Genomic DNA, 47,132 nt, shown 5'->3' with positions numbered 1-47,132 from the left:
TGATCTCCATCACCAGCGCGGCTTTGCGCTTGGCGGTCCAGCGTTTGATATCGTCTTCCATGGTCATGCTCATCACGTGCTCCTGTGTGAATTATGACCTGTGCAGGTTTTTAGTGGGTCATTACATTTGCTCAATGTGGCGGAGAGTTCGGGCAACTCGCGATAGTCCGACAGAAACTGCTGAATCTGGCCTAGCGTCAAGCCGCGGCCGGCATCTGACAGCATGTTCAGGATCTGATCTGCCAGGCTACCGGCGCGCGCACCGCTTTGGGTCATGCGGCTTGCCTCCCTTCCTCTTTGTCCTGCCGGGCACATTGTCCGATGTAGTGCCATTGGCCGTACTGCGCATGCCCCGGAATGTTTGATACCCGCCAAGGCTTGTACCGTTTGCCGCAGATGCCAAGTGTCTTGCTGGCTCGCGGGGTTTGCTTCACGCCTACCAGTGACAGCGCCATTGCGCGATCGTCCGGCGCGGTATGTTCTCCCTGCCAGTGGCGGCAACTCAGGCAGGGATTGTCGGTTGCGGCCAAGCTCTCTGCCTGCTGCCGCTCGTGGCCGCCGTCGTACTCCATGATGGCAGCGCGTTCTTCGATGGCTTCGCGGACGTTGTGCCAGCGGTCGATATGCGCCTGCCAGCCGGTACGGATAGTATCGGCGTCGTACTCACCGGTGGCCAGTTGCCGCCGAATGATGGCCAGGTGTTCGGCCTGCAAGTCTGGCGGCCAACCTTCCAGCGTGGCGACTTGCGACACCAGCTTGGCCAGATCATCGGGGATGGGGTGGCCGGTATCGTTGGCGGCAGCGCGTAGCTGGTTCAGCAGTGCTTGTTTGTGGGTGATGAGGTATTCCCTGGCTGCGGGGGTGATGCGTTCGGCAGGGGTCACCCGCAAGCGGTCCTGGTTGGCCAGTGCCACGGAAAGACCAAACTCGGGTAATGCCAGATGGCGATCAGAAATATTCGGCTTCATCGTCTTTCTCTCCTTGCTTGGCGGTTTGGGGGTTTTTATCCGCAACAGTGCAACATTCCTTATTTGGCGCGGGTTTCAGCGTTGCAGATACGATTTTTGGCGCGGTGTCGGAATGGCTATCCGCAACGCTGAAACCCTTGCCGTTATTGGCTTGTTGCGTTGTTGCGGATAAATTCCTCCCCTCTGCCAAGTAGCGGGTAAAGGCATCCTGAAACTGGCCAATTTCGTAGCCGCGGGGTGTCTCGTAACCGATGCGAATCACCTTGGGTTTGATGCCAAACTCACTCAGTCGGCGGGATAGCTGACGGGCCGTCAGCGGGCGGCCACGGTTATACGTTGGCCACGGGGATTCCTCGTCCTCGCAGAGGGCCGACAGCAAATCGGTGCTGCTCAGCTTGTCGGCGCGACGGTGGGCAAAGGCCGCCCTGATGTCCCGCAACAGTTCTTCGTTGATGCTCGGTGCTTCTTCCTCGCTACCGGTTAGCCGGATGGCCGCCAGACGTGCCAGCTTGGGCCAGTCACCGCCAGCCAGATCTGCCAGGGCAAGCAAGGGTTCCCAGTTGTCGGCCGTGCGGTTACTCAGGCCGGCAACATCAGGACGGGACTCGGCAAACAGCTCGCCCACATCCTCCGCCCAGCGGGCCAGCTGGCGCTTGACCAGGTGGAAAGCCTCGCGGTCTGCATGGCGCAGGTTCTCGGCATGTTCGCCGGCTACCTTGCGGCGCATGGTCAGCACCACGGCACGGCTCATGATGGTGTCGGGCAGGTTGCCAATACCGGCCAGTGCCTTGGCTCCCCAGACGCTGAATGCCCGTGGCTGCAGTTCGCCGCCGACTTCGACCACTCGCACAATGGTGGCGGTGTCGCGGGTATGGCCGGCATTCAGCACCCCGCGCAGCTCCTCATTGTCTTTGGCGAAGGTGTCGGCTTCATCAATCATCAGGGTTGGCCGCCAGGCCTCAACGGCACGGAACAGGGCTGCCGGGGTGATGTTGGAGGCGTATAGCGGACGGCAGGACAACTTGGCCAGTGCCTGCAACAAGGTGGATTTGCCGCAGCCTTTTTCTGGGGCGGTAATCACTGCCAGCGGCAATACCGTGGCGTGTTCGGTAAACCAGCTCATGGCTGCCCACAAGGTGGCGGCACGCAGGGTTTCGCGGTCGGTAATCACATAGCGGGATAGCAGTTGGTAGGCCGCATCAAGGACGGCCGCGCCATCCACATCAACCGGCCACGGCTCCACATCCTCAAACAGGATGCAGCCACCCGATGCCTCACCTTCGCCAGCCTGTTGCTGGCCGGCTTTCCGTTCGGCCTCTACCAGCTTGTCCAGCAGGGATAGCGGGACATTGCCCAGTGCCTCGGCAGCAGCTTTGCGGATCCGGCCATAAGCCAGAGGGCGCAAGCTGGCCAGATGGCGGATATAGGCGTCTTCATCCTCTGGGCGAGGCAGCGCCGGCATGGCTTCCGTGTCGTTGCTGGCCTGATTGCCTGATTCATTTTGGGTATCAATTTTCGCAATAGACCCCCCTTGTAGGGACGGGCCATCGCTAGCCGCAACATCGTGGGCTTCATTCGGTGGAGACAGCGCCTCTGCGACTGCCGCCAATCCGGCCAGCTGGTGCAGGTCGTTAAAGTCGCTTGGCGCTTTACCGTGAGCTTGCTGGTGTTGTGCCATCTGCTCCAGGGTGAATACCGGCACCACCGAACGGCCACGGCCCTGCAGCAGCTCGGCGGCGCGGCTGGCCGCCTTCTGGCCTGTCAGGCTTTCGTCTGTATCGCCACACACCCACACCTGCACATCCATTGGCAAGGCGCTGGCCAGCCGGCCGGCAATCGTCACCAGATTATGGGCATTGAAGGCCACCACCACCGGCCAGCCCGTCGCCTGGTGCAGACTGCAGCCCGTGGCCCAGCCTTCACACAGCAGCACGGTATCCGCGCCCTTGATCTGGCCCAACACCAGCGAGGCACCCTTGACCTGGCCACCGGTCAGGAAGCGCTTACCGCCATCGGCACCAATGATCTGCAGATTCACCAGCTCGCCACCATCCCGCAGCGGGATCAGCAGCATGTCGCGCAGCTGGGCCGCGCCCTTGGGCTGGATCCCTTTGGCCTGCAGATAGGCATGTACGCTGCTGACGGCATGGCCACGGCCCCAAAGGTTGGCCGCCTTCTGTCTGGCTGTTTCGCGTTGCTGCTGGGCCAATGCTTCGGCTTCGGCCTCTGCGGCCAACCTGGCGGCCTCGATGGCAGCACGTTCTTCTGCATTGGGTGGGATGTAGGGCGTTTCCGGCCGGTAGCCGTGCCTGATCGCTTCGGCAAACAGGCTGGCAATGGTCACGCGGCCAGCTGGTTTGATGCTCTTCCATACCGCTTTGGCTGCCTTGGCCTGATAGTTCTTGGCGGTCTGGCTCCAGTCGTCCCACAGGGTGAAACCGGCATCACCTAGCTCGGACTTGATCGCCATGCCCACGCATACCCATGCATCACGGTCGTGGGCATCGATATACACCAGTGCGGCGCGAATCGTATCGGCCGGGTTACGGAAAGGGGCATTCATGCGGCACCCCCGTTATGGTCGAGTGCGGCCATCAACGCATTTACCTTGCGCTGAGTGGCGATATCGTCAGCCACCGCACTAGCAGCCACCAGATAGCAGGCCGTCACCACCAGAAAGCCGCGCCGGCTTTCCGGGGGCAGACCATTCAACGCCTCGGTCAGCCAGTACGGCGAAACCGGCTTGCCGGCTCTGGCCTCGGCTCGGACGTTATCCAGGATTTCAATCGCTTTACCGGCCCCGTAGCGATACGCAGGCAAGCCGGTGGCCTTGCCCAATGGCAGGGCAATCAGATTCTTGTGCATGGAGTGGCCTCTACAGGGGGCGTGTCAGGGGCAGGCTGTGTTGGGCAGGTGCTGTGTTACCCATATCAGGCAGCGGGATGGCATGGCTCATTCGTCGTCCCCCTCAAGGCTGGCCGACAGAGAACCCAGCAGGCCAACAATCCAGCCGCGCAGGCGTTCTTGCTCAGTCTGCAGTTCGCCCACCAGCCCCAGCCGGAGCAGTAGCTCGTTCTGGCAGCCGCGCACGGTGGCCTGTATCGAGTCGGGGCGGGCGGCGATCGAGAAGGCGAGTTCACCTTCCAGATTGCCCATCACATAAGAGCGGGTACCGTGGCCATCGTGCGAGATCTCGTCCAGCGACTCGGCGCGAACGTTGGCCGCAAAGGCCAGCAAGCGGCTGCCTTCTTCGGGGCGGAATGTAAGCAAGCTGGGGGTCATGCTTGCACCTCCGACACGGTGAAGCCTTGGGCCGCCGGCACGATGGCCACGCGCTTGCCTTGCGACACCAGCAGACGCGCCATTGCGCATGCCTGGGCATGAGTCGGGACAGTTGAAACTGGAACAGAGAAAACGGGGAACGGGGAGCGAACGACGCGCAGGGCGATGCTAGACATGGTGCATGTCTCCTTGACTAGGTTAGACCCGCCTCCCGACGCCAATCGGGGGTGGCAGGCGCATGGCGGGATTGGCGTACCGGCGTCAAGGAAACCGGCGCGTGCAAGCACGCTCCCACCATGGCCCGCCATAGAAAAGGACGCACCAACGGTGTTACGGACGGACGCAAAAAATGCCGCTTTGGGCGGCTGTCCGCCTTGACTGTTCGGGACGCCAATCCCGGTGCCGCTATTGAACAGCACGGGCGCATTATGGCGCTGCTGGTGTGGGGTGGCAAGCGAGTGTGGCAGGCTAGGGGCTGCCCAAGCGGACACGCCGGCCAGGCTCAATCGACGCATCCAAGAAGTCGGGGTAAGGAATGACAAGGTAGCCATTACGCGGCCTCCTTGCGATTGGCAGCCTGCTCAGCAATCCAGGCATTCACTTCGCTTTCCAGCCAAGCAACAGCACGACCACCCAGTTTTACCGGTTTGGGAAAAGTGGGGTCATAGTCGTTGGGACGTTTTGGATTGGGGGTGATACGGGCGTAGATGGCGCTCTTGCCAAGCCCGGTTTTGCAGATCAGTTGCGGCAAGCGCAGCAGGGTGTCGTTCATCAGAGGCAGCTCCTTTTCATGGGCGTAATAGCGCTTTGAAAAAAATCTGCCTCCTCTGAGTAGGGGGCTTATTTATTGGGCCATGCCATTCAAGCTCCGTCAATCACGGCTGTTTCCCGGCGCTCTTTCGCATGACATCATCTGGCATCACCTGAGACCATCTAGGACTGTTTAGCGCGGATTAACGCTACTTAAAAAAAAGCTGCTCGTTGTATGTTTGCCACACAAGAACGGACTTTGGCGGATACTGTTGGACGCTGGCAGACTATGCACTACGGAAAAGCGGTATCACCTCCGCGCCCTGTACCGCCGACTGTACGAAGTCCGCCCAGGCTTGCATGATTACCTTGCGTTGCTCAGCATACTCGGCACGGTTGTACACGCCCTTGATGCCCACGATTTTGTGAGCCAAGGCTTTTTCGATGGCGTCGGATGGATGTCCCATCTCGTGCAGATGGGTGGACGCAGTGCGACGGAAGTCGTGCAAAACGAAGTGCTGCACATCCAGCGATAAGGCTCGCACAGCCTGATTCAGTGTGCTGCTGGCAATCGGGCGATCTTCCATGCCTCTGCTGGACGGAAACAGATACGCCGAGCGGCCAGCCAGGTGGCGTAGCTCCTGCAGCACGGTTATGGCTTGGTGCGACAGATACACACGGTGTGGCCTGTCTTTTTTCATGCGATCGGCGGGGATGTCCCACACTCCCGTATCTAAATCGACTTCACTCCAACGTGCCTCGGTCAGCTCGGTTTTTCTCAGCATCGTGATAGCCAGCAGGTGTAGAGCCAGCTTAAGGCTACGGCGGATATCCGATGCATATACGCCGCGCAGTACCTGACCTACTTCTTCCGCAGATAACACACGGGTGCGACTCTCTTCACTGGCAATGAAACGGGCAACTAGTGCACCTGCCGGGTTGTGTTCAACCAACTGACGAGCAATTGCGTAGTCGTACATGCGCTTGAGGACATTACGAGCAAGCAAGGCCATTTTGGGAGCACCTCGCGATTTGATACGGTCGCATAGCTCCAGCACATCAGCTGGCTTCACATCGATGAGAGGCATCCCCCCCAGCCAAGGCAGCACATCCTTTCTCATGATGCGGGTCATGGTGCGTTGGTAGCTTGCCGACTTGTCGGGTAGTTGCTCGGCCAGCCATTCGGTAGCGAAGGCCGCAACAGTATTTAGCTTCTCCGCTTTGGCGGCCTGAACTGCTCGTTTGGGTGACTCGCCACGCGCCACCAAGCTAGCCCATTCGTCACGCTGCTTGCGGGCAGAAGCCAAACTGATTTCTGGGTATGGGCCAATCGTCAGGGCAGCTTGGCGCACTCCGTGCAGTTGGTAGCGATAGCGCCAGATCTTGGCGCCGCTGGGCATAACTTCCAGTAGCAGGCCATTGGTGTCGCTGACCCTGTACCGTGCTTCCTTGGGCTTTAGCGCTTTGATTGCTGTATCAGTGAGGGGTTTTGCCTGACGAGCCATGCGTCACTCTCCTTTAGGTACACAGATTGGTACACACGAAATTCGGCTGGAAGCCTTGCCAGTGCTAGGTTTCTGGGGGTGGCCGGTACTCAAAGAATGGTTTGGCTGGCTAGAAATAGGCTTTTTCGAGCTAAGAGGCCTGCAAACGAGCTGTTATGTGTACCTAAAACACCTCGCTTTCGAGGTAGTCACAGCCTTTAGGTACACAGAATCGGTACACAGGAATAAACCCAGAATCCAAGCTAGCAAAGGCTTGTGCGGGTGTCTCATGCTGAAAAATAGCCCTCTCGCAAAGACAGGCCATTCAGAACCTGATGAGGGGACTTTTTTAGGTACACACAGATACTCGCCACATAGTCATGTGTACCTAAGTGTGTACCTAAAACTTGCGGAAGTCTACGAACCTTTGCGAACGTTAAAAAACGGAAAAGCCCCGTTGTTCGGGGCTCTTGTGGAGTATCGCGAACTTTGGCAAACCTTCGCGAACGTGATTTTATTTTCCTATGCAGAAGCGGCTGAAGATGACACCGAGCAGATCATCCGGGGTGAATTTACCCGTAATCTCGGAAAGGTTATTTTGTGCGATGCGCAATTCTTCGGCAAATATTTCTACCATTTGCCATTCTGCTTCGGCGCGCGCGAGGTGTTCGCCGGCGCGGGCAATGGCGTCGAGGTGACGCTCTCGCGCCAGGAACACGCCTTCGTCCTCGCCCTGATAGCCGATCATTTCCAGCAGCAGCGCGCGCAGCGCATCGACGCCATCGTGGGTACGCGCCGACAGGCGGATCACCGGATGGCCGTCTTCTTGGCTGCGGCCAACCTGTTCGCCGGACAGATCCACCTTGTTGAACACATGCACGCGCGGCAGCGCGGCCGGCAGACGAGACAGGATAGCCTCGACCTCGGGCACGATGCCGTCGCGGCTGTCGATCAGCACCAGCGCGAGGTCGGCACGTTCGACGGCTTGCCAGGTGCGTTCGATACCGATCTTCTCGACCACATCGTCGGTCTCGCGCAGACCGGCGGTGTCGATGATGTGAACCGGCACGCCGTCGATGACGATTTCCTCGCGCACGGTGTCGCGGGTGGTGCCGGCGATGTCGGTGACGATGGCGATATCGTCACCGGCCAGCGCATTCATCAGACTGGATTTGCCGACATTGGGCTGGCCGACCAGCACTACATGCATGCCTTCGCGTAGCAGCGCGCCCTGCTTGGCGGTGCGTTGTACCTTGGCCAGCTGTTCGCGCAGGAAGCGCAATTTGCCCAGCGCATTGGCCTGTTCGAGAAAGTCGATTTCTTCTTCGGGGAAGTCCAGCGTGGCTTCAACCAGCATGCGCAGGGTAATCAGGTCGTCCACCAGTTTGTGGATCTCGCCGGAGAACGCGCCCTTCAGCGACTTCAGCGCACTCCTGGCGGCGCTTTCACTGGCGGCGTCGATCAGGTCGGCCACGCTCTCGGCCTGGGCCAGATCGAGCTTGTCGTTCAGGAAGGCGCGCTTGGTGAATTCGCCCGGCTCGGCAAGGCGGGCGCCGAGTTCGAGGCAGCGGCTGATCAGCATCTTCATCACCACCGGGCCGCCGTGACCCTGCAGCTCTATCACGTCTTCGCCGGTAAAGCTGTTGGGGCCGGGGAAGTACAGCAGCAGGCCGTTGTCGATGGCGCTGCCATCGGCAGCGTAAAAATCGGTGTAGGTTGCGTAGCGCGGCTTGGGCGTCTTGCCGCCGCTGATCGCCTGGGCAAACGGCAGCAGCGCGCGGCCGGAGATGCGCACCACACCCACGCCGCCACGGCCGGGGGCGGTGGCAATCGCGCAGATGGTGCTGGGGGTGTAGGCAAGATTCATCCGGTGTGTCCTTTTGCGGCCAACCTAGCGGGCGGCGCGTGTGTCGTCTGGCGGTCGTGCAGCAGCTTGATGCTGCGCAGGCTGTCTGGCAAAAACCGCGTGGCCACGGGCTTTGCCAGTCGTCCTGTCCTGATGTTTTATATCAAAAAGCCCGACCAGATGGCCGGGCTTTCTGTTACTGCAAGGTTGGCCGCAATCAGGATTGCAGGGAGGCCTTGCGGGCGTTCTCGATAGTCTTGTTCACATAGTACTGCTGTGCGATAGACAGAACGTTGTTCACTACCCAGTACAGCACGAGGCCGGCCGGGAAGAAGAAGAACATGACCGAGAAAATCAGCGGCATGATCTTCATCATCTTCGCCTGCATCGGATCAGCCGGCGGCGGGTTCAGATAAGTCTGCGCGAACATGGTGATGGCCATGATGATAGGCAGCGCATAGAACGGGTCAGGGCGTGCCAGGTCATGGATGTACAGCCACTCGGCCTGACGCAGTTCAACCGAAGCAAACAGCGCCCAGTACAGACCGATGAATACCGGAATCTGGATCAGGATAGGCAGACAGCCACCCAGCGGATTCACTTTCTCGGTCTTGTACATCTCCATCACGGCCTGCTGGAACTTCATGCGGTCGTCACCGTACTGCTTCTTCAGGTTTTCCAGACGCGGTGCCAGCACCTTCATCTTGGCCATCGAGCGGTAGGAGGCGGCGGTCAGCGGATAGAATACGGCCTTGACGATCACGGTCAGCAGAATGATGGCCCAGCCCCAGTTCTGAACCATATTGTGCAGCTTGTCCAGCAGCCAGAACAGCGGCGAGGAGAAGATGTGCACCATGCCGTAGTCTTTGGCACGATCCAGTTCCGGTGCGATCTTTGTGATGGTTTTGTATTCCAGCGGGCCGGCAAACAGCGGCATGCTGATGCTGCCGGATTGGCCCGGAGCAACATTGACATTCACCAGTGCAGCGGCGGAGTACAGGCCGTTTTTCGGCTCGATCAGGATCTGGCAGGCCTGGCCACAAGTGCTCTTGCCTTCAACGTTCTTCAGAATCCAGGCGCTACCGAAGTAGTGCTGCAGCATGGCTACCCAGCCATCCTGCGAGGCCTTCACGTACTCGGCCTTGTTCTTGTCCAGATCTTCGAACTTCACTTTCTGGTAGTGACCTTCGCTGGTGTAAAGCGCCGGGCCGGTATAGGTGTAGGCCATGCGGCTTTCGCCTTCCGGGGTCTTGTTGTCGCGCAACAGACGGAAGTAGGCGTTACCAGCCAGTGGTGCGGTACCGGCGTTGACGATGTCGTAACGCACGTCAACCAGGTAGCTGCCCTTGTGGAAGGTGTAGATCTTGGCCACTTTCACGCCATTGGCTTCCGGTGCGGTCAGACGCACTTCAACCTTGTCACCCTGCAGGGTGTACTCGGATTTTTCGGCAGTGAATTGGGTCTTGTGGGTTGGCAGGGCAGGGTTGCTGCCGGAGATCAGGCCGGTCTGCGCGACATACAGGCGATCGCCCTTGTCGGTAAACAGCTCGAACGGCTTGTCGGCATCAACAGTCGCGTCATGCTTCAGCAGTTGCATGCTGCGCAGGTCGCCGCCATTGCTGTCGATCTCGGCGCGCACCAGATCAGTGGTCACCACGATACGTTGGCCACGGGTAACCGCGCCATTGTCGGCCGGGGCCTGAGCCTGACCGGCAACAGCCGGAACGTCGGCGCTGGCGCCGCTGGCTTGCTGGGTCACGGCGGGTTTCGCTACCGGCTTCGGTGCGAAGAACTCCTGCCACAGCAGCAGAATGCTGAAGGACAGTACGATAAATATGACGAGGCGTTTGGAATCCATCTTGCTTTCCGGGAAAGTCAGGGAACCGGGTCATGGCCATGGCCACCCCAGGGGTGGCAACGGCTAATCCGTCGTATCGCGAGCCAGCCACCCTTGATCACCCCGTGCTTTTGCACGGCTTCCACTGCATAGCTCGAGCAAGTCGGCTGATAGCGACAGCGTGGCGGCAGCCATGGGCTGATGGCCAGCTGGTAGAAACGGATCAGGAGGATGACGAGTCGCGACATCGGGCTAGTTTAGCAAAGAGTGCCGACAATGCCTTGATTGCTTCGTGGTATTCGTCGCGGTGGTAGGCCTGACGGGCGCGCACCACGAAATCCACCGCCGGCAGTGTGTGCCGGTTGAGGCGAAACCACTCGCGCACAGTGCGCTTGATGTAGTTGCGGCGATTGGCGCGTTTGGCCACCTTTTTGCTGACCACCAGGCCCAGGCGTGCGTGGCCCAGATTATTGGGCCGCGCATAGACCTGGAACAGGGCATTGCTGCGTGCGTTGCGCAAATGAAAAACGGATGAGAACTCATCCGTTTTCAACAGCCGGTGCGCACGGCGAAAAGTCTGTTCCAAGCTGAATTACACAGCCAGGCGCTTGCGGCCTTTGGAGCGGCGAGCGGCCAGAACGGCACGACCACCACGGGTCTTGGAACGAACGAGGAAGCCGTGAGTGCGCTTACGACGGGTAGTAGAAGGCTGATAAGTACGTTTCATGATGAAGTTTTCCTGTTTCGAAACGGAAATAAACGCGTGATTACACCGATAAATGTCGCTTTTGTCAACCGGATTAAGGGTTTGGCGCAGTTCTGCCGGCAAAGATGTCGCATTGCGACAGCATGATCTGGCGCAACAAGCACGCTGCAATCGGGTCGCGATACTGCCATGCTTGTGGATAACTTTGGGTAAAGCCAGTAGAATGGTCAGCCTGCTCGCCCCTGGCTGAAGGATGGTTGATCACCGTCTGGCGGCCAAAGATTGCGCCCCGCCCGGGGCAGGCCTTGGCCGAGCAGCAATCCTATTCTTGCAGCCTGTGGCGATGTGTTACAGGCAAAGCCTGCCGCCCCGACACCTGGCTGTTCCAGCTTTTGTGGCGGCATTTCGTTTTTTATTGAGCATTGATGATAGAACCGGCAAATTTCTGGCCAGCTTGCCTTGCGCGGCTGGAGGAGGAACTTTCCTCCCAGCAGTACAACACCTGGATTCGCCCGCTCTCGGCCGAGGCCGGGGAAGACGGCGTGGTGTTGTATGCGCCCAACCGCTTTATCCTGCAATTCATCAAGGATCGCTTCCTCGCGCGTATCGAGGCATTGGCGGCCGAATTGCTGGGCGAGGTGCCAGTCGAGTTGCGCATTGGCGGGGCGGCTCCGGCTGCACCGGCGGCCCGTAGTGCGGCACCTGCCGCGCCGGCCAGTGCCAAGCCTGCGGCCAACCTGCTGGCCAGTGTCGAAGTCGGTGCCGAAGAAGACAATCGCCCGGTGCGCCAGGGTGCGCCGTCGATTGCCACGCCCAAGCAGACTGCGCTGAAAGCCATCGGTGGCGGCCACGAAAGCACGCGGCTGAATCCGGGCTTCACCTTTGACACGCTGGTCACCGGTAAAGGTAACCAGCTGGCGCGCGCGGCGGCCTTGCAGATTGCCGAAAATCCAGGCGATCCGGCCTACAACCCGCTGTTTGTCTACGGTGGTGTCGGTCTGGGTAAGACGCACTTGATCCAGGCCATCGGCAATCACGTCTATCAGAAGAATCCGGCGGCCAAGATCCGCTACATCCACGCCGAACGCTATGTGGCCGACATCATGCGCGCCTACCAGCACAAGGCTTTCGATGAGTTCAAGCGCTACTACCACAGCCTCGACCTGCTGCTGATCGACGACATCCAGTTCTTTGCCGGCAAAAACCGCACGCAGGAAGAATTCTTCTATGCCTTTAATGCGCTGATCGAGGGCGGCAAGCAGGTGATCATGACCTGTGACAGCTACCCCAAGCAGATCGAAGGCATGGAAGAGCGCCTGATCTCGCGCTTCAGCTGGGGCCTGACGGTCGAAATCCAGCCGCCCGAGCTCGAGATGCGCGTGGCGATCCTGATGAAGAAGGCCGAGGCCGACAATATCAAGCTCGACCCTAACGTCGCCTTCTTCATTGCCCAGAACGTGCGCTCGAATGTGCGCGAGCTGGAAGGCGCGCTCAAGCGCGTGGTCGCCTATGCGCGTTTCAGCAACCAGAGCATCAGCATGGAGCTGGTGAAAGAGGCGCTGAAAGACATTCTGGCGGCCGGCAATCGCCAGATCACCATCGACGCCATCCAGAAAACCGTGGCCGACTACTACAAGATCAAGTTGTCGGACATGCACAGCAAAAAGCGCAGCCGTGATATCGCCCGGCCGCGTCAGGTGGCGATGGCGCTGGCCAAAGAGCTGACCTCGCTGTCCCTGCCGAATATCGGCGACGCCTTCGGTGGCCGTGATCACACCACCGTGCTGCATGCCTGCAAGACCATTGCCGAAATGCGCACCACCGACGAAGACATCGCCAAAGATTACGACGCGCTGCTGGCCATGCTGCGCAATTGAAACCGTTATTGACCTGTAAACCCGGGAGTCTGCAATGCTGATTCTGCAAGCCGATCGTGATGCCCTGCTCAAACCGCTACTGGCGGTAACCGGCATTGTCGAGCGCCGTCATACCCTGCCGATCCTCTCTAATGTACTGATCGAGAAAAAGGCTGACGCCGTCAGCTTTCTGGCCACCGACCTGGAAATCCAGATCACCACGGCCAGCGCGGACGACATCGCCGGCGAACCGTTCCGCCTGACGACTTCGGCCAAAAAGCTGCAGGACATCCTGCGTGCCATTCCGGGCAATCTGACCGTGACGCTCGAACAGCTGGACGGCGGCCGTCTGACCCTGAAAGCCGGCAAGAGCCGCTTCAATCTGCAGACCCTGCCGGCGGACGACTTTCCGCTGCTGTCGGCCGGCAGTGCGGCCAACGCCAGCTTCGAGATCAGCCAGGGCGAGCTCAAGCGCCTGATCTCGCAGGTGCAGTACGCCATGGCCGTGCAGGACATCCGTTACTACCTCAACGGCCTGTTGCTGCAGACCGAAGGCAACCAGGTGCGCCTGATCGCTACCGACGGTCACCGCCTGGCCTTTGCCAGCAGCGAAATCGACGCCTCGCTGGCCAAGAGCGAAGTGATCCTGCCGCGCAAGACCATTCTCGAGCTGTACAAGCTGCTGCAAGACAGCGACGAGAAGCTGACTGTCGAGCTGCTGTCCAATCAGGTGCGCTTCAGCTTTGGCAGCACCGTGATCATCAGCAAAGTGGTGGACGGCAAGTTCCCCGACTACAACCGCGTGATTCCGCTGGATAACGACAAGATCTTCCTGATCGGCCGTGTCGAGTTCTTGCAGGCGCTGCAACGCGCCGCGATTCTCGCCAACGAGAAATTCCGTGGCGTGCGTCTGGTGCTGAACGCCGGCCGCATGTCCATCCTGTGTACCAATAGCGAGCAGGAAGAAGCGGAAGAAGAACTCGAAATCGCCTATCAGGGTGGCACGCTGGAGATCGGCTTCAACATCAACTATCTGCTGGACGTGCTGACCAATCTGTCGGCCGACACCCTGCAGCTGGCTTTTGGCGACAGCATGCGCTCCACGCTGGTGACCATCCCGGACAACAGCAACTTCAAATATGTCGTGATGCCGATGCGCATCTGACAAGGGCTTGCGGCCAACCCTGGCCGCAGACCCGACGTTTTCAATACGGGTGGGGCGTGATGGCCTTGCCGGATGGATCAAGACAAGAGTGGCTTTATGAGCGAACAGGAATACGGCGCGGATAGCATCAAGGTACTGAAAGGTCTGGACGCGGTACGCAAGCGTCCCGGCATGTACATTGGCGACACCCAGGACGGCACCGGCCTGCACCACATGGTGTTCGAGGTGCTGGACAACGCCATCGACGAGGCGCTGGCCGGTCATGCCGACACCATCAAGGTCATCATCCACCCGGATGAATCCATCTCGGTGGAAGACAACGGTCGTGGCATCCCCACCGACATCCACCCGGAAGAAGGCCGCTCGGCCGCCGAAGTCATCATGACCGTGCTGCACGCCGGCGGTAAGTTCGACAGCAACAGCTACAAGATCTCCGGCGGCCTGCACGGCGTGGGCGTATCGGTAGTGAATGCGCTGTCCGACTGGCTGCGCCTGAAAATCTGGCGTAACGGCCAGGTGCACGAAATGGAATTCCGCCGTGGCGACGCCGTTGCCCCGCTGACCATGACCGGCCACACCAACCACCGTGGTACCCAGGTGACCTTCCGCGCCAGCGAAGAAACCTTCGGCAAGGTCGAATACCATTTCGACATCCTCGCCAAGCGTATCCGCGAGCTGTCCTTCCTCAATGACGGCGTGGCCATCACCCTGATCGACGAGCGCAGCGGCAAGGAAGAAAACTTCGCCTTCTCGGGCGGCGTGGCCGGCTTTGTCGGCTATATGAACCGCAACAAGACCCCGTTGCACCCTAAGGTGTTTTACGGTGTGGGCGAAAAAGACGGCATGACCGTCGAAGTGGCGATGCAGTGGAACGACTCCTATCAGGAGAACGTGCAGTGCTTCACCAACAACATCCCGCAGCGTGACGGCGGCAGCCACCTCACCGCCCTGCGTCAGGTGATGACCCGTACCCTCAACAGCTACATCGAACAAAGCGACGTGGCCAAAAAGGCCAAGGTCGACACCACCGGCGACGATATGCGCGAAGGCCTGACCTGCGTGCTGTCGGTCAAGCTGCCTGACCCGAAATTCAGCAGCCAGACCAAGGACAAGCTGGTTTCCAGCGAAATCGGCCCGGTAGTCAACGAAGTCATCAGCGAAGCGCTGAAAAACTTCCTGCTGGAAAACCCGAACGAAGCCAAGATCATCACCGGCAAGATCGTCGAAGCCGCCCGTGCGCGTGAAGCCGCGCGCAAGGCGCGTGAAATCACCCGCCGCAAAGGCGTGATGGACGGCCTTGGCCTGCCCGGCAAACTGGCCGACTGCCAGGAAAAAGACCCGGCGATGTCCGAACTCTACCTGGTCGAGGGTGACTCTGCGGGTGGCTCGGCCAAGCAAGGCCGCGACCGCAAATTCCAGGCCATCCTGCCGCTGAAGGGCAAGATCCTCAACGTCGAGCGTGCACGTTTCGACAAGATGCTGGCCAGCCAGGAAGTCGCCACCCTGATTACCGCGCTTGGCTGCGGTATCGGCAAGGACGAATACAACCCGGACAAGCTGCGCTACCACCGCATCATCATCATGACTGACGCGGACGTCGACGGCGCGCACATCCGTACCCTGCTCTTGACCTTCTTCTACCGCCAGACGCCAGAGCTGGTCGAGCGCGGCCACATCTACATCGCCCAGCCGCCGCTGTACAAGGCCAAGCACGGCAAGTCCGAACGCTATCTGAAAGACGACAGCGAGCTGGATCAGTACCTGCTGCAACTGGCACTGGACAAGGCCGAGCTGACCCCGGCCGAAGGTGCCGCGCCGCTGTCCGGCGACACCCTGGGCGAGATCGCCCGCCAGTACCTGCTGGCGCGTGGCGCGATCGAGCGCGAAAGCCGCGTCATCGACCCGCTGGTGCTGTACGCCATGCTCAAGGTTGGCCGCATTGACCTGGCCAGCGAAGCTGCGGCCAACGCTGCCGTGGCCGAACTCGCCGCTGTGCTGCCGGCCGAGCTGATCAGCCTGCAAACCCTGCGCGACGACAAGAACGACGAATGGCTGATCAAGATCACCCGCCAGCTGCACGGTAACGTGATGGTAACCGTGCTCGACAGCGACTTCCTCGCCTGCGCCGACTACGCCATCCTGTGCCAGACCCGCGACATGCTGCACGGCCTGCTGCAGGCCGGTGCCAGCGTCAAGCGCGGCGAAACCGTCAAGCCGGTGGCCGAATTCGGCGAAGCACTCGACTGGCTGCTGAACGAAACCCGCAAGGGCCTGTCCATCCAGCGCTACAAGGGTCTGGGCGAGATGAACCCCGGCCAGCTGTGGGAAACCACCATGGACCCGACCGTGCGCCGCCTGCTGAAGGTACGCATCGAAGACGCCATGGCCGCCGACGACGTATTCACCACCCTGATGGGCGACAACGTCGAACCGCGCCGCGCCTTCATCGAAAGCCACGCACTGGTGGCGCGCAATATCGACGTGTGATTTGTAGGATCCCGTGAGTCTCTAGATTTTTCCCACTCTTCTAGATTTTTGGGATTCATCTATAAATACTCAGATTGGCAAATGGCCTCCACGATAGGAGGCCATTTCTCATTCTAGGTGGCCGAAAGTCACTCTCTTTACGTCGAAGTCCAGTTCGCTTGTCGGCCAAAGCAGATAGCTATAAACCTATAGAAAATTGCCGCTTTCCTGTTGTAAGTGGCCATAAATTTATCTAGCAAATGTGGGACGATTCAGAGAGATTCAGGCGTTGCGCTGACAAGAACAAGCAGACGCTGCCGTGAGGTTTGCACTTTCAGGTGTCTCTGGCGCGAGTGAAGTAAATTCTTTGCGTATCTTGCTGGCAGCTAGATAGGGTAATGCCGAGCTGATTGTTATAAAAAATCCAAACGCCAATATAAGGCCAATGAAAAAAATGGCTGCAACCTTTTCGCTACTCCAAGATGCAATGGTTTGTAGTGAGTACCCTTGCAGGGTGTACAGGAAGACAGCTCAAACCAGAATAAGCAATACGGCCACGACACCAAGCAAGGTCATCGCCACATATTCAAAGCCATTGAAGTCAGGCACTTTTAGTCCACCAACACCATCCGGCTTCAAGTAATCTTTTGCGAGCCTGATGGTACGCCACGACACATTGGGTGAGGTTTTTTGGTGTAGTTTTACTAGCAGTATCCGCGACTTATGTTCGGCATGAATGCCAGTTGCTTCATGAAAGTAGATGGCGTTGCGCATGTCGGTGACCACTGCCAGCATTTCCGGTTCCTCGCCCTCTTTGGGATGAGTTGCAAGGTAGCCATCCAACAGTTCGCGCCTACGATTACGCCAGAAGTACACCGGTTCGACCAAGTGCGAAAAACCCTTGTAAATCCACACAGCAACCAGCATGACCAACACAATGCTGCACACCGCCGCAAATGGCTGTTCTTGAAGCAACCTAGCAAATGCGCCGACATCCATCAGATTCATATTTGTCCCTCATTCCCCAGAGGGTCTACGGCGCCAGCCCTGATCAAGGCCCTCACCGCGAACCGAAGCGCACTCTCTGTCGACATGCCATGCTTGTCTGTCTGGTGCTCGCCACGCTCACCGTAAACCTTGATATAGCCATCGAACTCTGCGCAACTTATCTCATAGCGCTTACCATCAATCTCGATCACACGTCTCATCACCATCAACCATGTTTATTGCATAAAGCAAATGCAATACTATCTGAATTCATCCTTTTCATATTGTCATTTTCCCCAGATCGGCCAAACGATAGCTAGTGCTGTATGGCATGGATTTTGTCCTCAGTCGGCTAAGTCTCAAACTTAGCCTGGGATCAAAATATCGACAAATCATCGACCTTGCCACGCTACTGGATCTAACCAACAACTCTGATCCAACGCCCCATGCCTTATAAATGCACGGGGCTTTTTGTTGAGTTCGTAGACGCGGAATAGTTGGTATTGGCTGGCGTAGGCTTGTGAAAACTGCAATTCGTTGCGGCTGAGGTAGAACGGGGTTTCTGCGGCCAACGTTGTCGTTTTCACTTCGATAAAGCGTTCTTGCCCGCTGGTTTCAAATGACAAGATGTCATAGCCCGCGCCATCGCCTTGGGTTTTGGCGATGTGTTCGACTTTGGCGGCCAAGTGGTCTTTACCGGCGAGAGACAAGCGTTGTTGTTCAAAGGCGAGTACCAGCTCTTCGCCGGCTAGGCCCAAGGCGCTGTTTTGGGCTTCGCGGGCGGCGTAGTCGATCTGTAAGGTTGGCCGCTTAACTTGGTAGACGGCGGCGGGTTCCTTGGCCGAAGGCTCTGGGGCTGTTTGGATAAAGTCTTGCCACTGCGGGGTGTGGTTTACCACCGGCTTTTGCACGGCGTAGTTGGCAATCAGCTGCTGTAGTTCTGGGTGGCGGTTTAGCCAAATCACAACTTCATCGGCCAAGGCTTGTTGAATATTGGACAGTGGCTTGTAACCGGGCAGCCAGGGCAGGTCGATGTCGCGTAACACCGCGCTGATGTTCTGGTGTTTGAATTCAATCGAACCGCGCGAGCGGCTGATGAGCTTTTGCAGCTCGCGATTGTGCTCGGCCTTGTTGAGCTTTTGTCCGAGTAAGACTTTGCTAAACATCGCCATGTAATCGTTAACGATGAGGGCGATTTCTTCGCTGCGCCAATCCATGTGCTGGGCCATGCTGATTTGTTTTGATAAATGGCTAGAGCGTAATCGCCGCACTACTTGTATGCAATACGGCAATGCCTTTGTTTTGATATTCCCTAAATGAATGCGGCCAACCTTGCCCAAGGTTGGCCGCATGCCGTTTTGGCGGGGCTGGCTTATCATGCGGCTCTGTTAAACGGGGCGTGGCGATGATGGTGGTAACAAGAAAAACGGTCTGGTCTTGGGTGTTGACGGGGATGCTGGCGTGGCCGGCGGCTTTGCTGGCGAAGGAGGCGCAGTTTGCCTGCCGGGTGGTGGCGGTGCCGGATGGCGATACCTTGCGCTGCCAGTCGGGGCTGACGCAGCACAAGATTCGGTTGCATCAGATTGATGCGCCCGAGGCGGATCAGGCTTATGGCCAGCGTGCGCGGGCGGCGCTGGCGGCACGGGTGTATGGCCGGGCGGTGGTGATAGAGCCGCACGAGCGCGACAAGTACGGCCGGCTGGTGGCCAGGGTGTGGCAGGGGGATCGTGATATCAATCTCTTGCAGGTGAGCGAGGGCTGGGCCTGGGTGTATCGCCAGTATGCCGACGAGCCGGCGTATTTTGCGGCCGAGCAGGCGGCGCGGGCGGCGGCCAACGGGTTGTGGGCGGCGGGCAAGGGCATTACGCCGTGGCAGTGGCGGCGTGGCGAGCGCCAATCACGACCGTGGGCCGAGCTGGTGGGGGCACAGTCCGCAGCCGTGCCGGCAACTAAACCTGCCGCGCCACAGGCAAGCTGGGCCTGCGGCAGCAAGCAGCGTTGCAGCCAGATGCAGAGCTGTGCCGAGGCGCGTTATCACCTGAATGTGTGCAAGGTGAAGTCGCTGGATGGCAATAACGATGGCGTGCCGTGCGCGTCGCTGTGCCGTTGATGGGCGAGTGTGAATGGGCTTGCGGCCAACCTTGCTGAAGGTTGGCCGCAAAAAGCAACAAGGCCGCGTAAGCGGCCTTGTTGTTGATGAAGCGCGGCGCTTAGCCCAGCAGCAGGGCGTCGTCGTCGATGGCTTCGCCGCGCGTTTTCTCGAACATCGCCAGCAGGTCGGTGACTTGCATGCGGCTGCGTTCTTCGCCGGCCACGTCCAGCACCACGCGGCCTTGATGCAGCATCACGGTGCGGTGGCCGTGGTCCAGCGCCTGGCGCATGGAATGCGTCACCATCAGCGCGGTGAGTTTATTCTCGTGCACGATGCGGTCGGTCAGCTCCAGCACAAAGGCGGCGGTTTTCGGGTCGAGCGCGGCTGTGTGTTCGTCCAGCAGCAGGATGCGCGAGGGCTGCAGGCTAGCCATCAGCAGGCTTACCGCCTGACGTTGGCCGCCGGACAGCAGGCCCATGCGATCGGGCAGGCGGTTTTCCAGCCCCAGTTTCAGCGTGGCGAGTTTGTCGCGGAACAGCTCGCGCAGTTCGCGGTTCAGCGCCGCGCCAAAGCCGCGCTTCTGGCCACGGGCGTAGGCCAGCGCCATGTTTTCTTCGATGCTGAGGTCTTCGCAGGTGCCGGCCATCGGGTCCTGGAATACGCGGGCGACCATGCCGGCGCGTTGCCAGCCCGGCGTGCGGGTAACGTCCTTGCCGTCAATCGACAGGCTGCCGCTGTCGACGATGACATCGCCGGCCAACGAGTTGAGGAAGGTGGATTTGCCCGCGCCATTACTGCCGATCACGGTGACGAACTGGCCGCTGGCGATTTCCAGCGACAGGCCGCGCAGCACCGGGTTTTCGATCGGGGTGCCGGGGTTGAAGGTCTTGAACAGATTGTCAGCGCGCAGCATCAGGCTTTCCCTCCGGCCTTGCGGGCCATTTTGGCTTTCAGTTTTGGCAGCACCAGCGCAAAGCCCACCAGCAGGGCGGTGATCAGATTCAGGTCTTGTGCTTGCAGACCGATGAAGTCGGCTTGCAGCGCGACGGCAATCAGCAGGCGGTACAGCAGCGCGCCCAGCACGGTGGCCAGCGTGATCACCCATAGGGTGCGCGACGGCAGCAGGGTTTCGCCGATGATGACGGCGGCGAGGCCGACCACGATGGTGCCGACGCCCATCGACACATCCGCGCCGCCTTGCGTCTGCACATACAACGCCCCGGCGGTGGCGATCAGCGCGTTAGACAGTGCCATGCCGGACAGCACCATGCGGTCGGTGGCGATGCCCTGTGCACGCGCCATGCGGGCATTGGCACCGGTCGCACGCATGGCGAGGCCAGTCTGCGAGGCGAAGAACACATCCAGCCCCAGCTTGGCGGCGACGATCACCGCGGCCAGCACCATCGGTTGCACCTGCCAGGCGATGTCGTAGTTATCGCCGATCAGCGGGCTGAAGATGGTCGGGCTGCCGATCAGCGGCATATTCGGCGCGCCCATGATGCGCAGGTTGATCGAATACAGCGCGATCATCACCAAAATCGAGGCCAACAGCTGCAGGATATTGAGGCGCACATTCAGCCAGGCAGTCACCCAGCCGGCGGCGGCACCGGCCAGCGCGGCTATGCCGCAGGCCAGCCACGGGTCGTGGCCACCGGCAATCAGCGTGGCGGCAACGGCGCCGCCAAGCGGGAAGCTGCCATCGGCAGTAAGGTCGGGGAAGTCGAGGATGCGGAAGGAAATCAGCACGCCCAGCGCCACCAGGGCGAAGATCAGGCCGATTTCCAGCGCACCCGTCAGGGCGATCAGGGTCATGATGCAGGTCTTTCAATGACAACGCGCAGCTTGTGGCTGCGCGGTGGGACAGAAGGTTGGCCGCAAGGTATGCGGCCAACCTTGCGGGTTTACTTCACGGTGTCGCTGGCTTCTTTCAGCAGCGCCGGGCTCAGGGTGATGCCCTGCTTTTGCGCGGCGGCAGGGTTCAGTGTCAGCGACAGTTTTTCGCCGACTTGCGGGGCGATGGCACCGGCTTTTTCGCCTTTCAGGATGCGCACCACCAGCTTGCCGGTCTGGCGGCCGATGTCGTAGTAGTTCTGGCCCAGTGCCGCGACTGCGCCGCGCTTCACCGAGTCGGTATCGGCGGCTACCAGCGGCAGCTTGCCTTGCTGGGCAACGGCCACCAGCGATTCATAAGTCGACACCACATTGTTGTCGGTGCTGGTGTAGATCACATCGGCCTTGCCGATCAGGCTCTTGGCGGCCGGGGCCACGTCCACGGTACGCGGGGCCGGCGCTTCCACCAGGCTCATGCCGCGCTTGGCCAGTTCGGCTTTCAGTTCTTTGGCGACGACGACGGAGTTCACCTCACCCGGGCTGTACACCATGCCGACGCGCTTGGCACCCGGCTTTACCTTGCCGATCAGGTCGATCTGCGGTGCCAGCACCAGCTTGTCGGATACGCCGGTGACATTGGTCTTGGAGGGCTGCCAGCTTGGCACCAGCTTGGCGGCAACCGGGTCGGTCACGGCGGTGAACACCACCGGAATACTGCGGGTGGCAGCGACGGCGGCCTGCGCGCTCGGGGTGGCGATGGCGACGATCACGTCCGGTGCATCACCGACAAATTTGCGCGCGATCTGCGCGGCGGTTGCCGGATTGCCCTGGGCGCTCTGGTATTGGTATTTGAGTTGCTTGCCCGGCTCGAAACCGGCGGCTTTCAGCTCGTCCTCGATGCCCTTGCGCGCGGCGTCCAGCGCCGGGTGATCGACAATCGCGGTCACCGCGACGGATTTTTGCTCGGCAGCATGGGCCAGCAGCGGCAGGCTGGCCGCGAGTGCGAGGGCGAGAATGGAGCGGCGAGAAACGACAGTCATGGTGATCCCTTTGTTTTTGTGCGGTATGGCTTCGCGCAATCATATTGCAAAGCAGCAACTGTTTCAGCGCAGCTGCCGCAACAATATTTCAAATACTGTATCCAAAAGAATAAATGTGCTGACTATGCCAAAGTCACAATCCGATTGTTGCCGCTTGACCGCGATATGCAGACAGATGCTGGCAAAGTCGCCAGCCCGGCAGAAAGTCGTTTGGGTGCGGGTAGGACAGTTCCGGTTTTTGCAGAGTGATTGATTACGACACTGACATTGCTGGTGACTGGTCTTAATCTGGTATTTGATTGGTTTTTGCTGGCATTCGTCATATACATGAGGTGCTAGGCTGATAGACACGCCTGTCGTGCAGCAGCAGTCAAAACGGCGCTTGTGTATTTCCCTCTGGTAATTCCGGTGGCAAGCCGGTCTCCTTTCCCGCCTGTGGCCAGCAGGCGGGTTTTTTTATGGCTGCGGCCAAGCTTGGCCGCAGCTTTCCTGCATGGCGCGTGCGGGCTGGCTATGCTGCAAGAAGACAGGCGCGCGCAGGGCTTTTCAGACCCGAGCCGCAGCCTGTTGGCCGCGCTGGCGGCAATGGCATGCAGTCCGAAGTGGCGACCGCGGGTGGGGGGCAGTGTCATGGATAATTCCGAGGCCAAGTTGAAGCCGGTATTTCATCTGCCACATCTGCCGGCCGGGCGCGGGCTGCTGGTGCTGCTGGTGTTGGGCGGTGCGCTGTCCTACTGGCTGTATCAGGAGCTGGACGGCTCGGCGCTGCAGGCGCGCTATTTCAGCAGCGTGGCGCGTGATGCGACCTTTGCCGTGCAGCCGGGTGCCAGCGCGGCGATCCGCTTCCCGACGCCGGGCGGGCCGTATGATCAGCGCCTCGGCTACAGCGGTCTGCCCCGTTTTGTGCCGGCGCTACAAAAGCAGGGTTTCGCGATTACCCGTCAGGCGGTGCAGTCTGATGCCATGCTGGATCTGGCCGATCACGGCCTGACCGCGCCGCTGCTGCCGCTGGGGCTGAATCTGCCTTATGCCGAGAAAGATCAGGCCGGGCTGACAGTGCTGGATGGTCGCGGCCAACCTTTGTATCAGGCACGCTCGCCGCAGCGTGTGTATGCCGATTTTCAGGCCATCCCGCCCTTGCTGGTGGCCAGCCTGCTCTACATCGAAAACCAGAGCCTGCTGCGCGAGGACGAGCCGCAACGCAACCCGACCATAGAATGGGGCCGGCTGGGCGTGGCGGTAGCCAACAAGGCGGTGCATGCCTTTACTCCCGGCTACCGTGCCGCCGGGGCCAGCACGCTGGCGACGCAGATCGAGAAATACCGCCACTCGCCGGGTGGGCGCACCGGCAGCGAGGAAGAAAAGCTGCGGCAGATGCTGTCGGCCTCGGTGCGTGCCTATCTGCACGGCGAGGAAACCCTGCCGGCGCGGCGGCAGCTGGTGTTGCACTATCTGAATACCGTGCCGCTGTCGGCGCGCAGCGGCTTCGGTGAAGTCGCCGGCATCGGTGACGGCATGTGGGCGTGGTATGGCCGCAGCTTTGCCGAGGTAAACCGCGCGCTGGCCGACAAGTCGCCGGTGGCGCTGAGCGAACGTGCATTGCTGTTCAAGGAGGCGCTGAGCCTGATGATTGCGCAGCGCAGCCCGTCCTACTATCTGTTTGAAGACATCAATGTGCTGCAGGCGCTGACCGACAATTATCTGCAGTTGATGGCGCGTGACGGCCTGATCAGCGCCAGTCTGTTGCAGGCGGCGCTGTCGGTGTCGTTGCAGCAGGAGCGCAGCCGCGGCGGCCGCACCTTGGCTGCGCCGGCCGAGCTGAAAGGGGCCAACTCGGTGCGCTTGCGGCTGGCCAGCCTGCTGGGCATCAATCGCATGTACGACCTTGACCAGCTGGATGTCACCGCCAGCAGCACGCTGGATGCGACGCTGCAAAAAGAGGTAACGGCCGCCCTGCGCCAATTGCGCGATCCGGCCTACGCCAGGGCGGCGGGGCTGATGGATTTTCGCCTGCTGCAACAGGGCGCGCCCGAGGGCGTGACTTACAGCTTCACTCTGCTGGAGCGCACGCCGCAGGGCAATAAGGTGCGGGTGCAGGCCGACAATTTTGATCAGCCTTTCGATATCAATGATGGTGCCAAGCTGGATCTTGGCTCGACCGCCAAGCTGCGCACGCTGGTGACTTACCTGAAAGTGATCAGCGATTTGCACGCGCATTTCGCGGCGCAGGATGAGGCTGCATTGGCCAAGGCGGCTGATCAGACGAGTTTGCCGCTGCTGACGCGCTGGGCGATCGACTATCTGCGCAATAACGAAGACCACAGCCTGACAGCGATGTTGCAGGCGGCGATGGCGCGCGAGTATGCGGCCAACCCCGAGGAGCAGTTTTATACCGGCGGCGGCCTGCACAGCTTTGTCAATTTCGACAAGGAAGACAACAGCAAGGTGATGTCGGTGAGCGAGGCCACCCAGCGTTCGGTCAATCTGGTTTATATCCGGCTGATGCGCGATATCGCCCATTATTTCGAGTCGCCGGTCGGGCTGAAAACCAGCCCGCCGGATGATCGCGCCTATCTGCAGCGCTTTGCCGATCAGGAGGGGCGGGCATTCCTTTTGCAGTTCTACCAGCAATATCGCCGCAAGCCGCTGTACGAGCTGGATGCGCAACTCGGTCAGCGTTTTGCCGGAAATTACCGTCATCTGGCACTGATTCACCGCACCTTGCAGCCGCAGTCGACCTTCGAGCTGTATGCCGACTATGTGCGCCAGCACTATCGTGGCAGCGAGGCACCAAGTCAGAAGACCCTGCTGCGGCTGTATGCCGATTATTCGGCCGGCCAGCTGAGTCTGGACGACAGGGGCTATCTGCTGAAAATGCACCCGCTGGAGCTATGGCTGCTGGCTTACTGGCACCAGCATCCGGGGGCGAAATGGCAAGAGCTGGAGCCGGCCAGCAAACCGGCACGGCAGCAGGCTTACAGCTGGCTGTTCAAACGCTACGAGCGCGAGCCGCTGGCGGTGGCCTCGCGGCTGCGCCAGATGCGCGAGCAGGATGCCTTCGCCCGCATTCATGCGCAGTGGCGCGAGATGGGTTATCCGTTTGAACGGCTGGTGCCATCCTACGCCACGGCGCTGGGGGCCTCGGCCGACCGGCCGGCAGCGCTGGCCGAGATGATGGGCATCCTGTCGGCTGACGGCATGCATCTGCCGACGGTGTATCTGGACAAGCTGCACTTTGCCGCCGCCACGCCTTATGAAACCGAGCTGCAGCGCCAGCCGCAGGCCGGCAAGCGGGTGCTGCCGCCCGAGGTCGCCCAGGTGGTGCGCGATACTCTGCAGCAGGTGGTCGAGCAGGGTACGGCGCGGCGGGTCAGCCATGCTTTTGATCTGGCGGATGGCACGCCCATCATCATCGGCGGCAAGACCGGCACCGGCGATCATCGTTACAAGACTTTTGCCAAGGGCGGGGTGCAGACCGGCGAGCGGGTGGTGAGCCGAGCCGGTGCGTTTGCCTTCTATCTGGGCGATCGCTACTTCGGCACCATGGTGGCCTATGTGGCGGGTGAAAAGGCCGGCAACTATCGTTTCACCAGCGCCTTGCCGGTGCAGATCGTGAAAAACATCGCGCCAGTGCTCAATAGCCGGCTGGCGCTGGCCGAGTCTTCGCGCTTGCGGCCAACGACGCGTTGAGGTTTTCGTCCGCCCAAGAAAAAAGCCCCCGCCGAAGCGGGGGCCAAGCAACAACTCCAACGGAGAGGAGGAGAAAACGTCAGCGATCGTGGCCTACGGCAACTTCGCGGGTGCGATACAGCGAGTACAGTACGCCGCTCGTCAGCAGGGTCAGGGTCAGGCCCAGCGACCAGGCAGTCGGGATCTTGAAATCCACCATGCCGATGCCGTTGAAGTAGACCAGCGACACCTTCACACCGATAAACACCAGTACCAGCGACAGCGCATACTTCAGGTAGTGGAAGCGGTGAACCATCGCCGCCAGCGCAAAGTACAGGGCACGCAAACCAAGAATCGCGAAGATATTCGAGGTATAGACAATGAACGGATCCTGCGTGATGGCGAAGATGGCCGGGATGCTGTCTACCGCGAAAATCAGGTCAGCGCTTTCTACCAGGATCAGCGTCAGCAGCAGCGGGGTTGCCCACCAGCCACGTGCCAGACCGTGTTCTTCACCGCGTACCCAGAACTTTTCGCCGTGCAGGGTCGGGGTGAAACGCATGCGGCTTTTCAGCCAGTTGTACATCTTGCTGTTATCCAGCGAAGGCTCATCGTCACTGGACATCAACATCTTGATACCGGTAATCAGCAGGAAGCCGCCAAACAGCGCCAGAATCCACTGGAATTCGGCCACCAGCATCGCACCGATGCCGATCATGATTGCCCGCAGGAAGATCACGCCGAGAATGCCCCAGAACAGCACGCGGTGCTGATAGATGCGTGGAACGGCCAGGCTGGTGAAAATCAGCGAGATCACGAACACGTTGTCCATCGACAGCGATTTTTCTACCAGATAGCCGGTGATATAGGCCATGCCGGCATCGGAACCCTTGTACCACCAGATCCAGGCACCGAAGGCGAGGCCGATGGCGATATAAAAGGCCGACAGCTTCAGGCTTTCGGCCACGCCGATTTCTTTCTGCTCCTTGTGTAATACACCCAGGTCAAACGCCAGCAGCATGCCGACGATACTCATGAACATCAGCCACACCCACAAGGGGTAGCCGATGAAGGCCATGGTCAGAAATTCCATTTAAATCCTTTCCGGAGCAGGTAATCAGTTGGTGAGACTGCCCAACCAGGCAGACAGGGCACCCAGCAAATCCGTGAATGCCTGCATGGTCTGCGGGGTGGCCAGCACATCCCACAAGGTAAACAGCAACCAGATCACGAAAGCTGCGGCCAACATGCCGAACAGCAGCAGGGCACCGAGTACCACGGCGGCAATGATCAGCAATTTACGGATCGGCAGATTGCGCAGTGCCGGCATGCCCTGTTTCAGTTGCGGGCCGGCCAGTTGCATCAGGCGTGGACCAAAGTGCTGCAGCAAGGCAAGGACGATACGGCTTTTCATGATGTGGCTGTCTTTCCTCTGAATGATTCGGGTGCCGCCACTATAGGCAAGCACGGTTCCATGAAAAAGCAGAGTAAAATGAAGTTTTATTCAGAGAAAAACTGAAGATGAGCCAGCTGTTCAACTATCGGCATCTGTATTACTTCTGGGTGGTCGGCAAGGAAGGCGGCATGGCCAAGGCAGCGGCCAGGCTGGGCATGGCGGTGCAGACCGTCAGCGTGCAGGTAAAAGAGCTGGAAAAAGCGCTCGGCTATACCTTGTTGAAACCGGCTGGCCGCAATCTGGTGTTGACCGAAGCCGGCCAGCTGGTGCTGGAACAGGCCGAGGCGATTTTTCAGCTGGGCGAACAGCTGCCCGAGCGCCTGCGCCGCGAGATGCTGGGCGCGGGTGTGCGTTTGCGCATCGGCACCTCGGATGGTCTGCCCAAACTGATGGTGCAGCGCCTGCTGGCACCGGTGCTGGGCGACAAGTCGATGCGGCTGCAGATGGATGAAGGCGAGTTCGAAGATCTGCTGGCAGATCTGGCCTTGCACCGGCTGGATGTGGTGCTGGCGGATCGTCCGGCGCCGGCCAACCCCAATCTCAAGCTGTACAGCCACTTGCTGGGCAAGTCCGAGCTGGCCTGGTTCGGCACACCGGCCTTGCTGGCGGGGCAAGACTTCCCGTCCGGGCTGGCAGATCTGCCGCTATTGTTGCCCAGCAGCCATGCAGCGGTACGGCAGCGGCTCGATCAGTGGTTCAGCCTGCAGGGCCTGTGGCCGAATGTGGTGGGCGAGTTTGAAGACAGCGCGGTGCTGAAAACCTTCGGCACCAGCGGGTTGGGCGTGTTCCCGGCCCCCTTGCTGATGCAGGACGAGCTGGAAAACCGTTATGGTCTGCAGTTGTTTGGCCACTGCCAGGGGGTGGAGGAGCAGTTCTACGCAATCTGCGCCGACAAGAAAGTGCGCCACCCGCTGGTGCAGCGTCTGCTCGATCAGGCCTGAATCACAGGCTGAAATCAGCGGTCAGCGTTTCGCGCGGCAGATTCTGTGCCTCGCTTAGCGGTGCGCAGTCACTGGCGCTCAGGTGGCGCAGCCGGGGCTCGTCAAAGCGGGCGGCACCGGTCACGCTCAGCGTGAGTTTTTCGCGTCGTGGCAGATCATCAGCCCGGCCGGAGAACTGCGGCTGGCCATCCAGATTCACATAAATGAACGGCCCGCAGACCGTCAGCTCCAGCTGGCGGGTCTGGCCGTAAGGCAGTGCCAGTGGCACGCTGCCGGGCTTCAGGCCAAACATCGGCAGGTGACGAATCAGGATCAGGCGCTGGTTGGCCGCATGCAGGGTGAGGCCGAAATAGCGATTGCCCTGACTTGCCAGCATCACACTGGCGGCATAGCCGCGCTCGGGGGTGATGGCAACATTCAGCTGATAGCGTTCCGGCAAGGGTTTACGGGATTGCAGACTGGCCGGCAGGCCACCGGCGCAGGCCCGCGCATCATTGCTGGCGGGGGCGCAGCTAGCCAGCAGCTGGCCATGTTCATCGACTTGCCATTGGCCGCGCTGGATTTGCCAGCGGCCATCAAGCAGGGTGTTCTGGGCGGGGGGCAGGCTGCTGCAGGCGGCCAGCAGCCCGATGACGGGAATCAGGAAAACGTGTCGGCTAATCATGCCGTCATGATAACCGGCAGGCATGTTCCATGTGAAACCGGATCACTCTTCCCACGGCCACCAGTCGGGTGAGGGCTTGAGCGCACTTTCCGGATACATGGCGAACAGGTTGGCCGCAATACGCTGCGGATTGGCGACGCCGTGCTCGCACAACCAGTCATCCAGCGCCTCGATCTGCTCGTCGCGCTTCATCAGCCGGTACAGCAACGCCCAGTCTTCCGGCATGCACCAGTTCAGGCCATCGGCCTGCCAGATCGCGCTGGCGTCAAACGGCCAGCAGAACTGGCCCTTGGGCAGGCGGATCACCATCTCGGCAATCAGGTCGATCAACAGGCCGTCAGCCGTCTGCAAGCGCGCAAAATGGCGGGTCGCATAATCCGGATGCGGTGCCGGCGTGATATCGCTGGCGTGTTGCAACAGGATGGTTTTCAGCGCGGCAAAGTCGGCAGCGGTGGTGACGATGTCCAGATCACGCGGCTCGTCGACCAGATCCAGCTGCTGCAATAGCGTGCTGCCACCGATGGCCCAGCTCAGGCCGGCCAGTTGCGGGGCGAGGGTGGTGATGAAAGTACGGGGTGTGGTCATCTCGGACGGTTCCTTGCGGCCAACCTTGGCAGCATCAGTAATGCGGCGGGATTTCGTCGCGCAGCGAGCGCTGCTCGTCGTGCTGGTTGCCGGCCTGTTGCATGCGGTACAGGTGGCGCAGCTGTTCCTGCAGCAGGTCGATTTGCTGCTGTTGGCGGGTGATGGTGAGATTCAGGGCGTCCAGCAGGTCATCCTGCAGCGCAACCTTGATTTCCAGTTCGGTCAGACGCGATTCCATGGCTAGCCTCGCTCAAATGCGGATGCACAACGGAAAACGGGGTTTCCATTACTGGAAACCCCGTGAATCCTGGTGCCGGCGGCAGGAATCGAACTCGCGACCCCCTGATTACAAGTCAGGTGCTCTACCATCTGAGCTACACCGGCGAAGAGGTGCGTATTATTGCCGATGATTTTTAATCTGGCAAGCCCCGGCATGAAAAAAATCATGCCGGGGCGATGAAGTTACTTACAGCACCATCGCTGCCAGCCAGCCGGCGGCCAACAGCGGCAGGTTGTAATGCAGGAAAGTCGGAATCACAGTGTCGCGCATATGATCGTGCTGCTCATCGACATTCAGGCCGGAGGTCGGGCCCAGTGTCGAGTCGGATGCCGGCGAGCCGGCATCGCCCAGCGCGCCGGCAGTACCCAGCAGCGCGACGGTAGCGAGTGGCGAAAAGCCCAGTTGCTGGCACAGCGGCACAAAGATCACCGCCAGAATCGGCACGGTAGAGAAGGACGAGCCGATGCCCATGGTCACCAGCAGGCCGACCAGCAGCATCACCAGCGCCGCCATCGCCTGGTTGTGGCCGAACAGCGCTGCCGAATGCTCGACCAGCGGGGCGATCTGGCCGCTGGCCTTCAGCACCTCGGCAAAGCCCTGGGCGCTGATCATCACGAAACCTATCATCGCCATCAGGCGGATGCCTTCGCTGAAGACATGATCGGCTTCCTGCCATTTCAGCGCGCCGCTGGCGAGGAACAGCAGAAAACCGGCCAGTGCGCCCAGCAGCATCGAGTCGCTATACAGCTGTACGCCGAACGCCAGCACGATGGCGACGGTAGCAGTCAGCAAGCCCTTGCGGCCAACCTTGGCGTGGGTGCGTTCGGCCTGTTCGATCTTGCCGAGGCGATAGTGGCGTGGTGCGCGGTAGCTGACAAACACCGCCACCAGCAAACCGGCCAGCATGCCGGCGGCCGGAATCGCCATCGCATGCATCACATTGATGCCGGCGGTGCTCATGCCGGCTTTCTCGATATTGCCCAGCAGGATCTGCTGCAGAAAGATCTCGCCAAAGCCCACCGGCAGCAGCATATAAGGCGTCACCAGACCGAAGGTCAGCACGCAGGCCACGGCACGACGGTCCAGCTCCAGCCTGGCCATCACATACAGCAGGGGCGGAATCAGCAGCGGAATGAAGGCGATATGGATGGGCACCAGGTTCTGGCTCATCACACTGACGGTGGCTAGCAACAACAGCAGGCTCCACTTCAGCTTGTGGCGGCCGTCACCATCCTGCAGGCGGCGGATGGCGGCATCGGCCAGCGCATGCGGCAGGCCGGATTTGGCAATGGCCACGGCAAAGGCGCCGAGCAGGGCGTAAGACAGGGCAACCGAGGCGCCGTTGCTGATGCCGCGGTTAAACGCCGCCAGCGTGGCCGCCAGATCCAGCCCGCTGCACAGGCCGGCAAAAAGCGAGGCGACGATCAGGCTGATGACCACATGCACGCGGGCCAGACTCAGGCCCAGCATCAGCAGAACGGCAAGCAGTATTGCATTCATTTGTATATACAAATCCTTGATTCGATTGGGAAAAGGGTCAGAGGCTACCGGACTGGGCGGCGTCTGTCGAATCAGGGAAAACACCTATGGCGTGGCGAGCAGGCAAAAAAAAAGCCTCCGCGAACGGAGGCAAACGCACACTTGGAGGAAAGGAACAAGCAAAAAACAATCAGCGTGGCAGTACTCGCGCACTGCCGCCACCGGTCAAGACCTTGACCAGCTGGCCAGCGGCAAGCGGCACATCGGCCTCTTGCACAATGGATACGGTTTTGCCGGAATCGAGCTTCACGGTCAGCTCGTAGGCATCTTTGGTGTTGTTGCGCTGCGCGGCTTCGGCACTCATGCCGCCTATCATCGCGCCGACAATGCTGCCGGCTACCGCGCCGCTACCCTTGCCGATATTGCTGCCGGCAAGGCCGCCCAGCGCCGTGCCGCCGAGGGTCAGCAAATCGTTGGTATTGCCTTCCATCTTCACCACTTTGACATCGAGGATGCGGCCGAACTCGACCTGATGCATCTGGCGCATTTGCGACTTGCTGTAGACCTGGGCCGAATCGGAGCTGCCCATGCCGGCACAACCGGTCAGGACAAGCGCGCCGGCCAGTGCGGCCAACAGGGGTTTGGAAGCAGACATCGGATCACTCCTGAAGCAATGGTGCTATTGGAGCATAGACGCCTGTTAATGTTGTTTGGAAAGCATTAAGGAATGCTAAATGCCGGCGTGGCGGCTGCCGCGGCTCAGGCGTTTGCAGTCGCCTGCCAGCCGAAGTGCTGCAGCATGAAGGCGAGCCCCGCGGGCGGAATATCCAGCGCGCGACCATCGCTGCGCCGGATAGCAAAGCCGCGCTGCAGGAAGGCGGCACAAATCGCCTCGCCCAGCGGGCCGGCCAGATGATCGTGGCGCTCGCTCCAGTCTAGACAGGCTCGCGCCAGCGGGCCACGCCCCAGGGTGTTGATGTCGATGTCCAGATTGGCCAGCAGCCATTGCCGGCCGCTGGCGCTGACCTCGAAACGCTGATTGGCCTCGTCGCGCAGCAGCCAGCCTTGCGCCTGCATCGCCTGGCACAGGCCGACACCCAGCCGGCCGGCCAGATGGCGATAACAGGTACGTGCCTGACGCAGGGCGGCATCACCCTTGGGTTTCAGCCGCAACTGCTGGCGGTCCAGCCCGTGTGCGGCCACCTGCAGGGCCTCGATCGCCCGTGCGATCTCGCCATCCGCCAGCGTGTAATAGCGAAAGCGCCCGCGCTGCTCGACGCGCAGCACCCCGCCATCCAGCAATCGCGCCAGATGATTGCTGGCAGCCTGCGCCGACAGCCCGGCCGCGGCGGCCAGATCGCTGGCGGGCAACAGCCGGCCATCCATCAGCGCCAGCAGCATGCGGCTGCGGCCGGGGTCGGCCAGCAGATTGGCCAGGCGGCTGATATCGGGGGCGGATTCACACATGGTCGTGTCCTGCAAAAACGGTATGGCAGCTTAACACGCGGCTGGCGGCCAACGTTTCAGCACGGCGTGAAACATCCGGGCCGCGACCGCGCTTAGGCTGTGGCCTTCAGCAAGGAGAATGCGATGAAGGACATTTGCCACGCGCTGCAAGCCATCGGCCAGCCGCAAGCCACCGACTGGTATGCCGCGCAAAGCCGGCAGCAGCCGTTTTATTTTGATGCCGGCCTGCAAAGCTGGGTCGCCGCCAGTGCCGCCAGCGTGGCCGAGGTCCTGGCCAGCCCGCTGTGCGGTGTGCGGCCGGCGGGGCAGCAAACGCCGGCGGCCTTGCAGGGCACGGCACTGGGCGATTATTTCGGTTTGATCTTGCGTCAGCGCGATGATGCCGGCCATCTGCCGCAAAAGACGGCGCTGCTGGCGGCCTTGCAGGCGGTGGATGAGGCGCAGCTGCAGCAAGCCTGTGCCCGTGCGTGGCAGGCGGAGACGGCCAGTGCGGCGACGCTGGATGGCCGGCAGCTGGATCAGCTGGCGCTGGCTTATCCCTTGCGGCTGATGGCCAGTCTGCTCGGGCTGGAGGAGGCACGTTTGCACGAGTACGGCGCACAAGTGGATGCGCTGCTGGCCGGCCTTGCCGCCGGCGCGAATCCGGCGCAGCGCCAGGCCGGCAGTCTGGCGGTACAAGCCTTGCAGCAACAGTTGGCCGCCGTCGCGGCGGGGCAGTCGGCCCTGCTGGATGCCTTGCGCCACATCTGGCCTGAGGCTGCCGGCTGGCAGGCCAATGGCGTGGCGCTGTTGCAGCAGACACGCGAAGCAACGGCCGCCTTGCTGGGCCATTTGCTGCTGTTATTGGCGCAGCAGCCCGCCTTGCGCGAGCGCTTGCGGCAAGCGCCGGCATTACGCGCGGCGGCACTGGCCGAATGCCTGCGCTGGCGCTCGCCACTGCAGAACACGCGCCGCGTGGTGCAGGCCGACGGCTTGCTGTGCGGGCAGGCGGTCACGGCCGGGCAGAACATCTTGCTGTTACTGGCTGCGGCCAACCTTGATGCCCGCTGTCATCCGGCACCGACGGCTTTCGAGCTGGCGCGGCCGCAGCGTCACGAGCACGGCTTTGGTCTGGGCGCGCATCGTTGTCCGGGCAGCCGTCTCGCGCTGGCGATGGCCGCGACGGCGCTGGACGGCCTGTTGTCGCTGGATCTGCCGTGGCCGGCACTCGCCGCCGGCCATCATTACCGGATGTCGATCAACGCCAGTTGGCCGCAATTTTCCTTGGCAGGAGACGCCGCATGATCGCCGTGATTTTTGAAGTCGAGCTGGCCGAGGATGGCCGTGATGGCTATCTTGCCCACGCCGAGGCGCTGCGCCCGCTGTTGCAGCAGATAGACGGTTTTGTTTCGATCGAGCGATTCAGCAGTCTGGCGACGCCGGGCAAGCTGCTGTCGCTGTCATTCTGGCGAGACGAGGCCGCGTTGGCCGCGTGGCGACAGCTCGAAGCGCATCGTCTGGCGCAGGCGGCCGGCCGTGATGGCCTGTTTGCCGACTACCGCTTGCGGGTGGCGACGGTGAGCCGCGATTACGGCATGAGCGCGCGTGAGGAGGCACCGGCTGACAGCCGGCAACGGCACCAGACTGTTCAGTCTGACGAACGCAACAGCAAGTAGTGCAGCTCGATGCAGGGTTGGCCGCGAAATTCGGCGGCTTCGCGGCGGATTTCGGCAAAGCCCAGACGCAGAAGCAGCGCCTGGGCCGGCAGATTGCGCGCATCGGTCAGCGCGGTCACGGCTTGCAGGGCCGGGTCGGCAAACAGCTGTGCCAGCAAGGTGCGTAAGGCGGCAGTGGCCATGCCGCGTCCTTGTGCGGTGCGCGCGAGGCTGAAGCCGATTTCGGCCCGGCTGCCGTCTGGCGTCAGATAAAGACCGATATCGCCGGCCAGCCGGCCGCTGTCGTGCTCGGCAATCGCCAGCTGGCACCAGCCGCCAAAATGAGGTATCGCCACATCGGCCATTTGCTGCAAGAACGCCAGTGCGGCGGCGTCATCCTGTGGCAGCCAGCCCTGATAGCGGCCAACCTCGGGGTCGTGGCGATAAGCCTGAAAGTCGGCAAGATCGGCTGCGCACAAGCGGCGCAACACGGTGCTCCCGGCGGCAAGCGGCAGGGCGAGCGTCATCTTAGCCGGCCAGCAGTGCGGCCAGTTGTGGCGGAATCTCGGGGCGGCCGCGCGCATTGACGGCGGTGCCGATGATCAGGCCTTCCAGCACCACCTTATTGTCGCTGCTGCGGATCACTTGCTGGCGAAAGCCGAAGCGCACGCGCGATACCGGCTCGAAGGCGACGCTGACGACAAAGCGGTCGCCGCTGGTCAGCGAGGCCTTGTAATCGAGCTCGGAACGCACCACCACCAGATTGATGCCTTCACGCGCCAGTGCGGCGAAGTCCACGCCTTTTTCCAGCAAAAACTCGTGTCGCGCGTGCTCCAGATAGTTGAAATAGACACTGTTGTTGACGATGCCCTGCATATCGCATTCGTAGTCGCGAACCTTGAAATCAACAGTAAAAACGCTCATGGGGTCTCCGGGTTGGCCGCGGGTGGCCGGATGATTCAGTCGGTGGCATCCTGCGGGCGGATGGCCTTGATCACATACAGGTCAAAACGCGTGGACTTGCCGTCCAGCACCGCCGACGGCTTGATGCCCTCGATCGGCACGCCGCGTTGCGGCCGTTTCACCACCACGCGCACGGTGGCGGCGGCAATCGCCGCGGCCAGCAGCTGGGCGCTGTCCATATCGTCGCCGATGACGTGCTGGAAGGCCTGCATGCCTTTTTTGGCGGCGGCGGATTTCTTGTCGGTGTCGGGGAACATCGGGTCGACAAACACCACTTGTGGTCGTTCGGCCGGGCTTTTTTCTGCTTGTGCGGCCAACCAGTGGATGGCATTGGTGTGCTCCAGCGTCATGCGCGCGGCGATGTCCATGGTGTCGGGGTGGACGCTTGCGCGTTCCAGCGCGTCAAACAATAGCGCGGCGGCCACCGGCGAGCGTTCGAGCAGGGTGACTTCGCAGCCGAGGGTGGCCAGCACGAAGCTGTCGCCGCCGAGGCCGGCGGTGGCATCGACCACGCGCGGCAGCTCTTTGGCACCCTTGAGGCCGACGGCCTTGGCCACCGGTTGGCCGCGTCCGCCGCCCTGTTCGCGGCGGTGTTTGGCCGCGCCTTCGACAAACTCGGCATACACCGCGCCGTGCTTGCCCGTGGTCACCAGCTCCAGCCGTTCCGGCCCCAGCTCCAGCCAGTAGCCGTCTGTTGGGCGCTGCTTGACCAGCGGCAGGGCAAAGCGTGCGGCCAACCTTTCGGCGGTGTCGTGGCGGGCGCTTTCGGCGCAATAGAGCGGGGTAGCTTGCATGGCGGTGTTTCCGGTTATCACGCGGCGAAGATACGGGATGGCGCGGCCAAGGGCAATCTGCCGCCAGAAAATTGCCTTTGCTGATGCTGTGTGAATAAATGAAGCATGCTACCGCTGCTTGCTCTCGTGCTGGGCATCGCGGGCAGTGCGCTGTTGCCGCAGCTGCCCGCCTGGCCTGTACTCGTCCTAATCACCGTCTTGCCCGCGCTGTTGTACTGGCGCTGGCGGCGGCGTTTCTGGCTGTGCCTGCTGTTGCTGGCACTGGGGCTGGCGTATGCCTGTGTGCGTGCCGAATGGCGGCTGGCACACAGCCTGTCGCCGGCGGCGCAAGGGCAAACGGTGTGGCTGATCGGCCAGGTGCGTGATCTGCCGCAGGCAGGCGAGCAGTCGGTGCGCCTGCGCCTGCAGGTCGAGCAGGTGCTGACTCCCGGGGTGACGGTGCCGCCCTTGCTGGAGCTGCGCGATTACGCGCGGCAGTCGTGGCCGGCCGGCAGCCGCTGGCGGCTGGCGCTGCGTTTGCGGCCGGTAGCCGGCACGCTCAATGCAGCGGGTTTTGATGCCGAGGCGTGGTACTGGTCGGAGGGGATACTGGCGACCGGCACGGTGGTGGCCGGGCGGCAGGCGCTGGGTGAGGGCCGAGGCTTGCTGCCGTGGCTGGACCGGCAGCGCGAGGCGATTGCCACGCGGCTATTGCAGACGAGCGCCGGGCAGGATGCCCGTGCCAGCGCACTGGTGGCGGCGCTGGCGGTTGGCGCGCAGCAATCACTGGACAGCACGGCATGGCAGGCACTGGCGGCGACCGGCTTGACCCACATCGTCAGCGTGTCAGGCATGCATATCACCCTGCTGGCCGTGATGGTGGCGGGCTTGTGCCGTTATCTGTTGCGCCTCCGGCCGCTGGTGCGCCAGCCTTTGCTGTGGTCCTTGCTGGCAGGGTTGGCCGCAGCCTGGGCCTATGCCTTGCTCGCCGGTTTTTCGGTGCCGACCCAGCGCACGGTGTGGATGCTGAGCATGGCGGTGCTGGCCCTGAGCTGGCAGCGAGCGCTGACCGCCTTGCAGATCTGGCTGGCGGCGCTGGTGCTGGTGTTGCTGCTGGATCCGTTCGCGGTGCTGGCTGCCGGTTTCTGGCTGTCTTTCGGCCTGGTGGCGGCGCTGATCCTGTTGTATCTGGGCCGGCGCGCGCGGCCGGGGCGCTGGCGCATGGCACTGGATGCGCAATACACCGCCACCGTGGCCTCCATCGTGCCGCTGGCGGCATTCTTCGGCCAGTTGCCGCTGGTGTCGCCGCTGGCGAATGCCCTGGCGGCACCGTTTGTCTCGCTCTTGCTGACGCCTGCCTCGCTGCTGGCGGCACTATTGCCGTGGCCGCCCCTGCTGCAGCTGGCGCAGTGGCTGGCTGTCTTGTTCTGGTGGTGGGTAGATTTGTTGGCACAAGCCCCGTTGTGGCCGGTGGCGGCGGCTCCGTGGCCATTATGGTTGGCCGCAAGCGTAGGCAGCCTGTGGCTGATCGCACCGCTGTCGCCCTTGTTGCGCAGCTATGGCCTCTGCCTGCTGATGCCGTTGCTGATGTGGCGGCCGCTACCGCCTGAGGAGGGGCGCGTGTGGGTGACGGTGCTTGACGTCGGTCAGGGCTTGTCGGTGCTGTTGCAGACCCGACAGCACACGCTGCTGTACGACACCGGTGCCGGCGAGGCCGGGCGGGTGGTCTTGCCGCAGCTGCGGGCGGCCGGTGTGGGCAAGCTGGATAGCTTGCTGCTGTCGCATCACGATAATGACCATGACGGCGCGGCGGCCGGGGTCTGGCAGGGCATCAAGGTTGGCCGCATGCTGGCCGGACAGCCGCAGTTTTATCCGCTTGCCCAGCCATGCCGGCAAGGCCAGCACTGGCAGTGGGACGGGGTGAGGTTTGAAGTGTTGTGGCCACGCGCCGATAGCCGTGGCGAGGATAATGCCCATAGCTGTGTGTTGCGGGTGCTGGCCGGTGCTCAGGCCTTGCTGCTGACCGGCGATGCGCCGCAAGCGGTCGAGCAGCAACTGCTGGCTGCCTATGGTCATAGCCTGTACAGCCAGTTTCTGCTGCTGGGTCATCACGGCAGCAAGTCATCCAGCAGCGGGGCATTTCTGGCGACGGTGGCCCCGCAGCGCGCCATCATCAGTGCCGGTTTTGCCAATCGTTATCGCCATCCGCATCCGCTGGTGTTGCACCGCCTGCAAACGCTGGGGATTGCCGAATGGCGAACGGATCGCGATGGCGCGATCCGTTTCGAGTTGGGTGGTGCTGATCTTGCGGCCAACTTGGCCAGACAGCAGCAGGCGCGCTACTGGCGGCGGCCGTGGCCTACTGCCCCTTGAGCGTGGCGTGCACGCAATTGCCGCGGCCTTCGTACTCGACGCTGTCGAAGGACAGTTTGCGCGCAATCAGGATGCCGCGACCGTGGCTGCTGACCAGCCGGCCGGGGTCATCCTGCAGATAGTTTTGCCAGTCAAAACCCGGCCCCTGATCGCGGATGGTATAGCGCAGGGTGTCGTCATGACGTTGCATGGTGACCTCGACCTTGCGCTGGCCCAGTACCGGGTCCTCCATGCGTTGCTGCAACACCTCTACCCAGCGGTCTTCCATCTGCAGCCGCGATTTCTCCTCGTAGGACAGCTCCAGATTGCCGTGCTCGATGGCGTTGACGATCAACTCGAACAGGCCGGTGGCAGTCTTGTCCGGTGTCTTGCTGGCGCGGGCCAGCAGGGCGGTCACGCTGCGTGCCTCCAGCAGATTGCCGAAGCGGAAGTTGGCCTCGGTCATGTGGTGCAGGGCTTCGAGGTGCTGGTTGGCCAGCTCGGTAAAGTACTGGTGACGGTCCCAGTGCTCGGTGGCGGCACCGACAACCGCCAGCAGCATGTCGCGCGAGAACGGTTTGGTCAGGTAGTAGAAGGCACCGCTGGCCAGACTCTCCTGCACGCTGGCCGCCTCGCCGACGGCGGTCTGCATCACCACCGGCAAGAAGGCCAATTCTTCATTGGCCTTGATGCGCTTGAGCAGCTCGGTACCGCTGATGCCCGGCATCATCTTGTCCAGCAGAATGGTGGAGAAACGGTTGCCGTGATCGTTCAGGATGTCCCAGGCCTCTTCACCGTTATGCGCAAGCTCGATCTGGTAGCCGGCGTCTTCCAGCAGTTCGGCCATCAGTTCGAGATTGATCGGCTCGTCATCAACCAGTAATAGGTGCTTAGGCATGGTCTTGCTCCTGGCGGGAGGTCATGGCTTTACAGGGTAGGGTGACCCGGAAATGGGCACCCGGCGTATGCGGCAGGATTTCGATCTTGCCATGATGGGCCTGCACGATTTCGCGGCAGATGGCCAGCCCCAGGCCGCTGCCACCGGCGCCGGTCTTGGTCTGGGTGCCCTGGATAAAGGCGTTGAAAATCATTTCACGCTCGGCCGGCGGGATGCCCGGGCCATAGTCGCGAATGTCGAAGCTCAGCATCTGGCTATTGGCGCGACTGTAGCCGACGGTGATGTCTACCGTTTCGCCCGGCGGGCTGAACTTGATGGCATTGCCCAGCAGATTGCGCAAGAGCTGGCCGATACGGAAGGCATCCATGGTGGCTGGCAGCGGCGCATCAACGCCATGCAGCTGCAGGGTGACCTGACGGCCCTGGGCCATACCGCGCAGCTCGTCTACCGCCTCGAGGGTAATCTGGCTGGCATCGCATTCCTGCATCTGGTAGGCCATTTTGCCGACTTCCATCTTGGACAGATCCAGCAGATCGTTCAGCAGGGTCAGCAGGCGGTCGCCGCTGTGGTGGATGCGGTCGAAATAGTGGCGCAGTTTTTCCGGCTTGGCTGTGTCGGCGCGGCTGATGCCCATTTCGGCAAAACCGAGAATCGCGTGCATAGGCGTGCGCAGCTCGTGCGACATATTGGCGAGGAACTCGGTTTTGGCACGGCTGTTCTCCTCGGCCAGCTCCTTGGCGCGGCGCAGATTGTCTTCGGTGGCACGTTGCGCCGAGACATCCTGATACAGCCAGACCGAGCCAAACTCCGGCTTGGCCGGCTGGACGGCCTTGCCGTACATATACACCCAGATCGGCTCGTCGGTACCGCGTTGCAGCAGGATTTCGTCTTGTGATACCTCGCCGGTATTCAGTATCGGGTAGATCTGTTTGCCGGTGCGGATGTACTGCTCGTCGCTGTCATACAGCAGGCGGGTGCTTTGACCGACGACTTCGGCCTCATGGCGCTGGAACAGCGACAGGAAGGCGCGGTTTACCTGGCGATAGCGCCGGTCGACGATATAGGCCATCGCCATCGGACTGGCTTCGAGCAGGGCTGACAGCTGGCGGCTCTTGGATTCGACCTGTTCGGCCAGCGAATCCTTCAGCTTGATAAGCGCCTCTTCGCTGGCCTTGCGTTCGGTAATGTCGCGGCAAACGGCGATATAGGAGACTTCCTGCTCTTGCGCGATCTGGGTCAGCGAGACTTCGATCTGCAGGGTCTGGGTATTGCTACAGATCATCATCGCTTCGAACGCCTTGCCCAGCCGGTTGGCCACATGCAGTTCGAAACCCTGGTTGCCAGCCGGATGCAACTCACTGATCAGGGCGCCGGCCGGCAGCGACAGCAAGACCTGGCGCGGCTGGCCGAGCATGCTTTCGGCGGCGCGGTTGATGTCGCGAATCAGGCCGTCTTGCGAGATGACCAGAATGGCATCGCCGCTGCCTTCGACAATCGCGCGCAGGCGCTGGATGGCTTCACGCGAGCGCACCTCATGTTGCTGGTGTTGTTCATGCTGTTGGGTCAGCAGACGGTTCTGTCGTGCCTGCTGGCGCAAGCGGGTGCGCTGGCCCTGATGCTGGCGCTGCGATTGCAGCACCATGACGCCCGACATGGCGGCCATCAGCAAAATGGCCAGCAGGCTCAGTGCACTGCTGGCGTGTTGCTGCGACTGCTTGTCGTGCTCGGGATACAGCTCGAACAGTAGTGACTGCCCGCCAATAAAGCGGGTAGAGACCAGAATCGGTATCTGGCTACTTTGTGCCAGCGGGTGACTGTCGAGCAGTACCTGGCCTGGATCGTCCTTCAGCAGGATGCGCAGACGGTAAGTCAGCTGTGGTCGCAGCAGATTGTCGCCGCTGTTGAAACCCAGCAGGCGTTCGGTATTGAAGCCCAGCAAGACCAGCTGATTGCTCTGCCGTGCCCGCGAGGCGAAATAGGCAACCAGCCGGCTGGCGTTGCCGGCCTTGAGCTGGGCAATCGCCGGTTGGCCACTCTGTCGCACCTGTTTCAGTGCGGCGGCGCTGCCGGCTTGCGAACCCAGTTCGAGGTGAGAGGGCAGCGAGCGGCTGTCTTCGGGGTATTGCAGTTCGAGGGCGAAATAGGCCGGGCGTTTGCTGGCCGGAGCCAGGCTGCCATTACGGTATTCGCGCAGCACGATGGCTTGTTGCAGCTCGTACTCTTCACGCTCGCTTTGCGACAACTGGCGGGTCGTAGCGACAAAATCGAACAAGCCGCCATCATTGAGGATGGCCGGGGCGAAACGGGCAAAGTTGCTGTCGTTGGCCGCACCGCCATCGGCCAGCAGCAGTTCGGTACTGGCCTGGCCGGCCTGGATTGCGTATTGCAGCTGGCGGGCGACGTTGTCGACCAGGAGTTCGGCCTCGCGCAGTTGCTGGTCCTGATGCAGGGCATTCTCGTGTGCCTGCTGCCACGAGGCTGCGGCCAACCACAGGATGAAGCCCAGACTACAGGCAATCAGCCAGAGATAGCGGGCGGGCAGGCTGGGCAGCTTCATCGCGGGGGCTTAGCCGGCGAGGGTCTGGTACAGCTGTGTGAATTCTTGCGCCAGCTTGTGTCGCGGGTCGAGATGGATCATGGGCAGGCAGCGTTCATGAGATTCACGGATTTTCACCGAGCTGGAGAGTGGCGGGTCGAGTACCGGCAGGCCGCTGTCGCGCAGATCGTTTACCAGCTTTTGTGGCAGGCTGGCACGCGGCTGGAACTGGTTGACCACGATACCTTCTATTTGTAGCTCGCCATTATGGTCATTGCGTATTTCGTTGACGCTGTCGATCAGGCCCAGCAGGGCGTGGCGCGAGAAGGCATCGCAATCAAACGGGATCAGGCAGCGGTTGGCCGCAATCAGCGCCGAACGGGTGTAGAAGTTCAGTGCCGGCGGGGTATCGATCCAGATCTCGTCAAAATCGACAGCAAGGCTGGCCAACGCCTCGCGCAGCTTGAACATTTTGTAGCGCGCTTCCAGCTTGATCATCAGCTCAGCCAGTTCCGGATGGGAGGCCAGCAGGAACAGATTGTCGTGCGAGGTGGCGACGACAAAGTCCCGCACTGGCGTCTCGTACATGCTGATATTCAGCATCTGCCGGAACAGATCGGCCACCGTGGTTGCCGGCGGCGTGGTACTGCCACTCAGGTAATGGCTGCTGTTGCCTTGCGGGTCAAGATCGACCACCAGCACCTTGCGCCCGGCACGGGCGGCGACTGCGGCAAGATTGACTGTAATGGTGGACTTGCCCACCCCGCCTTTCTGATTGAATACCACGCGACGCATGCACACTCCTCGGGATGCGGTCAGATCTGGCGACTGCAGACCAGCTCGACCTGGCCAAAAGCTGCAGACTGACGGACGACCGGCATCGGTTTGATTTCATCCAGGCTGAACTGGCGGGCCAGTAACTGGCGACCGCTTTCGTCCAGCAAGGCCATGCTGCGCAGGCGATAAGTCTTGGCCTGACAGTCGGCTTCCCACATGTTAATTGAATACTTGTGTTGCGGGGTATTCAAAAAGTTTTCCTTGCGCGGATTGAAGATGGTCTTGCGATCGCGGAACACCGTCAGCGGGCCCTCGCGGCGGATGCTCAAGAGGTCAACCTCGTGCAGGATATTGCCATTGGGCGAGACGCCGATGATCTGCCATTCGGCATTCGGTGTCGTTGGTGCGGGCAGCGGCTTGCCACCCGGTTTGCCCGGTATCGGGCGTGGCGGTGTTGTCTGTTTGCCGCTGATCGGGGCTGGCGTGGTCGCACAGGCTGCCAGCAAGGCTGCCGTCAGGACGGGCAACAATAGTTGTTTCATGGCGTAAATCACGAGTGGTTATGGCAAAAGTCTCGCACACTCGCCGCCGATTGCCAAAACACGACGCTGCCGGCTGACGTACAATACCGGCCTTCTTTGGAATTTCCGTTCATGTCTCCAGCTCTCGGCATCTTGCAGCAAACCTTTGGCTATCCTGCCTTTCGTGGCATGCAGGCCGACATCATCGCGCATGTTGCCGACGGTGGTCATGCGCTGGTGCTGATGCCGACCGGCGGCGGCAAGAGTCTGTGTTACCAGATCCCGGCCTTGCTGCGTCCGGGTGTCGCGCTGGTGGTCTCGCCGCTGATCGCGCTGATGCAAGATCAGGTCGCGGCGCTGCGCGAAGCCGGCGTGGCGGCAGCCTGCCTGAATTCGGCCACGTCGCCGGAGGCGGCGCGTGATATTGCCCGCGCCGCACGTATGGGCGAGCTGGATCTGCTGTATGTCGCGCCGGAACGTCTGCTGAGCGCGCGCTTTCTCGATTTTCTGGCCAGCCTGCCCGAGATCGCGCTGTTTGCGATTGACGAGGCGCATTGTGTGAGTCAGTGGGGGCACGACTTCCGCCCCGAGTACCAGCAGCTGGGTGTGTTGTTCCAACGTTGGCCGCAAGTGCCGCGCATCGCGCTGACGGCGACCGCCGATGCCGAGACGCGGGCCGATATGCTGCATTTCTTGCAGCTGCAGGAGGCGCGCCAGTTTGTCACCAGTTTTGACCGGCCCAATCTGTTCTATCAGGTGATAGAGAAGGACAACGCCAAAAAGCAGCTGCTGGCTTTTATCGAGCATGACTACCCCAACGCCTCGGGCATCGTTTATTGCCTGTCGCGCAAGCGGGTGGACGAGACGGCCGCCTGGCTGGTGGAAAACGGCATCCCGGCGCTGCCTTACCACGCGGGCATGAGTCACAGCGAACGCGAGGCCAACCAGCGCACCTTCCTGCGTGAGGACGGCATCGTAATGGTGGCGACCATCGCCTTCGGCATGGGCATCGACAAGCCGGACGTGCGCTTTGTCGCCCATATCGACTTGCCGAAAAGCCCGGAGAATTTCTATCAGGAATCCGGCCGTGCCGGTCGTGACGGTCTGCCGGCCACCAGTTGGCTGTGTTACGGCCTCAATGACATGGTGCAGCTGACGCAGATGATCGAGTCGGGCGAGCAGACGGTGCAGCAAAAGCAGATCGAGCTATCCAAGCTTGATGCCATGCTCGGCTATTGCGAGGCGGCCGGTTGTCGCCGCCAGCAAATCCTCGCCTATTTCGGCGAGGCGGCCGAGCCGTGTGGCCAGTGCGACACCTGCCTCAAACCGCCGACCACCTTTGATGCCAGCATACCGGTGCAAAAGTTGCTGTCCTGTATCTATAGAGTGGGCCAGCGCTATGCGGCCAACCATGTGATCGACGTGCTGCTCGGTCGTGCCAACCAGCATGTGCTGCAGGCCGGGCATGACAAGCTGTCGACCTTCGGCATCGGCAAGGAGCTGAACCAGAAAGCCTGGCGCGGCATTATCCGCCAGCTGGTGGCGCGCAAGATCCTGCTGGTCGATATCGTGCGTGGCCAGTCGCTGGTGTTGACCGACGCGTGCCGCCCTTTGCTCAAGGGCGAGGATGGCATCCTGCTGCGTCCGCCGGCCGAGGGCAAGCAGCGCCAGAGCGTACACGCCGAACGCTGGCTGCGTACCGAACGTGAAGAGCGTTTGTGGCAGGCGCTGCGTCGCTGGCGCAAACAGATGGCCGACGAGCACAATGTGCCGGCCTATGCGGTGTTCTCCGACAAGAGTCTGCAGGAGCTGGTGCTGCAAAAGCCGCAGACGCTGTCCGCGCTCAAGCGTATCTATGGCTTGGGCGAACTCAAGGTCGCCCGTTACGGCCAGGCTTTGCTGGCCATCCTGACCGACGCTGCCGGCGACTGAGCCTAAAGGTTGGCCGCAAGCCGTGGCGCGGCGTTGACGGGCTAAGTTACAATGAGGCGACACAAAATTTCGGAGAAACGTCATGCCGGTCAACCTCAAGCCCATCGATAACGCCACGCTCGCCCCGATTGCCGGGCTTGAGCTGAGCTATGCCTGCGCCGGTATCAAGAAGCCCGGTCGCAAGGATGTGCTGGTCATTCGCCTCGACAAGGGTAATACCGTTGCGGGTGTGTTCACCCAGAACCGCTTCTGCGCCGCACCGGTGCAGATCTGCAAGCAGAATTTGGATGCCGGCGTGCAAATCCGCGCGCTGGTGATCAATACCGGCAATGCCAATGCCGGTACCGGCGAGCAAGGCCGCCTCGATGCCAAGGCCGTGTGCGAAGCGTTGGCCGCAGAGCTCGACTGCCTGCCGGAACAGATCCTGCCATTCTCGACCGGCGTGATTCTGGAGCCGTTGCCGGTAGGCAAGATTGTTAGCGCACTGCCGACGCGCCAGAGCGCGACCTGGGCAGATGCGGCTGAAGCGATCATGACTACCGATATCGCGCCCAAGGCCACCAGCCGTACCATTACTATCGACGGCCACACCGTCAATATCACCGGCATCGCCAAGGGTGCCGGCATGATTCACCCGAATATGGCCACCATGCTGGGCTTCATCGCCACCGATGCGCCGGTGACGCGTCCGGTGCTGAACCAGCTGGTCAAGGAAGTGGCTGACCTCAGTTTCAACAGCATCACTATTGATGGCGACACCTCGACTAACGACAGCTTCATGCTGCTGGCTACCGGTCAGAGCCAGGCACCGCGTATCGATAGCGTCACCCATCCGGCTTATGAAGCCTTGAAGGCAGCGCTGCTGGAAGTCTCCGTCGAGCTGGCCCAGGCTATCGTGCGTGATGGCGAGGGTGCCACCAAGTTCATGACCATCCAGGTGGAGGGCGGCCGCAATATCGCCGAGTGCAAGGCCGTCGGTTATGCCATCGGTCGCTCGCCGCTGGTCAAGACCGCCTTCTTTGCATCCGACCCTAACCTCGGCCGTCTGCTGGCTGCCATCGGCTATGCCGGCATCAGCGATCTCGATGTCGATCGCATCGAGATGTATCTGGACGACGTGCTGGTGGCCAAGGATGGCGGCCGCTATCCGGGCTATAAGGAAGAAGACGGCCAGCGCGTGATGAAGCAGGACGAAATCACCGTGCGTGTCGTACTGGGCCGCGGCCTGTCGAATGCCACCGTGTGGACTTGCGACTTCTCCTATGACTACGTGAAGATCAACGCTGACTACCGCAGCTGATTTTCAGCTGCAAGGTTGGCCGCGAGTTGGCGAGCCAGCAGTAGCAAGGATATCGGCCCGATTCTGCAAGGAGTTGGGCCGATAACTTTGATAAACGGGGTATTTGCTTAAATATTTAGCAAAAATGTGGTTTGGGTAGGGTTTTCTGGCGTGCTGCTGGCGAAAATCGGGCGTGGTGGGCTGGTTGGTGGATTTCCCCTGAAATTTCTGCGAAATAAATGTTCTTTTAAATCAGCTATTTAGTTTGTATTTTGCAAAAATCAGCGGTTTTTCCTAAAAAACCTGTTGACGCTGTCAGGTGGGGTAGGTATAGTTCGCCTCCTCAGCTGATGACGCAGCGAAACAAAGCAAGCAAGTCAGCGCCGCTCTTTAACAGACCAAATAACCGATAGGTGTAAGTATCTGGCCAAGCCAAATACTTGCACTGCAAGAGAAAGTGACACGAATCTTCGGATTCGGTTTCTTTGAGCTTGCGTGCCAAAAAATTGCTTGAGATTGAACTGAAGAGTTTGATCCTGGCTCAGATTGAACGCTGGCGGCATGCTTTACACATGCAAGTCGAACGGTAACAGGGTGCTTGCACCGCTGACGAGTGG

43 protein-coding genes, 1 tRNA gene and 1 rRNA gene are annotated in these 47,132 nt (G+C 61.1%); 12 read left to right on the top strand and 33 right to left on the bottom strand.

All coding sequences use genetic code 11. The annotated features are described in order from the left end of the window. Window positions 1-272: 272 nt before the first annotated feature. From ACZ9W6_RS16945 to rpmH, 12 genes are all read right to left on the bottom strand, one after another. Window positions 273-968: a hypothetical protein gene (locus tag ACZ9W6_RS16945; RefSeq protein ID WP_465192366.1), complete on the bottom strand. Its 696-nt coding sequence runs from the start codon at window positions 966-968 to the stop codon at window positions 273-275. After that, window positions 949-3,531 (bottom strand): DUF3631 domain-containing protein, encoded by a 2,583-nt coding sequence (locus ACZ9W6_RS16940; protein WP_465192365.1) that lies wholly within the window; start codon window positions 3,529-3,531, stop codon window positions 949-951. The genes ACZ9W6_RS16945 and ACZ9W6_RS16940 overlap by 20 nt, the downstream gene beginning before the upstream one ends. Beyond that, on the bottom strand, window positions 3,528-3,833 hold the full coding sequence (locus ACZ9W6_RS16935) for a hypothetical protein (RefSeq protein WP_465192364.1): 306 nt from the start codon (window positions 3,831-3,833) through the stop codon (window positions 3,528-3,530). Before ACZ9W6_RS16935 ends, ACZ9W6_RS16940 begins: the two co-directional genes overlap by 4 nt. Window positions 3,834-3,920: 87 nt before the next feature. Next, on the bottom strand, window positions 3,921-4,250 hold the full coding sequence (locus ACZ9W6_RS16930) for a hypothetical protein (protein WP_465192363.1): 330 nt from the start codon (window positions 4,248-4,250) through the stop codon (window positions 3,921-3,923). Then, the gene (locus ACZ9W6_RS16925) at window positions 4,247-4,426 is read right to left on the bottom strand and encodes a hypothetical protein (protein WP_465192362.1); all 180 of its coding nucleotides are present in this window, start codon (window positions 4,424-4,426) and stop codon (window positions 4,247-4,249) included. The genes ACZ9W6_RS16930 and ACZ9W6_RS16925 overlap by 4 nt, the downstream gene beginning before the upstream one ends. A 374-nt stretch (window positions 4,427-4,800) precedes the next feature. After that, window positions 4,801-5,022 carry a helix-turn-helix transcriptional regulator gene (locus ACZ9W6_RS16920; RefSeq protein WP_465192361.1) on the bottom strand — a complete coding sequence of 74 codons (222 nt, stop codon included), beginning with the start codon at window positions 5,020-5,022 and terminating at the stop codon, window positions 4,801-4,803. 265 nt (window positions 5,023-5,287) lie between these two features. After that, window positions 5,288-6,505: a tyrosine-type recombinase/integrase gene (locus tag ACZ9W6_RS16915; protein WP_465192360.1), complete on the bottom strand. Its 1,218-nt coding sequence runs from the start codon at window positions 6,503-6,505 to the stop codon at window positions 5,288-5,290. Between the two features lie 493 nt (window positions 6,506-6,998). After that, entirely contained in the window at window positions 6,999-8,351 is a 1,353-nt protein-coding gene (gene mnmE, locus ACZ9W6_RS16910; protein ID WP_465192359.1) for a tRNA uridine-5-carboxymethylaminomethyl(34) synthesis GTPase MnmE, read from the bottom strand. A gap of 196 nt (window positions 8,352-8,547) precedes the next feature. Then, window positions 8,548-10,188 carry a membrane protein insertase YidC gene (gene yidC, locus ACZ9W6_RS16905; protein ID WP_465192358.1) on the bottom strand — a complete coding sequence of 547 codons (1,641 nt, stop codon included), beginning with the start codon at window positions 10,186-10,188 and terminating at the stop codon, window positions 8,548-8,550. A gap of 17 nt (window positions 10,189-10,205) precedes the next feature. Beyond that, window positions 10,206-10,415 (bottom strand): membrane protein insertion efficiency factor YidD, encoded by a 210-nt coding sequence (yidD, locus tag ACZ9W6_RS16900; RefSeq protein WP_465192357.1) that lies wholly within the window; start codon window positions 10,413-10,415, stop codon window positions 10,206-10,208. After that, window positions 10,391-10,753: a ribonuclease P protein component gene (rnpA, locus tag ACZ9W6_RS16895; protein WP_465192356.1), complete on the bottom strand. Its 363-nt coding sequence runs from the start codon at window positions 10,751-10,753 to the stop codon at window positions 10,391-10,393. The genes yidD and rnpA overlap by 25 nt, the downstream gene beginning before the upstream one ends. A 6-nt stretch (window positions 10,754-10,759) precedes the next feature. Beyond that, window positions 10,760-10,894, bottom strand: a complete 135-nt coding sequence (gene rpmH, locus ACZ9W6_RS16890) for a 50S ribosomal protein L34 (RefSeq protein ID WP_014088860.1) — start codon at window positions 10,892-10,894, stop codon at window positions 10,760-10,762. Window positions 10,895-11,298: 404 nt separating this feature from the next. Between rpmH and dnaA the strand changes: the two genes are divergently transcribed. The 3 genes from dnaA (at window position 11,299) to gyrB (ending at window position 16,381) form a co-directional block, all read left to right on the top strand. Beyond that, window positions 11,299-12,750 (top strand): chromosomal replication initiator protein DnaA, encoded by a 1,452-nt coding sequence (gene dnaA / locus ACZ9W6_RS16885; protein ID WP_465192355.1) that lies wholly within the window; start codon window positions 11,299-11,301, stop codon window positions 12,748-12,750. Window positions 12,751-12,784: 34 nt separating this feature from the next. Continuing rightward, complete coding sequence (dnaN, locus tag ACZ9W6_RS16880) at window positions 12,785-13,894, top strand: DNA polymerase III subunit beta (protein ID WP_465192354.1); 1,110 nt, start codon at window positions 12,785-12,787, stop codon at window positions 13,892-13,894. A 96-nt stretch (window positions 13,895-13,990) separates the two neighbouring features. Then, window positions 13,991-16,381 carry a DNA topoisomerase (ATP-hydrolyzing) subunit B gene (gene gyrB / locus ACZ9W6_RS16875; RefSeq protein ID WP_465192353.1) on the top strand — a complete coding sequence of 797 codons (2,391 nt, stop codon included), beginning with the start codon at window positions 13,991-13,993 and terminating at the stop codon, window positions 16,379-16,381. A gap of 510 nt (window positions 16,382-16,891) precedes the next feature. Here the strand turns inward: gyrB and ACZ9W6_RS16870 are convergent. Together ACZ9W6_RS16870 and ACZ9W6_RS16865 are read right to left on the bottom strand one after the other, a co-directional pair. After that, window positions 16,892-17,368 carry a hypothetical protein gene (locus ACZ9W6_RS16870; protein ID WP_465192352.1) on the bottom strand — a complete coding sequence of 159 codons (477 nt, stop codon included), beginning with the start codon at window positions 17,366-17,368 and terminating at the stop codon, window positions 16,892-16,894. 371 nt (window positions 17,369-17,739) lie between these two features. Next, entirely contained in the window at window positions 17,740-18,726 is a 987-nt protein-coding gene (locus ACZ9W6_RS16865) for a protein NO VEIN domain-containing protein (protein ID WP_465192351.1), read from the bottom strand. A 74-nt stretch (window positions 18,727-18,800) separates the two neighbouring features. Here ACZ9W6_RS16865 and ACZ9W6_RS16860 point away from each other — a divergent pair, with 74 nt between their 5' ends. After that, window positions 18,801-19,457 carry a thermonuclease family protein gene (locus tag ACZ9W6_RS16860; protein WP_465192350.1) on the top strand — a complete coding sequence of 219 codons (657 nt, stop codon included), beginning with the start codon at window positions 18,801-18,803 and terminating at the stop codon, window positions 19,455-19,457. Between the two features lie 100 nt (window positions 19,458-19,557). Here the strand turns inward: ACZ9W6_RS16860 and ACZ9W6_RS16855 are convergent, their stop codons facing one another. The 3 genes from ACZ9W6_RS16855 to ACZ9W6_RS16845 all read right to left on the bottom strand — a co-directional run bounded on the left by ACZ9W6_RS16855 (window position 19,558) and on the right by ACZ9W6_RS16845 (window position 22,309). Beyond that, on the bottom strand, window positions 19,558-20,352 hold the full coding sequence (locus ACZ9W6_RS16855; RefSeq protein WP_465192349.1) for an ABC transporter ATP-binding protein: 795 nt from the start codon (window positions 20,350-20,352) through the stop codon (window positions 19,558-19,560). Further along, complete coding sequence (locus ACZ9W6_RS16850) at window positions 20,352-21,251, bottom strand: ABC transporter permease (RefSeq protein ID WP_465192348.1); 900 nt, start codon at window positions 21,249-21,251, stop codon at window positions 20,352-20,354. Before ACZ9W6_RS16850 ends, ACZ9W6_RS16855 begins: the two co-directional genes overlap by 1 nt. Before the next feature lie 89 nt (window positions 21,252-21,340). Then, a complete protein-coding gene (locus ACZ9W6_RS16845; protein ID WP_465192347.1) occupies window positions 21,341-22,309 on the bottom strand; it encodes an ABC transporter substrate-binding protein in 969 nt (322 codons plus the stop codon). Between the two features lie 630 nt (window positions 22,310-22,939). On the opposite strand from ACZ9W6_RS16845, the gene ACZ9W6_RS16840 reads away from it, so the two are divergent. Beyond that, the gene (locus ACZ9W6_RS16840) at window positions 22,940-25,999 is read left to right on the top strand and encodes a transglycosylase domain-containing protein (protein ID WP_465192346.1); all 3,060 of its coding nucleotides are present in this window, start codon (window positions 22,940-22,942) and stop codon (window positions 25,997-25,999) included. 79 nt (window positions 26,000-26,078) lie between these two features. On the opposite strand, the gene ACZ9W6_RS16835 is transcribed toward ACZ9W6_RS16840, so the two are convergent. After that, a complete protein-coding gene (locus tag ACZ9W6_RS16835; protein ID WP_465192345.1) occupies window positions 26,079-27,071 on the bottom strand; it encodes a TerC family protein in 993 nt (330 codons plus the stop codon). A gap of 24 nt (window positions 27,072-27,095) precedes the next feature. Continuing rightward, window positions 27,096-27,392, bottom strand: coding sequence for a hypothetical protein (locus tag ACZ9W6_RS16830; RefSeq protein WP_465192344.1), 297 nt, complete (start codon window positions 27,390-27,392; stop codon window positions 27,096-27,098). 107 nt (window positions 27,393-27,499) lie between these two features. On the opposite strand from ACZ9W6_RS16830, the gene ACZ9W6_RS16825 reads away from it, so the two are divergent. Beyond that, on the top strand, window positions 27,500-28,375 hold the full coding sequence (locus tag ACZ9W6_RS16825; RefSeq protein ID WP_465192343.1) for a LysR family transcriptional regulator: 876 nt from the start codon (window positions 27,500-27,502) through the stop codon (window positions 28,373-28,375). A gap of 1 nt (window position 28,376) precedes the next feature. Here ACZ9W6_RS16825 and ACZ9W6_RS16820 read toward each other — a convergent pair whose 3' ends face one another. The 7 genes from ACZ9W6_RS16820 to ACZ9W6_RS16790 form a co-directional block, all read right to left on the bottom strand. Then, entirely contained in the window at window positions 28,377-29,039 is a 663-nt protein-coding gene (locus ACZ9W6_RS16820) for a hypothetical protein (protein WP_465192342.1), read from the bottom strand. Window positions 29,040-29,081: 42 nt separating this feature from the next. After that, window positions 29,082-29,624, bottom strand: a complete 543-nt coding sequence (locus ACZ9W6_RS16815) for a hypothetical protein (RefSeq protein ID WP_465192341.1) — start codon at window positions 29,622-29,624, stop codon at window positions 29,082-29,084. Between the two features lie 34 nt (window positions 29,625-29,658). Then, window positions 29,659-29,862 (bottom strand): SlyX family protein, encoded by a 204-nt coding sequence (locus tag ACZ9W6_RS16810; protein ID WP_465192340.1) that lies wholly within the window; start codon window positions 29,860-29,862, stop codon window positions 29,659-29,661. Between the two features lie 70 nt (window positions 29,863-29,932). Continuing rightward, a tRNA-Thr gene (locus ACZ9W6_RS16805) sits at window positions 29,933-30,008 on the bottom strand. Between the two features lie 82 nt (window positions 30,009-30,090). Beyond that, window positions 30,091-31,404, bottom strand: a complete 1,314-nt coding sequence (locus ACZ9W6_RS16800) for a Na+/H+ antiporter family protein (RefSeq protein ID WP_465192339.1) — start codon at window positions 31,402-31,404, stop codon at window positions 30,091-30,093. 169 nt (window positions 31,405-31,573) lie between these two features. Further along, the gene (locus ACZ9W6_RS16795; protein WP_465192338.1) at window positions 31,574-32,038 is read right to left on the bottom strand and encodes an outer membrane lipoprotein; all 465 of its coding nucleotides are present in this window, start codon (window positions 32,036-32,038) and stop codon (window positions 31,574-31,576) included. A 104-nt stretch (window positions 32,039-32,142) separates the two neighbouring features. Next, complete coding sequence (locus ACZ9W6_RS16790) at window positions 32,143-32,850, bottom strand: ArsR/SmtB family transcription factor (RefSeq protein ID WP_465192337.1); 708 nt, start codon at window positions 32,848-32,850, stop codon at window positions 32,143-32,145. A gap of 123 nt (window positions 32,851-32,973) precedes the next feature. Between ACZ9W6_RS16790 and ACZ9W6_RS16785 the strand changes: the two genes are divergently transcribed. Then, window positions 32,974-34,134 (top strand): cytochrome P450, encoded by a 1,161-nt coding sequence (locus tag ACZ9W6_RS16785; protein WP_465192336.1) that lies wholly within the window; start codon window positions 32,974-32,976, stop codon window positions 34,132-34,134. Further along, on the top strand, window positions 34,131-34,505 hold the full coding sequence (locus ACZ9W6_RS16780) for an antibiotic biosynthesis monooxygenase family protein (RefSeq protein WP_465192335.1): 375 nt from the start codon (window positions 34,131-34,133) through the stop codon (window positions 34,503-34,505). The genes ACZ9W6_RS16785 and ACZ9W6_RS16780 overlap by 4 nt, the downstream gene beginning before the upstream one ends. On the opposite strand, the gene ACZ9W6_RS16775 is transcribed toward ACZ9W6_RS16780, so the two are convergent. Genes ACZ9W6_RS16775 through ACZ9W6_RS16765 form a run of 3 tightly spaced genes read right to left on the bottom strand, consistent with a single transcriptional unit; the run spans window position 34,478 to window position 36,241 of the window. After that, window positions 34,478-35,011 carry a GNAT family N-acetyltransferase gene (locus tag ACZ9W6_RS16775; protein WP_465192334.1) on the bottom strand — a complete coding sequence of 178 codons (534 nt, stop codon included), beginning with the start codon at window positions 35,009-35,011 and terminating at the stop codon, window positions 34,478-34,480. The two genes, ACZ9W6_RS16780 and ACZ9W6_RS16775, sit on opposite strands and share 28 nt — an antisense overlap. Before the next feature lies 1 nt (window position 35,012). After that, the gene (locus tag ACZ9W6_RS16770; protein WP_465192333.1) at window positions 35,013-35,408 is read right to left on the bottom strand and encodes an acyl-CoA thioesterase; all 396 of its coding nucleotides are present in this window, start codon (window positions 35,406-35,408) and stop codon (window positions 35,013-35,015) included. A gap of 35 nt (window positions 35,409-35,443) precedes the next feature. Then, the gene (locus ACZ9W6_RS16765) at window positions 35,444-36,241 is read right to left on the bottom strand and encodes a class I SAM-dependent methyltransferase (protein WP_465192332.1); all 798 of its coding nucleotides are present in this window, start codon (window positions 36,239-36,241) and stop codon (window positions 35,444-35,446) included. Window positions 36,242-36,346: 105 nt separating this feature from the next. Between ACZ9W6_RS16765 and ACZ9W6_RS16760 the strand changes: the two genes are divergently transcribed. Further along, window positions 36,347-38,593 (top strand): DNA internalization-related competence protein ComEC/Rec2, encoded by a 2,247-nt coding sequence (locus ACZ9W6_RS16760; protein WP_465192331.1) that lies wholly within the window; start codon window positions 36,347-36,349, stop codon window positions 38,591-38,593. On the opposite strand, the gene ACZ9W6_RS16755 is transcribed toward ACZ9W6_RS16760, so the two are convergent. The 4 genes from ACZ9W6_RS16755 to ACZ9W6_RS16740 are packed head-to-tail and all read right to left on the bottom strand — an operon-like array spanning window position 38,580 to window position 43,325. Beyond that, window positions 38,580-39,470, bottom strand: coding sequence for a response regulator (locus ACZ9W6_RS16755; protein WP_465192330.1), 891 nt, complete (start codon window positions 39,468-39,470; stop codon window positions 38,580-38,582). The genes ACZ9W6_RS16760 and ACZ9W6_RS16755 overlap by 14 nt on opposite strands. After that, complete coding sequence (locus ACZ9W6_RS16750) at window positions 39,463-42,027, bottom strand: ATP-binding protein (protein WP_465192329.1); 2,565 nt, start codon at window positions 42,025-42,027, stop codon at window positions 39,463-39,465. The genes ACZ9W6_RS16755 and ACZ9W6_RS16750 overlap by 8 nt, the downstream gene beginning before the upstream one ends. Window positions 42,028-42,036: 9 nt before the next feature. Continuing rightward, a complete protein-coding gene (locus ACZ9W6_RS16745; protein ID WP_465192328.1) occupies window positions 42,037-42,801 on the bottom strand; it encodes a ParA family protein in 765 nt (254 codons plus the stop codon). 20 nt (window positions 42,802-42,821) lie between these two features. Beyond that, window positions 42,822-43,325, bottom strand: coding sequence for a surface-adhesin E family protein (locus tag ACZ9W6_RS16740; protein ID WP_465192327.1), 504 nt, complete (start codon window positions 43,323-43,325; stop codon window positions 42,822-42,824). A 111-nt stretch (window positions 43,326-43,436) separates the two neighbouring features. Here ACZ9W6_RS16740 and recQ point away from each other — a divergent pair, with 111 nt between their 5' ends. From recQ to ACZ9W6_RS16725, 3 genes are all read left to right on the top strand, one after another. Then, window positions 43,437-45,236: a DNA helicase RecQ gene (gene recQ, locus ACZ9W6_RS16735; protein ID WP_465192326.1), complete on the top strand. Its 1,800-nt coding sequence runs from the start codon at window positions 43,437-43,439 to the stop codon at window positions 45,234-45,236. A gap of 82 nt (window positions 45,237-45,318) precedes the next feature. Further along, on the top strand, window positions 45,319-46,536 hold the full coding sequence (gene argJ, locus ACZ9W6_RS16730; RefSeq protein ID WP_465192325.1) for a bifunctional glutamate N-acetyltransferase/amino-acid acetyltransferase ArgJ: 1,218 nt from the start codon (window positions 45,319-45,321) through the stop codon (window positions 46,534-46,536). Between the two features lie 497 nt (window positions 46,537-47,033). Next, a 16S ribosomal RNA gene (locus tag ACZ9W6_RS16725) occupies window positions 47,034-47,132 on the top strand; the annotation flags it as partial.

The organism is Vogesella lacus (assembly GCF_979366295.1).
This window is presented reverse-complemented; position numbering and strand designations above follow the sequence as displayed.

Coding starts and splice junctions, on each gene's coding strand:
- ACZ9W6_RS16945 (WP_465192366.1), bottom strand. CDS start 968: ATGAAGCCGAATATTTCTGATCGCCATCTGGCATTACCCGAGTTTGGT.
- ACZ9W6_RS16940 (WP_465192365.1), bottom strand. CDS start 3,531: ATGAATGCCCCTTTCCGTAACCCGGCCGATACGATTCGCGCCGCACTG.
- ACZ9W6_RS16935 (WP_465192364.1), bottom strand. CDS start 3,833: ATGCACAAGAATCTGATTGCCCTGCCATTGGGCAAGGCCACCGGCTTG.
- ACZ9W6_RS16930 (WP_465192363.1), bottom strand. CDS start 4,250: ATGACCCCCAGCTTGCTTACATTCCGCCCCGAAGAAGGCAGCCGCTTG.
- ACZ9W6_RS16925 (WP_465192362.1), bottom strand. CDS start 4,426: ATGTCTAGCATCGCCCTGCGCGTCGTTCGCTCCCCGTTCCCCGTTTTC.
- ACZ9W6_RS16920 (WP_465192361.1), bottom strand. CDS start 5,022: ATGAACGACACCCTGCTGCGCTTGCCGCAACTGATCTGCAAAACCGGG.
- ACZ9W6_RS16915 (WP_465192360.1), bottom strand. CDS start 6,505: ATGGCTCGTCAGGCAAAACCCCTCACTGATACAGCAATCAAAGCGCTA.
- mnmE (WP_465192359.1), bottom strand. CDS start 8,351: ATGAATCTTGCCTACACCCCCAGCACCATCTGCGCGATTGCCACCGCC.
- yidC (WP_465192358.1), bottom strand. CDS start 10,188: ATGGATTCCAAACGCCTCGTCATATTTATCGTACTGTCCTTCAGCATT.
- yidD (WP_465192357.1), bottom strand. CDS start 10,415: ATGTCGCGACTCGTCATCCTCCTGATCCGTTTCTACCAGCTGGCCATC.
- rpmH (WP_014088860.1), bottom strand. CDS start 10,894: ATGAAACGTACTTATCAGCCTTCTACTACCCGTCGTAAGCGCACTCAC.
- dnaA (WP_465192355.1), top strand. CDS start 11,299: ATGATAGAACCGGCAAATTTCTGGCCAGCTTGCCTTGCGCGGCTGGAG.
- dnaN (WP_465192354.1), top strand. CDS start 12,785: ATGCTGATTCTGCAAGCCGATCGTGATGCCCTGCTCAAACCGCTACTG.
- gyrB (WP_465192353.1), top strand. CDS start 13,991: ATGAGCGAACAGGAATACGGCGCGGATAGCATCAAGGTACTGAAAGGT.
- ACZ9W6_RS16870 (WP_465192352.1), bottom strand. CDS start 17,368: ATGAATCTGATGGATGTCGGCGCATTTGCTAGGTTGCTTCAAGAACAG.
- ACZ9W6_RS16865 (WP_465192351.1), bottom strand. CDS start 18,726: ATGATAAGCCAGCCCCGCCAAAACGGCATGCGGCCAACCTTGGGCAAG.
- ACZ9W6_RS16860 (WP_465192350.1), top strand. CDS start 18,801: ATGCTGGCGTGGCCGGCGGCTTTGCTGGCGAAGGAGGCGCAGTTTGCC.
- ACZ9W6_RS16855 (WP_465192349.1), bottom strand. CDS start 20,352: ATGCTGCGCGCTGACAATCTGTTCAAGACCTTCAACCCCGGCACCCCG.
- ACZ9W6_RS16850 (WP_465192348.1), bottom strand. CDS start 21,251: ATGACCCTGATCGCCCTGACGGGTGCGCTGGAAATCGGCCTGATCTTC.
- ACZ9W6_RS16845 (WP_465192347.1), bottom strand. CDS start 22,309: ATGACTGTCGTTTCTCGCCGCTCCATTCTCGCCCTCGCACTCGCGGCC.
- ACZ9W6_RS16840 (WP_465192346.1), top strand. CDS start 22,940: ATGGATAATTCCGAGGCCAAGTTGAAGCCGGTATTTCATCTGCCACAT.
- ACZ9W6_RS16835 (WP_465192345.1), bottom strand. CDS start 27,071: ATGGAATTTCTGACCATGGCCTTCATCGGCTACCCCTTGTGGGTGTGG.
- ACZ9W6_RS16830 (WP_465192344.1), bottom strand. CDS start 27,392: ATGAAAAGCCGTATCGTCCTTGCCTTGCTGCAGCACTTTGGTCCACGC.
- ACZ9W6_RS16825 (WP_465192343.1), top strand. CDS start 27,500: ATGAGCCAGCTGTTCAACTATCGGCATCTGTATTACTTCTGGGTGGTC.
- ACZ9W6_RS16820 (WP_465192342.1), bottom strand. CDS start 29,039: ATGATTAGCCGACACGTTTTCCTGATTCCCGTCATCGGGCTGCTGGCC.
- ACZ9W6_RS16815 (WP_465192341.1), bottom strand. CDS start 29,624: ATGACCACACCCCGTACTTTCATCACCACCCTCGCCCCGCAACTGGCC.
- ACZ9W6_RS16810 (WP_465192340.1), bottom strand. CDS start 29,862: ATGGAATCGCGTCTGACCGAACTGGAAATCAAGGTTGCGCTGCAGGAT.
- ACZ9W6_RS16800 (WP_465192339.1), bottom strand. CDS start 31,404: ATGAATGCAATACTGCTTGCCGTTCTGCTGATGCTGGGCCTGAGTCTG.
- ACZ9W6_RS16795 (WP_465192338.1), bottom strand. CDS start 32,038: ATGTCTGCTTCCAAACCCCTGTTGGCCGCACTGGCCGGCGCGCTTGTC.
- ACZ9W6_RS16790 (WP_465192337.1), bottom strand. CDS start 32,850: ATGTGTGAATCCGCCCCCGATATCAGCCGCCTGGCCAATCTGCTGGCC.
- ACZ9W6_RS16785 (WP_465192336.1), top strand. CDS start 32,974: ATGAAGGACATTTGCCACGCGCTGCAAGCCATCGGCCAGCCGCAAGCC.
- ACZ9W6_RS16780 (WP_465192335.1), top strand. CDS start 34,131: ATGATCGCCGTGATTTTTGAAGTCGAGCTGGCCGAGGATGGCCGTGAT.
- ACZ9W6_RS16775 (WP_465192334.1), bottom strand. CDS start 35,011: ATGACGCTCGCCCTGCCGCTTGCCGCCGGGAGCACCGTGTTGCGCCGC.
- ACZ9W6_RS16770 (WP_465192333.1), bottom strand. CDS start 35,408: ATGAGCGTTTTTACTGTTGATTTCAAGGTTCGCGACTACGAATGCGAT.
- ACZ9W6_RS16765 (WP_465192332.1), bottom strand. CDS start 36,241: ATGCAAGCTACCCCGCTCTATTGCGCCGAAAGCGCCCGCCACGACACC.
- ACZ9W6_RS16760 (WP_465192331.1), top strand. CDS start 36,347: ATGCTACCGCTGCTTGCTCTCGTGCTGGGCATCGCGGGCAGTGCGCTG.
- ACZ9W6_RS16755 (WP_465192330.1), bottom strand. CDS start 39,470: ATGCCTAAGCACCTATTACTGGTTGATGACGAGCCGATCAATCTCGAA.
- ACZ9W6_RS16750 (WP_465192329.1), bottom strand. CDS start 42,027: ATGAAGCTGCCCAGCCTGCCCGCCCGCTATCTCTGGCTGATTGCCTGT.
- ACZ9W6_RS16745 (WP_465192328.1), bottom strand. CDS start 42,801: ATGCGTCGCGTGGTATTCAATCAGAAAGGCGGGGTGGGCAAGTCCACC.
- ACZ9W6_RS16740 (WP_465192327.1), bottom strand. CDS start 43,325: ATGAAACAACTATTGTTGCCCGTCCTGACGGCAGCCTTGCTGGCAGCC.
- recQ (WP_465192326.1), top strand. CDS start 43,437: ATGTCTCCAGCTCTCGGCATCTTGCAGCAAACCTTTGGCTATCCTGCC.
- argJ (WP_465192325.1), top strand. CDS start 45,319: ATGCCGGTCAACCTCAAGCCCATCGATAACGCCACGCTCGCCCCGATT.